The organism is Paenibacillus sp. LjRoot56 (assembly GCF_964253335.1).
Lineage (GTDB): Bacteria > Bacillota > Bacilli > Paenibacillales > NBRC-103111 > Paenibacillus_E > Paenibacillus_E allorhizoplanae.
Map to the genome: position 1 here is coordinate 140,172 of NZ_CAXURV020000007.1, position 57,671 is coordinate 197,842.

Below are 57,671 nucleotides of genomic sequence, written 5' to 3' on the forward strand. Positions count from 1 at the left end.
TTGATACTCAAGAAAACTACACATCTTGCTCATATGATACAATTCAAGATACCCTCTCAAAACTAAATGAGAAGGAGTCAATTAGAAAAAATAAAGGTGTTTATTATACGCCGAATGACGTCGTACAATTTATTCTGACGAACAGTATTAAATCAACATATGGAAAATTAAAACCTGAGAATATCCATGATAAGACATTAACTGAAATTCCTTATCAATCTTTTTGTACCAAAAAGACAGTTTTTGACCCAACCTGTGGCGCTGGAGAATATTTACTTGCAGCTTTAGAGTTAAAATTAGATTTACTAGATGCGCACTCAAACAACGTGACTAAAGGTGTTTTGACTAAAACGGTATCGACAATACTAGGCAATGACATAAATATCGAATCAGTAATCATCACAGAGATCCGTTTGTTTCTTTGTGCTTTGAATAGATATGGAATAAAAATATGTAAAGGTTTAGCTGAAGTAATGAATCAAGGGTTCAAGTCCTATGATTTTGTGACACAAAAACCAGACGTTAATGTTAAGTACCATATAATAGTTGGTAATCCGCCTTATGTCGAAGACTCTAAGAGTGGATTGAATCCAGAGGTTAAATACGGAAATATTTATGCCAATGTTTTGAAAAATGCGGCGATGCATTTGGCGTCAAATGGCAGCATGGGTTTTATTATTCCTTTATCGTATATTGCTACTCCAAGAATGCAGAAAATACGAGATGATTTATTTAATGTGGCTACTGAACAGTACATATTGAGTTATGCTGATAGGCCGGATTGCTTATTTACTTCAGTTCATCAAAAACTGTGCATATTGATTGGTAAAAGTAAAAAAACGAGCAAGAGCGTTTATACAGGAAATTATCAATATTGGTATAAAGAAGAGCGCAATAGATTATTTGGGCAAACGCAGGTTATAAAAAACAATTATTCTACAGATGGTTTTATTCCTAAATTAGGAACAAATAATGATTGTAATATTTATAAGAAAGTAATCAATTCAGACAATAGGAAGTCTGTTTATGCGATATCTAGAATTGGAACAGAAAGCGTTTATGTTAACAGAAGAGAAACTTTTTGGATGAAGGCATTCAGAAACCCTATTATTGATCCGGAATACAAGATATTTAGTTTTGAAACATCCGGCGAAGCTGATTATTGTTATTGTCTTATTAATTCATCTTTATTTTGGTGGTATTGGATAAGCACATCAGATTGTTGGCATGTGAGTAAAGAATTGAATGGATTTATGGCTCCTGAGATTAAAGATTATTCAGTGTCGACAAGACTTGCACGATCTTTGAGGACGAGATTGGAAGATACAAAGGTTTATGTTAGTACAAAGCAGACAGAGTATGAGTATAAACATAGAGCTTGTGTAAAAGAGATTCATGCAATTGATGATTACATTAATGACTTGTATGGATTGACTGCCGAAGAAAGTGCATATATTAAGAATTTTGCATATCGATACAGAACTAGCAAAGGTGCTGAAGCAAATGAAGGTAGTTGATTTATTCGCCGGATGTGGAGGATTATCACTTGGATTTATAAAAGAAGGCTATACGATTGAAAAGGCTGTAGAGTTTGACCCGTCTACAGCAAATACCTATAAGAAAAATCATCCAGAAGTAGAAGTGATTGTTGATGATATAAAAAACATAGATAATTCAGGAGTTTTTAAATTGGGAGATGCAGACGTTATTATCGGGGGGCCACCATGTCAAGGTTTTTCAATGGCAGGAGCTAGAATACGACAGGGTTTTATCGATGATCCTAGAAACAATTTATTCAAGCATTATTTTAATGTTGTGAAAGAAGTAAAACCAAAGGTTTTTGTGATGGAAAATGTAAAGGGTATGCAGACAATGCAAGGAGGCAAGATATTTGAAGAAATCAAGAATATTTTTTCAAATGCAGATATGCTAGATGGGAAACCCTATCACTTATATTATCGTGTAGTAAAAACCATAGAGTTTGGAATTCCTCAGATGAGAGAAAGACTTATTATTATTGGTACTACAATAGAAAATGTTGATTTTGATAAATTATGGAATGACACGAAAGATGAAATGAGGGAAGAAACACCATCATTCTTTGATGTCGTTTCAGTTTTTGATGCGATTGGTAATTTACCAGCGGTAACAAGCGATGGACAGATAACCAATCCTGTGCCTCAAACTGAGTATGAAAAATATCTTGCTTGTGATTTGAAAACAATAGAAAATCACACACAATCAAAACATTCCGATATTGCTGTTGAAAGGATGAAACGAGTAAACAATGGTGAGAATTTTACAGTTTTGGATGAGGAAATAAAATCTGTTCATAGTGGAGCTTATGGAAGACTATATTGGGATGAACAAGCATCTACTATTACAACGAGATTTGATACACCAGCGGGTGGGAGGTTTATTCATCCTATAGAAAACAGAACTTTGACGCCAAGAGAGGCAGCGAGGATTCAGAGTTTTCCAGATGATTTTGTGTTTTATGGTGCTAAAAGATCTATTAGTAGACAGATTGGAAATGCAGTTCCACCTAAGGTGTCTTACTTTCTTGCACGCTTGACAAAAAATATTTTGCAGAGGAATAGGATCTAAAATGGGATAACACCTATTAACAAAAAAGAAATTTAAAATACCTTTACAGCTTGATCGGAATAGGTATTTACTTGCCATTCCATCCAGTCAGTTGCGTCTCTGCTTTTAGCCTTAATGCCTCCAACTGCCTGACATCTTATACGGCTCGCTTCACTGTTATAGAGTCTTTCAAATTCAAAGACTTTTAGCATCAGTAACCTTATCATAGAATTCCGATTCGCAATCATGAAAGAATAACTGACAATAGATGGAGCAATCCTTAGTTATCTTGTTCATTTCAATGGTAACCCCCTCTTTTACAAGTTCCTGTGGCTCAACAGGCACAAGCTGTAACAAAGCCACAGGATTATTTCAAAAAAATAAATCGGTAGCCATCGCATCAAGTTGTTCTATATATATGATAGGTACTAAAGCATCGGACATCGGTTCCGGATGTCGATTTTTACTCCTAAAATAATCTTGTTGCTTAATGTCTAAAGTATGTAATTAAAGAAAGAGTTTTTCTAGCACTTTCTCATTTGGTATATTACCTAATATTAATTCATAATACTTTAATTCATCAACAAACGGAGTTTGCAGCGACAAATAATCCGTTCCGCTTGTTTTCATTAGTTTTATTTTTGTTTCTGCTCCTGGAAATACAAATCCACATCTATTTACCCCTGTCAACAAAACATACGATAGTAACTGTAAACTATCAGTTCGCGCTGTTCTGTCATGAGACTTATATTTTGCATCAATAACAACCAAAGCTTCTTTAGTTCCCTTGTCCCTTATTACAATATCAGGTATGCAATATGGCATTAAATGAATACCTTTTTCTGTATCTTCTATACAAGTAGCACCACGATCTAAGAATATTTTTTTTGAATAATCATCGAGCTCGTATTTATCATTTTCAAGGCTTTTCTTTATCATTGTTCTTGCATAGAATTCAAACAACGTTTCCATGTTTATCATATATGGAATTGTATATACACTCTTAGTTATAGTCTTTCCGCCATCTACTGAATATGAATGATACTTCTGACTAAAAATACTTCTAGCTTGTTGTAATAAAGGTTTATAGTACATGTATAATCCAGATACCGACACATTATTAAAATCACTTGTTTTAATCGTAACTGATTTAACACGGCGAAAAACATTCACGCAATAATGAACTCTTTTTGTGATTTCAGTATTTTCCTTAAAGCGTTTCTCAACAATTGATTTACATTTCATGAGAGTCACTTTAAGAATCCTATTTTCGATATTATCTTCTGTAAAATCCATGTACTTACAGTAGAATCTATCATTACGTCCACGACATGTATTTTCACGGATGTTCTTTTTGACGTCAATTTTTCCTCTTACTTTCGAATTATAGTTTTCTTCCTGATGGTACATTGTTTTTTTCAATCCCTTTTTACATAGGAAATAACAGGAATTAACAAAACTTAATGCATATAGGAGGTCACCATCATTTTTTTCATCTTGAGCCAATTGTATTAAAGGCTGATCATAAAAAACTCGAAACAGGAATTTTCCATCCTTTTCTAGTTCCTCTATATAATTTTCGTATTCCTCATCAGCCATTACCTTCTCAAGCATTTTCCATGGATCCATTCCATATTGAGATGAAATAACCACAATATGTTCTTTACCGTTAGACTGAATTGGAATCTGATTATGATCGTAGACTCTTCCCACACCCACAAAACCACTTGTCCAAAGCCTATCTTTATACTTATGTATACCAAAGTTAATATCTGGCTTTAACAAATTTATATTGAACAAAAATTCTTCATTTTTGTCCAATTGAGACCAATCATTGAATTTATGAGGTATAATTTCTCTTGCCATCTATTTTTCCCCATCTCTTAATACTTAAACTCTTTACGAAGGTTCTCTAAAAATCCTCCTACGTACTCATTGTTTATAGTATTTCCGTCCTTATTTGCATTACCAAATTCTTTTACAAATAGCATAATATTTTCTCCGAGAAGTTTAATTTGATTTCCTCTATCTGGTGCAGCCTTAATATCCGCAACTGAATATTCAGCGGAAATCAAATCCTCAATCGAATCCAGAATTCCATCCTTCACATATTCTCTCAAAATCGGAATCACTTGAAATATGAAATGTTCGATAATAACTTCTTCATAACCTGTGGATCTATCACGTAAAAAGTAGGTATGTCCCAATTTCACATCACTTTTTCGATATTCATTATTAAAAAACCTTTCATCTTCAAACACTTCTTGTATTGCATCGAACAAAAGCAGTTCAATAGATTCTTCATCAGTCTTTCCTGCGGCATTTTGGTAACATTTAATTACAACATCACGATCAGCCGGACTGTCAATAAATATAAACCTTCTTCTAATGGCATAATCTATTGAGTCAATGGATTTGTCTGCCGTATTCATTGTGCCAATAATAAATAAGTTCTTGCCTAGCACAATATCCTTGGTCGTTGTTCCACTGGCCTTATCCGCAACTTCATATGGAGTTGATACACTACTATTTCTATATTCCAATCCATAAATCAGCTCACCAAAAACAGTCGCTAAGTTTGCACGGTTAATTTCGTCAATAATCAAATAGAACTTAGGTGCTGCACCACTACTACTATTTGCTGCCATCTGCGCAAATTCTGCTATCTTACCAAGGATTCTATTAACGCTTTCGTAAGAAGGAGCACCACCAACCGCCTTCACTTCAATGCCTCTGATAAAATCTTCATATCCATAAGATGGATGAAATTGCACCAAATCCCAACCTCCTGTTTGGAGTTTCCTGGATGCTGTCGGATTAGTATAATCCGCTTCGGTTAGTTTATATTGCAATAAGTCCGCAGAAATATCCTCTTGCGAAATAAATGCTTTAGTAAGAGCATGTGCAGTAGCGTTCAATTGTTTTAATACGAATTTCTTGCTCTCAAATGTTTTTGATGTGCCAGGGGGTCCTTGAAAAATCATCTGACGAACACCTATATTTTCCATTATCTTCTGGTATTCTTTTAAATCTGTCATTTTTAGCACTCCTTTGAGTATTATTGTTTTTTTATTAGTAGCAACATAATTATACATATCTTCATAAGCGTCTACACTAAACGCGGTTTCTTCATTTAGTAACTCATTAAATTTCACTTCATCAATATGAATTTCGCTATAGTTTGAGTTCCAAAGGGTTTGAAACTTTATTACTTTTTCTCTGAAATACTTAAACTTTTCATTATCACCATTAAATTCTGTTACTTTAACATGTATGAATCGTAAATATTTTCGCTCAAGAGAAATCAGATTTCTCAAATCTATATAACTTTTATCAGCTCCCATAATCAAAGAAATATTTACCTCGTATAATCTTAGATACGAATCTATTAGTCGATAAACTGCTGGGTATATATTTGCTGAATTACTTATAGGATGTATTTTTGCAGTGTTGATTGAGTAATTATGACTTCTAAATCCATTGAGTGGAAGGTACAAATTATCTCTTGTAAGATCATTATAAGAAATTGAATATACAATCGTATCCTCTTCATTTGCCCAACGGCTCTTCCTAGCAGGTTCCGATGAATAATGATTATGAGGAACTCTCCTACCATTTTTTGTGGATTCATAAAAGAACTTGTCTGCTCTATTTTCTTTTACCAAAAACGATGCGTATTCCGTAGGAATCGTATTACTCTCAACTCTTGCAATATCGGTGTTAGTAAGTAACGAAGAAAATGTAACATCGTAAGGAAATATTCCATTTAAAAGTATTACATCAATGATACATTCCATTACATCTCTAAAGTAATTTTCATTACTAGGTAAAATTGTTGATGCATAATAATTTTTCGAATCTAACATTGAAAATGGTATAACAATATTACCAGAATTGACCAAGATTTTTTTGATATCTGCTATATTGTTTAACTTAGCAACCCCAGTATTTATTAAATTTTTTATTTTCTCAAAAAAATCTTCTAAATCACCTTTAAGTATTCCGCTTGAATGCAAATCTGACATGTATGGATACAATTGATATATTAATTTCAGTTTTATCTTATCAAGAATTAAGTAGTCTGTGCCTGAACGCTCCACCATAAACATGCCGTGTCCAGGCATATAATTTACCCACTCGATGCCAGGATCCTTTGTTATGTTTCTCTCAATATAATTACTAACACTTTCAAAAACATTTACAATATTCCCTTTTGTATTTAAGTTGACTGTGTCATCATAATATGCATCAAGTATCTTTTTGTCAGAATTCAACTCTTTTACATAATCCATTCGTCTTCGTAATGCATAATCCAAATTATTGCCATACATATGATTGCACTCAGTAAAAATAAATATTACATTATCTGGAATGGTTAGCGTTTTACCATCAACCAACTCATAGGGTTGATTTCTATACTCCATCGCATATAATAAATTCCCTAATAATACGCCAGAATTAGCTCTGCAAATATCATCAAAAATAATACAATACAATTCTGATTTGCCATTTGCTTTATCACATAGTTCTTTGATTCGTTTTTCAGTATATGAAACATCCAGATTCCCGCTAGCTTTGATTTCTATACCATAAACAATATCCTCATACCCCATTGAAGGATGTACTTGAATAAATTCACAATATTTACTATCGATAAATTCTTCAATCTCATCCCAATCCGAATATACATCCTTATCAAACACATCATCTATTTTCAGTTTTTCATGGCACACATAAAATGCCATCGCCCGTGCAAAAAAAGTTTTTCCAGTTCCCGGACTTCCTTTTATCAATATGTTTTTCATTTTAATCGCACTCCTAAAATACTAATATCACTTGCCAAGGAACGTATGGCTTATACGTCAAGACGTCCAAACAAATGAGGGTGGAATAATTCTCAAGGATCTTTATGATTACCTTTGTTTAAAGCTTACATTTACCGCATTTCTTAAATAGTTATTGCAGATAATTTGATGCAGACCATGACTCTGATTAATTAGTGGTTGGGAAATCGTGTGAGCCACTATCTTCTTTCATTTTTCGGATTCCCTTCAGCGGTGTTTCTTCATGGATTACATGGCCGCAGCTGGGCTGGGTTTATGAGCAGTGCACAATCTATCCGTAATATCTCCGTTTACCCAAATTTATCTTTGTCACCCTTTCCGAGAGCTCACTTTAAATCGTGTTGTTGCCTCTTGTCTTTTTCCAACACATTCGAATTTCTTGCCCTCCGATCTTCGAAAACGGCTCTGTTATACCAATTCAAAAAACACTGTATCATCCTATATACCCTTTATATCAACGGGTTTCAGCATCTGTATTATTTTTTACAATCAACGCGACATTTTCAACGTGTGTTGTCCAAGGAAACATATCCACCGGCGTCACCTCCGCGACGCCGTACCCGCCATCGACCAGCACACGCAGGTCGCGCGCAAGTGTCGATGCGCTGCACGACACGTACACCACGCGCCGCGGCTGCAGCTCGAGGATGGTTGCCAGCAGCGCCGGGTCGCAGCCCTTGCGCGGCGGGTCGACCACGATCACGTCAGGCCGAACGCCCTGACGTGTCCACTCCGGCAGGACGACCTCGGCGGGTCCTGCCTCGAAGTGCACGTTCGTCATGCCGTTTAACTCGGCATTCTTACGTGCATCGGAGATCGCCTCTTCGACGATCTCGACGCCGTACACCTGTCCCGCGCGCTGCGCCAGGAACAGGGAGATCGTGCCGATGCCGCAGTAGGCATCGACAACCGTCTCGCCGCCTGTCAACGCGGCGTACTCCAGTGCCTTCCCGTACAAGACTTCCGTCTGGACGGGATTCACTTGAAAGAAGGATCTCGCGGAAATGGCAAATTTCACTTCGCCGATATAGTCATAGATGACCTCGCTGCCCCACAGGACGCGCGTCTCATCCCCAAAAATAACATTGGTCTGTCTCACATTAATGTTATGACAAATGCTCTTCACCGCAGGCAGAGCCTCGCGAATGCCAGCAATCCACTCATCCACACGCGGGATCTCCGTACCATTAGTGACCAAAACAACCATAACCTCGCCCGTGCGGAAGCCAACTTTGACAACGACATGGCGCAGAAGCCCAGTCCCTGTCTCTTCACTATAAGCGCGAATGCCTAAACGCGAGCCGATCTCTTTCACACGCGCAACGACTTCGTCGTTCGCCTCATGTTGAATCAAGCACTCTTCCATATCAATGATGCGATGACTTCCCTGCGCATAGAATCCGCCGATGAGGCCGCCCCTCTCTTCCCCAAAAGGAACCTGAGCCTTGTTCCGATATCTCCACGGATCTGTCATCCCCAACGTCGGATGAACAACTATCCCTTCTGCATTCTCTTCGGATTTTACAGCCAACTTCCCAATCCGCACCAAATTATCAACAACCTGCTGCCGCTTCACCCGAAGCTGCGCCTCATAGCTCAAATGCTGCAGCTGACACCCACCGCACTCATCATAAATCACACAGTCGGGAGCAATGCGATCCGAGCTCTTCTCAATCAGCTCCACCAAACCAGCATACCCATACTGCTTCTTCAAATGATTCACCCGCACAAGTGCACGCTCACCCGGCAGCGCTCCCGCGACAAAAAGGGTAAAGCCGTTCACACGGCCCACCCCTTCGCCATCATGGCTGATCCCGATGATCTCAGCCTCGTATTGCTGTCCGATTTGCACAGGCAAGCCTGCCATCCAAGCTGGCACTTCTTTCTTCCCTCTGTTACCAGCTGCCGAATTCCCCGCTCTTCCAGCAGATCCCGACCTACCACTACCTCTATGTTTACCTGGCGCAGAGCCAGATGTACCTTTTGTTTTCATAATAACCTCACTTAATTCTAGCTAAAATTAATCATTTATCTATTCATCTGAGCAGCCGAATGGGATGAAAAGGTTGGAGAAGGTTTTTGTACCCTACTCATGCTCATCATGCCCATTTCCATGCCCCTTCAAATGAAACGGCGTGGTCAAAGCATCAAGAAATTTCTTTTTATAAATCGACTGGCCCGACTCATCCACAATCACCCGCAAATGGCTCTGTAAATTGGTCATCACGCAAGGCAAGGTCCCGCCAAACTCACCATCAAGGTTCAACTGAACGTAGTCCGGGGAATTAATTTCGATATGATTGGTCTGAAAATAGATCAGATTCGGATCACTCAAATGCTCGCCGCGCAGCGCCAAGGATACGATACGAATGAATTCTGCCAGGTTGCATTTCTTCAAAATAATGACATCGAACATGCCATCATTAATGTTGGCTTCTGGAGCTAATTTCTCGAAACCGCCAACGGAGTTAGTATTGCCCACGAGGAAGAGCATGACTTCTTCATGCATCTCGCGATCGCCGGCTTTGATATAGAGCTCGATTGGCTTGAGCCTAGGCAGCTTCTCGAGTCCCTTCATATAATAGGCCAACTGGCCGATCATGGTTTTGAGCTTGCTCGGGACTTCATACGTCAGCTCGGTCATCGAGCCGCCCCCAGCGATGTTGATGAAGTAGCGGTTGTTGATTTTGCCTACATCGATAGCGGTTGAATACTGCTGAATGATGAGGTCGCAGGCATACTCCAAGTTCTTGGGGATACCGAGCGCACGCGCAAAATCATTCGTCGTCCCGAGCGGCAAAATGCCGAGCGGCGGTCTGCCTTCTCTTTCGGCCATACCGTTGACGACTTCGCAAATCGTACCATCGCCACCCGCTGCGATGATTAAGTCGAACCCGCGACTCACAGCCTCGGCCGCTGCGAGTGTGGCATCTCCTTCACCGATGGTCGCGTGAGCAGAGGTCTCAAACCCGCCGCGCTCTAAGCGCTGGAGGATTTCAGGCAATCTTTTCTTCATTTCTTCCCGGCCTGAAGTCGGATTATAGATCAATCGTGCTCGTTTGACCACTCTATTTCATCCCCTGTTCATCGTATGGGAATACGGAGGCAATCTGCCCCTCCATCCATTTGGAAATTTGCGGACTCGGCAACAAAGCTCGTCCATGATACTTATAGGTTAACCCTTCCAATCTAGAAGGAATCACTTTATGTGTAAAATACCCTTCACTCAGAAAAAGTGGTGTTACAATCACCTTATACGTTGGTTTCTCACGGGCCCACCAGGCCATCTTCTCCGCTAGTTGATCCGGCAAAAGCATAGCAATATCCGCCTCGGCGAAGCCGCCCAGCGTTCTAACCCGCTCCGCGAGCTGCGTAAGTCCTTGGCGCCACTTCTGGTGGAAGCCATCTTCCTTACTCCCATGTCCCACCAATAGCAGAATCTCTTCCTGTGGCGACTCGGAAAGCTCTGCGATTTTGCCATAAAGAATAGCTGCAATATCTGGATGATCATCAATCGGCGACGTGAAGTGAATTCGCGCGCGTATGTCTAAGAGCTCCATGTCGGTTTCGAGCACAGGCTCAGCAATGACCCCTAACGCGTAGCTGATCTCATCAATATGTGTACTCCCAGAGGACACAAATAGTGGAACTACGATGATATCGGTCACACCTTGCGCCTCTAAACTATAAATGCCATCTTGTATCAATTTACCCTCGACGAGCTCCAAATATGACGCATAAATGGGCATCGCATCAGGTACTTGAACCGCATTCACGGCATCCTCGACCAGCTGAACCCAACCCACATCACGGGATCCATGGCTAATGACCAGCACACCATACAACTTCATTCTAACTTCCCCCACCCGTACGAACTAAGCCTATCTTCCTATGCTAACGAAAGTGGTCAGCTATGTCAATTTGAAGCCTGCTTAAACAGAGAAAAACCCCGCATTACACGAGGTAATACAGGATTCTGCAAGTTATTATTTAACGATTCAAACGATCCAATGTCAGTACATAACCATCGTTCCCGTAATTCAGGCACCTTTTGACCCGCGAAATGGTTGCTGTAGAAGCCCCTGTTTCCGCTTCGATCTGGTTATACGTGCATCCTTTGCGCAGCATACGAGCTACTTCAAGGCGCTGCGACAGCGACTGAATCTCATTCACGGTACACAAGTCATCAAAAAAGACGTAACACTCTTCAATATCCTTCAACGTTAGTACAGCTTCAAAAAGCTGGTCTATGGCTTTATCATTTAATTTTTTTAATTGCATCTGCTGTCAACTCCCGGTCAAAAAGCATGTTGGCTTCATGGTTCTCTAAGCTCCTGTGTATCATTCGACACGTACTGGGTAATTCCTTCCTTTAGGATTGCAGAACGTTAAAATTTCTATGCGTTAATTGACTAAATAGCAACAAATCACGGGCACCCGTGACATTCGTCCATACCAAAGGTAGGCAAGTGACATATCCTGTAGGAGACAAATCTGATAAAAAGGATCGTGAATCCTAGTGACCAACCCAAGACAACAAATTATTGGTAATGGCGGAAATCGTCCTGAAGTAGAAACAAGGAGCTTAACCCTTCCCGGTGAAGGCTTCGGTCAATACCCTGGCTTAGGCGGTGGCAATCCCTTCGGTGGCGGCGGCTTTGAAGGCGGTGGCGGCTTCTTCGGCGGCCCTCCAGCAGGTGGCAATGCTGGTGGTGGATTTTTTGGCGGCGGCGGTGGCGGCAATGCAGGCGGTGGTTTATTTGGCGGTGGCGGAGGAAACGCCGGTGGTGGTGGTGGCGGTAACTTCCTAAGCAATCTCCTTGGCGGTGGTGGTGGTGCCGCTGGAGGTTCTTCGAACCCATTAAGCGGCTTAAATATGAAGCAAATCTCCGGCTTCGTTGAGCGGATGGGTGGTATTGACGGCATCATCGGCACGATGGGCAAGGTTCAAAAGTTCATGTCGACGTTTCAGCAAATGGCACCGATGGTGAAGACCCTCTTTGGCTCTATCGGCAAAGGAAAGGTCGCCTCCGGAGACGTAGAAGAGATCTTCCGTCCGAAACGCAAACGCCGTAAGAAATCCGGCACAGGTAAAAGGCGCAAAGGCTACTCGAAATCAGGTGCAGCTAGACGGAAGCGCAGATAGTTTTATTCTCTTCTTTTCTCGTCTCATCTAAGCCAACTCATTCGTAAAAGGCTCCCCGTCTTCATAGACGGAGGAGCCTCTTTACATGTTGCTATTTTTTCAATGATCTTAATATGATTGCTGAAGCTTCTGCACGCGTTGATATCCCTTGCGGTTTCAAGGTGCCGTCTTGGTAACCATTCAATAACCCCTTCGAAGTCAAGACAGCTACTGCCGCCTGTGCCCACTCCGATATAGCTGAGCTGTCGGTGAATCCCATGCCTTCTGTGCCTTTATCATTCATATGTGCTGCACGTACAATTATTACAGCCATCTGCTCTCGGGTAATCGTATCATCCGGACCAAATGTCGTATCTGTGTACCCTGAGATGATCCCATTGGCTGCCGCTGTGGCGATCGCATTTTTAGCCCAATGGTTCGTCGTATCGCTGAATGCTTTATCGCCCTGATCACCGAGCTTTAAGAATTTAACAACGATAGAGACGAATTCTGCTCTTGTAATGCGCCCTTCCGGTTTAAAGGTGCCATCTGGATAGCCATTGATCGCTCCCTGTCCAATCAATTCACGAATGCTGGCCTCTGCCCAATGTCCTTTAATATCAGTCAGATTGGTTCCATCTGTTCCAGGATTGTCAGTTATAGGCTTATCATCTTCTTTCGGTGTAGCCATGACCGCATATTTTGTGAAGTGATTAACGTCTACAGTAATGTGATTACCATTGATTTTACCACCCTTGACTTCCACCCATTTCTGATTCACTTCATCGAAATAGAAGACGGATGCTCGTTGATCGGCTTTGACACTTGTAGGATCGAAAGCAAACGTCAAGGTAACCGATTTACTGAAGTTCTCTGTGAAGTTTTTGAGAATCTCATAGACTGGACTTGCTAGAACCTCATGATTCGTTAATAGGTTATCTGTTCCTGTCAATTTTTCGATGGTTAACTTTAATTCTTTCATAGAAGCATTAGCCGGAATCGAGATAGAAACCTCATCCTTATAACTAACTTCGCCCGTTTTTCCAATTGGAAGTGTTAACGTACCATCTGTCGAGGTCACTTTATCGTCAATCGGCGTCGTTGGTGGTGTTGGATAATAGGGTTCCGATGAAGAATCTTCAGCACGGTATACCGTCAGGTTATACGGCTTCTTCGTACCATCTTGCGCTTCGACCATAATTTCAATCGGGTTAGCCCCGACCTTTAGATTAGCCGCTTTGTAGGCATATACATGGTCTGTGACAGCTGTAAACTCGGCACCTGTTACCGTAAGCTTTTGATAGAGTTCCTCTTTAGTTATCGATAGATTTACCTCCGAGACGGAGTTAGATACTCCTACCGCATAATCACGTTGGGACGCAGAGAATGCCGGATTCAAGCTACCTTGATTGACAGCAATGTTGGAAAGCAAGACATTGTTACTCATCCTTGTAACATGGACTGTATACGTTCTGGTCGAACTGTCCGCCGCTGTATGGACAATCGTAATCGTATTGTCTCCTAGGCTTAACGGAATCTCTTCACTCGCTTGACCACTTCGTACCGTGTTTCCGTTCACCGTTACGCTTGCTGTTTCGTTGGTAAGCGTTGGCGTGACTGTCAAGCTATCAACACTGTTAACCACACTTTGCGTATAGCTTGTTCTTGAGAAGTAAAAGGGCTCGTTCAGATCTCCGCTGCTGAGACTTAGACCGGTCATATATTCAGTCGATGTTGTCCCCGTAGTCAATTTCCAAATATCTGACTTCTTCACCCCGCCATACATATCTGTGGCTGCAGCATACCATTGGTAGCTAGTTAGTGGCGCTAGATTTTTCCAGATGACCCCGGCAACCTCACCGCTCTTCACATGATTCATGCTGCCGATCATATTATCCGTATATACGTTCACTCCGAAGTAGTCCGTAGCAACGCGTTTAGTAACAGGCTGCAAATTCAAATCAATGGAAAACTCATCTTTGCCAGGATACTCGGCTGGATCATAGTAATTGTAATCATCCAAATGCGGTGAATATGTCTTCATGTTGATTTTGCCATGTGCCATGTCAAACTGCATGAGTCTGATGTAACCAAGTCCACCTTCTGGTGCCCCTTGGTAATCAGCAAGCATTTGATACACGTTACGGTCGGGTAAACCGTCATTGTTATCATCAATCGCGTCGACTTTCAGCTCCGCATCGTGATAATGGCCAGAAAGCGCCGCAATAACGTTCTTATTCGGCTTGATGACACGTTCGAATACTTTTTCCGCCATCGGTGCGCGGTTATTGGAAACTAACATGAACTCATGGAAGTTCAAGATCGCTTTCCGATTCGGGTACTTTTTCAAAACCTCGTTAATCCAGTCAATCTCTTTGTCACCATAGCCCCAACCCATGTAAACGATGATAAAATCATTGCCGTTGGAGGATACAAGGTCATAATGGCCTTTGTTATTTTCGTAGGATTCGCCGTACGTTGGCTGATCCTTGAAGCGATCTTCCCCGAACCATTTGGAATAGTAACTATAATCATTGTTTTGATGGCCCACGTCATGGTTACCCGCCAGTACCCCATAAGGAATGTTGGCCTTTTCCAAAACCTTCATATCTTTATCTGCTTCTATCCATTGATATTCTTGGTCAGCGATATCTACGATATCACCGGTATGAATCACATATTTAATTTTATTATCTACTTTATGATCAGCAATCCATTTCACGATCTCTTGATAGATATACGGATAGGTTCTGGAGTAATACTGTGTATCCGACATCCATACAAAGGAGAAATCATAATCGGCTGTCGCATCGGCATTCGCTTGAACTGGCGCTGCTGCAATTTCATCCTGAACCATCACTTGAATCTTCTTATTGTTGGCATACGTACCTGCAGCTACGGTAGCTTGCAGCTCGAAATCAGCTGTGCCTGCTATAACCGTTTTCAGTAGGTTCCATTTTTGCCCGCTAGGACTCCATGCATATAAAGTAACTTTACGGCCTTCCAGCGACTTACCTTTCCAGTTAATTTCCACTTTATCTGTGCTCTTGATCGCATCGTCCAACGAGATTTCAAATCGCTGATACGGGAATTTCTCGTCAGAATCATCGACCAGATACTGCCCGTCCAAGGCACTAATTTTAGTATAATCCTCTTGTGAAAATGCGGTTTCACCATCCGGCTTTTCCTGTCTAGGAGGCTCCGTGTCTACGGCATTGCGATACCCAGCAAATTGCCCCTGCACGCTTGCATCGTATTTAAAGCCTTGGTTAAAGCTTACGTTCATTTCATCATTCATGGGATCCGATACTTTAACACTCAAAGGAGCATTACGATCTACGTCAACAGCGCCTTGCCCTGGTGTCAATTGTTCCGGCAAATTCGGGATTTCATTCGGCACCTCGAAATTGATCGTCACATTTTGCACGTTACCTACTTTATCCACAGCCTTGATGCTGAATACATGCATCCCACCTGGAAGCTTTGCAGATGATGTGGCATAAGGCAATGTGATTGGCTGTGTGTCGAACGTAGTCTCTACCTTGTCAACGCCAGCTAGTGCGTCAGATATGACCGCATCTAGGTTGAAGTCGCCACGGTACATGACGCCCTCTTCAACGGAAGGTTTGATGACTGGAGCTGTATTATCGACTGTCACTGTTGATGTAGCAGCCTTGTCATTGCCATGGCTCACCGTAATCTGATGTTGACCATCATTCGTAGATGTGGTGTCCCAAACATAAGCCTTGGATGCCAATTTCTCTGCTGGAATGACGAAATCGAAATCGACAACTGGAGGTTTCCCTGAAGAATCTCCCATTTTAATAACCTTGGCCGGATCATTGTTCTTCGCATCATAAATCACCGTACCATCAGCCAGTACTAAACGTACGTTCTTCACGTCAAAATTATCTTTATTCTCCGCTGGTCGATCATCGAAAGGTGAAGCCTTCGAGCCCGCTCGGATGGAAAATACGTTGCTGCCTTCCTTCAATCTGTCCGCTTGAATCGTCGTAGACAGTGTTGTGTAGCTATTCACAGTGTCTTGGAACGTAAAGAGAATGTCCTTATCTTGCGTAATGGCGTTTTTAAAATAGTAATTTACACCCGTTACTTCGAATGCAATATACGCGTCATGTTCAACAGCATGATAGGTAGATTGCGTTAATTCTTTGCCATCAATGGCAAGCTTCAGGTCATCCGCACCTAACCCTTCGCCTGTTCCTTTAATCACTTTAGGTTTGGCAATCACATCGCCGTCTTTCACATTAAGACGCAGAGCTGAGTGATCCGCCCCTCCCGTAATGGCTACGCGCTTCGTAGTCGACGTGGTCTCATTCACGCCATCCGAAGTAACAAAGTAATACTCCAAGTAAGCATTACCGATAAGCTCAGGTGAGAAAACCGTATAATGATATAACGTATCTGCGAAGCTTTCTTTCAAATATTTTTTCGAATAATTCGGCTGTTTCTCCGTTTTATAATAAAGCGCAACCGTCTTTAACGATGTTTCATCTTTGGCATCCGCGATGATTTCAAGATCCTTGGATTGCTCGATTTCGGTTTCTTTGGTCAAATCAGAAATTACAGGTTTGGTTGTATCTGGCTTCACAATCACACTTTGGATCGGCGCTTGAGTCGGGTCAAGCGTTCCTGGTGTCGCAGCCACTAACCCTGCGCTATATTTCGTCATCGTTGTTTTGCCGTCAACTGGATATTTATACAAGATTCCTTTATTAGCCTTCGCATCGCCAGTTACGTAATAAGCTGATGAGACTTCAACGCCTGTATTCGTCGCAATGAGAATGCCGCGATTGGACCCATTTGCCATACCGTCGTTGTGTATGCGTACAAGATTGGTGCCTTCAACCAAATTCGTGCCGTAGGTGGTATTGAAGTCTGCTACTGGCGTATTCGCATTCTGTGCGTTGATCACCCAAAAGACTAGTGTACCTTTCGAAGGAATGATCATGTCTTCTTTGTCTGCTGGCCAAATGACATCTGCATCAGGTCCAGTATCCGTGTAGCGGTAGATCAATTGATAATCTTTGAAATTAATGGCTTTATCCGTATTGTTGTACACTTCTATAAACTCATAGCCATCTGCTGTGCCCACATTCGTAGAATCGGGTACAACTTCTGTAACTAGAAGCTGTGGGATCTTGGTGAAATCCGTTTTATCGATAGCCACGGTCGCACTATACACGTTCGATCGTATCGTACTAAAACCGTCATCAGCCTGAACGTAGTACTTCAATGGCGTATCGGTCAGCTTTTCCTTAGGTATCGTAGCTTGATACTGGGTGCTGGCTAGTACCGTCATAGGTACCGAATCATACGCAGCTTGAGAACCTGTTTTAAAATAAACAGCCGCGGATACGGATTCACTCTGCTCAGGATTAGCGATTTGCGCTTGCAGCGTTAAATCCAACTTTTGATCCGCTTGCGTGACCGGCGTGTGGTTAATAACCGGAGGCTCCGAGTACGTCAATGGGATTGGTGGAACTTGCATGGGATCGATAACACCTGGTGTTGCATTAGCTGGAGTTGTATCTTCACCTGAACCGTACATCACCATATTTTTCGAGCCATTTACAGGAGACTTATAGAAAATACCTTTATTTGGTTTCGTTTGATTATCATTTTGATAACTAGCAATGGAAATATCGCTGCCGGTTTTCTCTTGGATAACCAAGCTCCTAGGACCTGCGTTACTCATTCCGCCCCCGCCTTCCACGCGGAAAAGGTTCACACCTTCTTGGAGGTTGGAAGTAAAGGTACTATTAAACTTTGCTGGTGTTTCTTCCACATTATCTGCATTCGTTACCCAAAATACGATGGAGGATTGTGATGGAATCGGCATACTCCCATATGGTACTTGTTTATAGGAGGCCGGCCAGATTGTGTCTGCACCTGCATTACGATAAACCAAGTTGTAATCTTTGAAGTCCAGTGTTCTGTCTGAATTGTTATACACCTCAATAAACTCATAGCCATCTGAAGGGCCCACATTTGTTGTATCTGGCACTAACTCCGTAATCAGCAACTTAGGCACCTTCGAATAGTCTACGTCATTCACTTGTATATCGTTGTCCACCGCATTCGCCATGGGGGCCAGCATGCTGAACATCATTCCGAATACGGTCATCCCGGAAACCAATCGTTTTAAACCTTTTTTATACACGTAGTAACGCCCTCTCATTATCAAATGATCGTTATTAACAATCTCTATCTATTGGGAAATAATTCGCTCAATAAGCCAGTACAGCCCGAATACACCAATGATTCCTGAAGCATATAAGTTCCAATTGATTTTCAGCGGCACGCGGCGAAGCAACAGCAGAACTGGTATCACAATCGCTACAACGACAAGTTGTCCAATTTCGACGCCTAGATTGAATGAGAATAATGGCAGCGCCATTTGCCCGGACAATGTGCCTCGCAGCACTTCAGCGAATCCAAAACCGTGGATTAACCCAAACAGCATGGTGACCGTTACACGTGCGCTCTCTTTTTTCTTCCATATGTTCTCAAAGGCAATATACAAAATGCTAAGTGCAATTAAAGGCTCGACAATCTTGGGTGAGAGATAGGCGATCTCCAGGGAGGATAGGACCAGCGTGATACAATGACCTACCGTAAACGCCGTAATCAACTTCACAATTTTGGTCACTCTTTGTTCAGAAACCAGCAGCAAACCGAATAGAAACAGCATGTGATCAAGCCCTGACCAGATGTGCTTCATCCCCATAAGGACGTAGGTCTTTAGCGTATTCTTCCAGGAATGATTGGCTGTAATATCGACCGCAGGCTTGCTAGCAGGCACTGACGTCATGGTCGGGTTTCCTGCCCCAGCCCCAGGACCTTGGATCTGCACAATATAATTCTGACTGCCAAGTACTTGTTGAATCGTCTGGCCTCCCACCTGAATCGTGGCATAGTTGCTATGGGCTGGATCGACCCCGCTGTACCAGAAGAAGTTATATTGCACGAGATACTGCTTCACTGGAGCGGCGAATTTATACCGAATATCAATGCCAATCATATCCATGCTGGCGCGTTTCTCATGCTTAGCGCTAACAACGACCGCCGTTCCAACCTTGCCATCCCCCGTCACAATAATGCCGTCATCAACTAGCTTGGTTAATGCTTCCAAGGAGGTTGATAATTGTTTATCACTTATCTTGTCTCCGCCATCTGCTTTATCAGGAAAGATTTGTAGAAGGTCGTGTTCGACTAAAGATAGATGATACTGCATCGTATCTGAGCCTACTTGTATATCAGAGTAACCGCTCGAAGAAGCATGCGCTCCTACCGTACTAGCTACACTTATGCTAAAGATAACCGCCAAAAGGAACACGAAGAAGCTCTTCCTAATGTTCAACTCTGTTCTACTGCGCATGTGTTCTTCCCCTTATGATTCATTTGCACTTACTTTTTCACCGCCATACCTGCCTCTCCTTCCCATGAGCTTCGTTGATACATGCCCATCATATCCAGCCCCCCACGGCTTGCCTATACACATGATTTGTGTTCCTGAGCGATTGTTACGATTCTTCTTTTAAGCTTTTATAAACCGGAAAATACATAAAAGTGCCCAGCTTCCAATAAAAAGCCCATACCCTTCACTCCTGATTTCATCTACAATTAAGGTATATAACTCGCCGGAAGCAAAACAGCGGAGCAATCAAAAGGAGCCTGCGACTTATGAAACTTTTCTCGATACAGAGATCCCTTTTTCGAAACATCTTAGCCAGCTTTATGATCTTGATTCTCATCTTCTGCTCGTTTAATCTCTTGATTTTTTGGCTCGTCAAAAACCACCTCCGCAGCGAGATGATGGCACAGAATCGTCTTACACTGCAGAAAGTGGCTGAGCGCTATCAATTTCAATTGGATAAAGTGCGAGAAGCTTTGTATAAGCAATTTACAGAAAAGACGGTCATTACACTTAACAATCAAGTGATTTTAAAGAAGGATCCCGAGTCGCTTTCTACCCGTCCTATTGTGCTGGACATGCAGAGTATCGCAAGTGATTCGGAGCTTTATGTCGATAATTTGATCCTTATGTTCCGATCCACAAATCTAGCTCTGAGCAAGCTCGGTCCTGGCACAACGGTCGATTTATTCAGCAGCATCTACCAAAGCTCCCTATATCCGCTCTCTTACTGGCAATCGCAGTTTGATCGCAGTGACAATTATGTCCTTCATCCGGGGGCTGTATTTGGGAGCCCATCATCATCAGGAGAATCAGCGGGAAGAATGTTAATTCCTTATTCTATTAAGCCTGCACTAGCTGACAATATGATGATTGCGATGATCGACGGCAACCGTTTGCGTGACGCGATTCTGAAGGAAACGCCCGATCTGGACATCACGATATTAGGACCGAACCAAGCAGTTATTTATTCGACAAATGAGACAAATAGGACAGATGAGACAGATGAGGATTCCACCCAGCTCCAAGAGCCGGTTGCTATTGAATATCAAGATGAAGACGGTTTACGTTACATCATGAAAATGACGAGTCCTGAATTCACATCCAGAATCCTTCGTTTGGACAATCTCATGATGATTCTGTTGGGCGCTTCTATTGCTATCGCCTTCGTCGTCTCTGTCTTTTTCAGCAAACGAATCCATCACCCCGTCCGCCAATTGATCCAAGAAAAAGGTGAGATTCAGCAGGAGCTGCAGGATCAACAGTCGGAGTTAATTAACTATCATTTCATGAATAAGCTGAAGAATATCCATCCTGACCTCAATGAATGGCAGCATATTCAAGGCACCGAGGGAACCTACACCATCGTGCTATACGAGCTGCGCTTCCGTTCGCCTGCTTTCATAGAAGTCCCGATGAGCAGAGAACACATCTCGCAAACGATCGGCGAGCAGATTAAACGTGTAACAGAGGAACGGTTTCCTGATTCCCATACGCTGCAGATGGAACATCATCAGTTTCTAACGGTGTTCCCTGGCAATGAGCGTGAACGTATCCTTGGAATGCTCGAAGAATTGAAGCTCGTTCTAGACGAAGACCGGCAATACTGTTTAGTGACTGCCGCCATCAGTTCAGCGTTCGAGCATTCTCTGCAATTCGGTCATGCCTACCGACAGGTGAATGAATTAGCTGCGCAAGCCCGCTTACTGGAAGAAACGCAAATAGTCGTTGACTATCGTTCGGATCGCGCTACGTACTTCCTTACCCTTACACAGGAGCAAGAACTAACCACAGCGCTGAAATCCGGCAAGGAGCAGGAAACGCTCGACCTCTTTCTTCCGTGGTTGGACGAACTTGACCAGAAAGAAGCTTCTGTGGATATGTTTAAGCATATGGTGCTTGCTGTAACCGATAAGGCCAAAATGGTACTAGACCATTACAAAGTTCAACCTGACGATACCTTACAGCTGAGGTCCATTCTGCTTCAATTAGAGGAATGCTGTACGTTGGATGAGTATAAACGAACATTTGAAACTTATTTCCGACTCGTCACTCAACTCATCCGTGAGAAGAAAGAGACGAATGATCCCATCATTGATCATGTGCTTAACGTCATTAAGGATCAGTATGCCGAGGATCTTTCACTCGATGTTCTCGCTGATCAACTAACGCTAAGCAGTTCCTACCTCTCTACGTATATTAAAGAGAAAACCGGAGCCAATTTCATGGAACATTTGCATGACCGACGCGTAGGTTACGCGCAAGAGCTGCTGGTCCATACCGACTCGAACATTCAAGACATTGGCATTCAAGTCGGCTACCGTAACATCTCTTCGTTTAATCGCATGTTCAAGAACCGCACAGGCTCTTCGCCTGGCGAGTACCGTAGAACACATTTGCTGGATAAAAGAGCATAAAAAGAACCTGAGGCTTTGCCTCAGGTTCTTTTGTGTAGCGTATACTGTTGGACGAGCGGGAGTACTCCATTGGAGGTGGATTCGACCCTGTAAGTCGATTTTTTCGACTTGGGGAGCTCCCAATGAGCGTGATTCGATGCTCTAAGTCGATTTTTTCGACTTAGGGGACTCCATTGGGCCGAATTCGATGCTCTAAGTCGATTTTTTCGACTTAGGGGACTCCAATGAGCTGGATTCGATGCTGTAAGTCGATTTTTTCGACTTAGGGAGCTCCAACGAGCTGGATTCGGTGCTGTAAGTCGATTTTTTCGACTTAGGGAGCTCCAACGAGCTGGATTCGATGCTCTAAGTCGATTTTTTCGACTTAGAGGACTCCAATGCGCCGGATTCGATGCTCTAAGTCGATTTTTTCGACTTAGAGGACTCCAATGCGCCGGATTCGATGCTCTAAGTCGATTTTTTCGACTTAGAGGACTCCAATGCGCCGGATTCGGTGCTGTAAGTCGATTTTTTCGACTTAAGGAGCTCCATTGGGCTGGATTCGATGCTGTAAGTCGATTTTTTCGACTTAGGGCACTCCCAATTGAGCCGGTCCTCACCCGGCTTCCATTACTTCATTTCAACGTCTTATTATACGCATCAATTTTGGCGTTAATTGCTACGGCTGCTGCGTCGAGAGCTTCCTGCGGTGTTTTCTCTCCGCTTAGCGCCTGCCCGATAGCATTCTCCGTCAGCTTTCTCGCTTCTGGATAGACCCCCAGAACACCGCCTTGTGTCGCTTGATTCTGCTTGGCAGCGTTATGCTGATCAATGGCTGTCTTAAACTGTGGGAACTGTTTCATATTGTCTTGTACGATCGGCAGCCCATACGCCTTCTCTGTAATGGGGAAGTAGCCTGTATTGACATGGAAGAACGCCTGCTGCTCTGGCTCAGACAAATACTTCATGAATGCCCATGCCGCCTGCTGCTCCGCATCCGACTTGTTGTTCAGGATCCAGTTGCTTGCCCCGCTTACCACCACACCGCCAACGCCCTCGGCTGGCTTGGGGAAAAAGCCCGTTCCCACTTCGAACTTGCCATCTACGGAATCGAGGATATCTCGCAGCCCTGCCGTTGTATCGAAGATCATAGCGACCTTCCCTTCGGCGAACATCTTCTTAGATTCATCGCTCTTACCGGCTGAGTGAATGGCCGCCTTGCTGTCAATTAACCCCTTCCACCAAGTAAGCGCCTTGACGCCCGCTTCACCATTCAACTGCCACTCCGTTGCTATGCCATCGCGCCCATTGCCCAAGTTCACCAGCTCAGCGCCCTGATTGGCAATAAGCTGTTCCATGTACCAACTGTGCGTGCCGAAGTAGGCGCCGGCTACACCGTCTCTTGTTACCTTTTTCGCCACTTGGGCAAGGTCTGTATAGAGAACTGGTGGTTTATCTGGGTTTAATCCTGCCGCTTTGAACAGATCTTTGTTGTAATACAGAATCGGGTTAGATGTGTTAAAAGGCATGGAATACAGCGTATCTGCCACCCGATAATAATTGAGTATGGCTTCGTCCATTTGGGACACATCATACTTGTCTTGATCTACGAAGTTCTGAATCGGCGTGATCGCCTTAGAATCGATCATGTATCGCGTTCCGATATCGTACACCTGCATCATGGTTGGTCCCAAATTGGAACCAATGGACGCTTTCAACTTGGTCAAACTATCGAAGTAGGAGCCCTGAAAGACAGCCTCCACCTTAATATCCTTATGTGCAGTATTGAAGTTTGTTACGAGCCTGTCCACCACTTGACCGTTCTCGCCGCTCATGGAGTGCCACCAGACTACTTTCTTAACGCCATTAACCAATGGTTCAACGTCACCAATTTCAGCAGCTTCGGCGGCATTCCCTGCCACCGTGCCCTTCACCACATCTTGTTGCCCCCAAACCGAATAAACGCCCAATAGGCCGAACACCAGCACAATAATGATGAAATAAGCGGGTATCGAAATTTTACGTTGAAATAGCTTCATCTTATCCCTCCTATGACTTGTAATCATAGGTTCTCAGTGTTTGCCTGTGATTAAGGGAATGTAAAGGGATTGTTAAACATGATGAAACATAACTACTCCACCTTCAACTTCGTCCCCTCCGGCACGATCTGCACCCACGTGTTGCCCGGCAGCAGCGGCACTTCCTTGCCATCGCCGGCGTAGGCGCGGAGCATGCCGTTTTTGCGTTCCCACGTGATCGCTTGGGACAAGCCCTCTTGGAAGATCACGCCCTTGTTCGGCCCGAACACATCGACAATCCGGCGGCCCTCTTTGTCGATGATCTGATGCTTGCTCTCTAGGACAAGCAGATTCTTGGTCTGCAGCTGCTTGCCCGTTTCCTTGTCGAGATGCGGTTTCCCTTCCATCGAACGCATATAGACACCCTTGGCAGCATCATAATCATACGAAGCAAAATACCCCATGAGATAGGGGATTTGAATATAATGAACGGCTGCGCCCGTGAGTTTACCCTGCCCTGCCTTGGCGAACGTGAGCAAAGGCCCGTTCCACTCGGTGCGGAACTTGCGCGCCTCGGCACCTTTTTTCATTTTATCCACAGAGGTATAGAGATTGTGCGGTGGCTTCCGATCCGTGGAGCGCCAATAGTAGGCGCCATCACCGTAGACCTCATCGAGATGGGCCAGATTGCGGCCTGCCATCATATCCATCGCATCCTGGCTCCAGCCAGCATGTACAATAATGGCATCCAGCGCATCGCCGATCTCTACAAAATATGGCCGAATGCTGCGTACGGGACCGATCGCTTCAGCAGCTTGGCTCTGGAACACCGAGACGAATCTAGTGATTTCGCCCTCTGCAAGGATTTCATAGACGATGTCGGCCTGATCGAGGCCGGTTTGGGGCCGGGCTTGCGGCGCATTTTCGACCATAACCATATAGGGACGGGTCTTCACTTCGTGATCGGCTGGCAAGCCGGTTAACGGGAATTTGTAAGGGAGCTGCGCTTCCACCGTTGTAGTAGGCTGCGTCACAGGCGTTGGGCTGACCGTAGTCGTCACGGGGACGGTTTCCGGGGTAGCCGTTGATATCACAGGAGTTGCATCACTACAACCAGCAAGGGTCAGGACAGAGCATCCAAGTATGAGCCATGTGCTAAGCGTTCTTTTACGGATTAACGGCAGTGTTTTCAAAGGGGCTGCACCTCTTCTTCTCGTGGACTATCGATCTCTGAGAAGTATATGCTAGATAGTTAGGGAATAGAAGCTAGCAGAGTCACTCGAGTTCGTCTATATCCTGAATTAACCACCAAGCAAAAAACTGAACCTACGCTTTCGCGTGGTCCAGTTTCCCTTTGTCACATTTGAAAATTTACCGCAGAGTTGGATGAGGTATTCGCTGTTGTTTCCTTGTACACGCCACCATAGGACAGGCCGAACGTATAGACGCCAGGCAGTAATTCCTTATGAATCTCGCCGCCAACCGTACTACCGAAGGTCCGCCAACTCCCTGCATAATAACTAACGGCACCGCCATCAAGCGGATTACCCAGACTATCCTTTAACTGAACATTCACGTTGACCGTCTGGAAGATGACCACGGGGTCGGCTCCTATATCTTGCATCTTTTCCTTGATTGTTCCCTCATAATTCATCGAAAAGGTATAAGAACCCGGCAGCAATTCCTTGTGAATCTCGCCGCCAGCCGTATTACCGAAGGTCCGCCAACTCCCTGCGTAATAACTAACGGCACCACCACCCAGCGGATTTCCCAGACTATCCTTCAACTGTACATTTGCGTTGACCGTCTGAAAGATGACCACAGGGTCAGCTCCGATATTTTGCACCTTTTCCTTGATCGTTCCCTCATAATTCATGGAAAAGGTATACGAGCCCGGCAGCAATTCCTTGCGAATTTCCCCGCCAGCTATATCCCCGAAGGTCCGCCAACTCCCTGCGTAATAACTCGCCGCCCCACTGGTAAGCGGATTGCCGAGACTATCCTTCAACTGCACCTTCACATTAACGGTCTGAAAGACAACCACAGGGTCCGTTCCTGTATTTTGGACTTTCTCTGTATACGTGCCTTCGTAGGTCATAGCAAACGTATACGCTTTATCCGGCAAAGACTTGCTTACAGTTCCAGAAGCATTCGTGACGCCGAAATCTTTCCATCCGCCGTCATAGTAGGATACGACGCCACCACTGATGGCATTTCCACCGCTATCTTTAAACTGAACGCTTACCTCATCAGCCACTGGGGCCGGATCCTGCAACAAGATTTTACCGTACTGACTTACGTTCTTCGCTCCGCCAATACCACTGGCCCATTCCAAATATCCGAGCCGACCGTTGCCATTGTTATTATTAACAAGCAGCGAGACAAAGATAGGTTTCGTCGTATCTGGCATGTAAGGATATAGTTCTGACCAAGCAATATGAACCTTATATATTTTCTTTCCGCTTTGGGAACTGTCGACGAGCATGCTTCCGTTTTGAACGAACTGACCGGCAGGCGTCCAGTTGGATGGCAGATCTCCTCCAATATACGGCGTAGTTCCCTTGTAAAGTACAGGACCGCTAGCAGTCAGTGCGGCTTGGAATTCCACTTGGGCCCCGACCATGCCGATTCCTGATGTATCCAGGCCAAATTGAATACTATCACCTATATAATAATTACCTTTGGTCTCGTTTTGCACGAAGCTAGCGTCCGATACTTCTATGACGAGATCGAATCCATCATTGGCCGCCCCCACGGCAGCTCGAGCCGCAAACCCTGAAGGTTGTTCGGAAGTCAAGCTTTTGAACTCCCAATTGTCGTTAATCCAATGGATATCCGTGCTCAAAGCGCCTGTGCTACGGTCAAACAAATTGCTCTTACTCCCTGCTGCGATGGGAATATTGGTATTTTGCACGGCTTTTTCATAGTCCGACAAAAGGACATCTTGCGTTGAAGTCAATCCAGCAAGATAATCGGCATTTACATGGCTGATGTAATACATTTTGTTCGGTTTCACTTGCAGCGTAGGGGCTGCTGCCTCTGTACCGCCGGTCCAATCCCGAACTACAGTGTTACTTGTAAACGCATTGGCAAGTACTGGAGCGATTGTACCCGTATTCGCATCCTCGGACCATACGACGAGAATCGGCGATCCGTCACTTTCAAAATAAACAGCTTTCTGATTTCCGCTTAGCGCATACTCACCTTTGTAGACAATATCATTCCCCAGTGTCTCGATAAATCGATGCATGACCACGGAACCAAGTCTCGGCTCAAGCTGCGGTTTCTTGCGAAACAAGCCAGAGGATTCCGTAAACCAACCTTCGGCATGGGCGAATGGGATGGCTTCGATCTCCGTATTATTGATCATGTCAAAATAAGCGATTTGTTCGACCCCATTCTTCATCTGGTACATATAATCGTACAGCATCTTTCTCGCAATTACAGACTCCGTTTGGATAAATGGTGATTCCGAAGCGTTCACGAGACCAGCATGGCTCTCAGAACTCACCCACGGCTTTGAGGGGACATTGTACATTTGATCATAGGCTTGATACTCTTTGGGATCGGGTAACTTCCCATGAAGCGCCAACTTATCATAATAGTTTGCTCCGCCAAGACGCAACAACTCATTATAAAAAGGCAAATATCGATGACCGCCCATACCTCCGATCCAAATTTCAGAATTCGGCTGTACGCTTTTAATCGTCTCATATCCGGTACGTAACAATTCCACGAACTTCTCCGGTGTATCATTCCAGAAAATACTTCCGCCTTTCAAATGAGGTTCATTCCATATTTCCCATTTGGTAATCCGATCTCCATACCGCGCCACAAGCGCCCTCAGGAAATTAGCAAAATCATTCATGTCGGTTGGGGCATAGGCAGCATAACCAGGAACGCCGATATAAATGGTTGTATCTTCCGGGTGCGAAGACGCCCATAGCGGTGTAAACATAATGTTGCCGATGATGTCCATGCCATAGCTTTGCAATTTATTGACATGTTCATCAAGTCCTGCCCAATTAAACACACCACGACTCGTTTCAATTGCCATGTTCGTATCGGTGAATTGTCCTCCCCATGGGATCGTATGAATTCTCGCAAAATCAAAGCCAACCAAATCTGCGAGTTCTATCGCTCTTAAATCACTAAAACCATTACTAAATCCAAACAGCGGATTACGATCCGCTTTGCTTATGGACTGACTTTCTACGACAGCCACGGAAGTTCGATTACGTACAAATTCTGCCGCTGTTCGCTTAGGACTGGACAAGATCCGGTACGATTGTTGTAGCGGGAGTGTTCCCGAAACCCCTTGTTTCGTATAGTCAAAAGCGATTTCATAGTAACCTTCGTGACTAGGTGTCCAACTCCAACCCGTTGATAGTAACGTTGACCGATCTACGGTTACTTGCCCAACTACCTGACTATCCGTATCATAAACCGTCCCCGTCAACGTTTGCACGGAAATGGGCAGCTGATCTTGGATCGCCTTGAACACCACGTTTTGGCCGATCTTCCACCAGTTTGCGAAGGCGTCTGCCTTCAGCGGGAAATATTCAACGGACTGCATGCTGGCGTCGTCGTAATAAATCGTTCCCAGATTCGGGACGCTCGGTAATTTCGTTGTTGCTACATTCAACTGAACTTGATTCGTTCCTGCTGGAAACTGACTATTATCTATCGTAAATGAAATATCCGTCCACACCGTGCTGCTCAAAGTTGGCGTGTTAGCCGCAGCCGTACCGAGGAAGGCACCATCCTTGAAGTAGCTAATAAACACCCAAGCGCCATTGCCAGCGTAGTCAGCTGATTTCTTGGCTTTTACCGAAATCTTAATGGTTTGCATTCCGCTGTCAATTGGGATGATTTTGGATGAAAACCCTGCGGCTCCAGTACTTGTCGAGTTGATATATACCGCATTCGTGCCGCTATTGACCGTTGCCGTCGTACTGCCCATATCGACTCCGCTTGCCCCGCTCCATAAGGAAGAGCTCCAACTAACAGGAACAAGTTTCGTTCCGCTTGTCTTTGTTTCTTCGAAACCAGGATTTGCTACATCATAATAGCTTGAGGTAAGCACATCGACAGGATTGCTTGCAGGTGATAGATTACCCGAACCATCTCTCGCTTTCACAGTAAACGTATATCCGCTATATGCTTCAAGACCTGTTACCGTATAGGTCACCCCGGTGACTGTCGCTACTAGCTTCGTACCATCGTTAATCTCGTAGCCAGTTACGCCCCCATTATCGGTTGACGGGTCCCAGGTGAGGGTGACACTTTTCATCTTAATGTCAGATGCGGCTAAGTTTGTTGGTGCTGTTGGTGCCTGTGTGTCGTTGGTCACATATGCCTGACTTGCTGGGGATACATTCCCCGCCGCGTCGACGGCTTTCACCGTAAACGTATAACTATTGGCTGCGATCAGACCACTTGCTGTAAAGGTTAAACCTGTCACAGTCCCCACCAACACCGTGTCTTTATATACATTGTATCCGGTCACCCCGATATTATCGGTCGAGGCATTCCATGCCAAATCTACACTTCCTGCCGTCTGACCTACGGCGTGGAGATTCGTTGGCGCGCTTGGCGCCACCGTATCCGGAATCAATTCGATCGTAGCGTCATCATAATACAGCGTTCCTTGCTGGCTAACACTGCCCCCACGGAGGGTCGCCAGATTCAACTGCAAATTATTCGTTCCTGCCGGCAGGTTAGCCGTATTCACAGTGACCGAAATCTCTCTCCATTCACTGCTGCTCAGCGTAACACTTGGCGCAACTATGGTGCCGAGAAAGGAACCATTCTTCGCATAACTGAAGAAAACCCACGCATCATTACCGACATAATCAGCCGACTTCTTGACCTTCACAGTCGCTTTGATTTGCATGTTATTGTCAATCGTCATCGTCTTGGAAACCCAACCTGCGGCTCCTGCATCCACTGCGCTAATATATAGGGCATTGGTTCCGCTATTGGCCTCAGTCGTCGTGACCCCCGTATCTACCGGTGTCGTTCGCGACCATAAGGCAGAATTCCAATTGACCGGAACAAGCTTGCTTCCACTGGATGTCGTGATCTCAAACCCAGGATTGGCGATGCTCAATACATTTGGCGTGGTCAGACTTACAGCATTACTGGCCACAGACAGATTGCCCGCCGTATCCTTCGCTTTTACAGTAAACGTATAATTGGTACCCGCATTGAGAGCGCTTACGGAATAAGTTAACCCTGTCGTGGATCCAATCAACGTTGTACCGTTGTAGACATCGTACCCTTGGACGCCAACGTTATCCGTTGAGGCCTGCCAGGTAAGGGTAACACTCGTCGCCGTTTGCCCAGACATGGCAAGATTAGTCGGAGCTGTTGGCGCCTCTGTATCCAGCAGTTCCATCGTTACATCGTCATAATAGAGTGTCCCGGCGTTGCTTCCGCTGCCTGCTTTCGATGTCGCTAAGTTCAACCAAAGCATATTCGTTCCCGCAGGAAACTGACTGCTGTTGACCGTTAACGTGATCTCTGTCCATTCTGTGCTGCTTACGGTGGTCATATTGGATGAGCTTATTCCCAGGAAACTACCACTATTTCCATAGCTGATGAATACCCACGGGTTATTGCCGGCATAATCAGCCGACTTCTTCACTTTCACCGTGGTTTTGATGGTTTGAGCACTGCCGTCAACCGGAATCGCTTTGGAAACCCAACCTGCTGCTCCCGCATCTGTTGCACTAATATAAAGTGATTTCGTCCCGCTGCTGTACACGGCTGTCGTTACGCTAGTATCCACGGGAGTCGTTCTGCTCCATAAGGATGTGGTCCAATTCGTCGGTATCAGTTTCGTTTGACTCACCGTTGTTTCTTCGAACCCGGGATTAAGCACATTAATAAAACTTGCTGCCTGAACGCGCGTTGACATCGTTGGAAACAGTGCAACCAACATGGTGCAAAGTAACAACCATATAACGGTTTTCCTCATAAATAAATCCTCCTCGATTTCATTTCGCCTAACAACTGCGCTTCTCGTTACTCACTTCCCTTTGTGGATGGATTACATGGATAAATATAGGACGAATCCGGTAGTCAAAGATACGAGACGATTTATACATCGTTATCCGATTTTATCTATTTTGACAAAAAAAAGCCGACAACGAGATAATCGCTGCCAGCTTTTCCAACTGTACCCTTTTAAAGCCCCACCGCTGCTTAGCTGCATCAGACTACTAGCTTATATACTCCTATCCAGACAGTTGATAAGACGTTTTTCCACATCTTGAGCAATCTCCAACAGCTGGTCATAAGCATCCATTTCAACCATCCCGATCAAGTTCGTTGGCCGAGGCATTCCGATTTTAGTTGTACCCTTTTCCACATATACAGCAATTTTACAAGGCAAAAAGTAACCCGCTACTGCATGTTCGCTTAATACGCGTTTTGCTTCGAAAGGATTGCAAACCTCCAAAATAATATATGGCTCATCAAACTCGAGGCCTTTCTCTTGGAGCTTTTCTTGGATGTTAAATTTCCACAGTATACCGAAATGCTCTTTATATAAATTGGTTGTCAACGCCTCGATCACTTCATCCACGGACTTATCCGTTTCAATGGTATAATGGAACATCTCCTTCATTCTCCTTCTTTAGCCTAGTATTCTAACCCATAAGTACTAGGGTATCCAAAGAGTAGAAAAAAAACAGGGGTCTCTATTTGCTTAAAATATCCATCCATATTTTAACCGTTGTTGCCACAATGAGTGCAGCCAAAATCCATTGAAGCAGCTTGGCGTTCAATTTCTTGCTGATTTTAGCTCCAATTGGAGCTGCGATGATACTTGCAATAACCATAACAACCGACGGAACAAGAAGTATATGTCCTCCCGCTACTTTTCCGGCAGTTGAGCCTATCGAAGAGATAAATGTAATGGCTAGGGAAGAAGCAATAGCTACACGTGTCGGAATTTTCAGAATGACCAGCATGACAGGTACGGTAATAAACGCGCCAGCCGCTCCAACAATACCCGAAACAACTCCGATAATAGCCGCGAAGACCGCCGCAACCGGTTTATTAAACTTCACCTTGTCAAAGTCCATGTCTTCCTGTCCTTTTTTGGGAAGAAACATCATAATCGCTGCGATCAGAGCCAGAACTGCATAGGTGATGTTAATGAAGGAGTCGGATAGAAACTTGGAACCATACCCCCCGATAAAGCTGCCAATAACGATGGTTCCCCCCATGATGAATACAAGGGATTTATTGATATACCCTCCTTTTCGAAAGGCTAACATGCCTGAAAGTGTCGCGAAAAAGACTTGGACCGCACTAATTGCCGATACTTCATGGGCCGTAAATGCTGCAAAACCCATGGCTGGCGGAATATACAAGAGCATCGGATACTTGATGATGGAACCTCCAATTCCAACCATACCAGAGATTAGGGATCCAATAAAACCAATACCGAACAATAGAATAATCCACCCATAATCCATAGCTTTCTCCTCCTATCTGTGATCTCCATCCTGCATGAGATCATGAATCATTTTTGTAAGTTCATTTTTGGGCTGCAATCCAATCATCATGGCTGCCATCTTGCCATCTTTAAAAAGCTTCATTGTCGGAATACTCATGATATGCTGCTCGCTTGCGGTCATTGGATTATCATCCACATTTACTTTTACAATCACCGCACGATCATGTAATTCCTCGCTCAATTCCTGCAGCATGGGGGCGACTAGTCGGCAGGGTCCACACCAATCTGCGTAAAAATCGACAAGTACAGGAACTTTAGACTTCATAACGATCTCTTCAAAATCACGATCCGAGACTTGAATTAATGCCATCTACAAGACCTCCTTGTGTCTTCTATGCTCCAATTGCCATTACGTTTACGTGTATGGGTATTTAATGATCAAAAAATTATTTGGTTAATTTCCCTCTCCAAGACATGATGCCACCTTGCAAGTGTGCTAGATCTCGGAAACCATGCTTGTGTAGAATTCGAGCCCCTTGTTTGCTTCTCATTCCGCTGCGACAATACAAAAACACACTTTTATCTATGGGGATCTCCCCGAGTCGTTGTTTCATTTGAGATAAGGGAATATTTTTCGCTCCCGCAATATATCCTTGTTTTACTTCACTAGGTTCACGGACATCAATTAATACTCTGTTAAGGTTTAGCTTCAATTCATCTTGAAATTGAACGGACGTTAAATTCCTAAGTCCCTTGATTCCAGCGAGTCGGGTATACACAAACCAGACGAGAAGAATCCCTATCACGATATTAATGATGGCATTAGTAGACATATTTAAAACCTCATTTCTAAGTTCTTATCTTTTTCTCTTAAATAAATAAATTCACTTTGGCATCTGCCGCGTCACCTAAATAAGCTGCTACCCCTGCATACTCAATACCATCAAGAAGTTCTTCCTTTTGCAAGCCAAGCAGATCCATTGTCATTGTACAAGCCACTAGCTTAACACCTTGCTCTTGTGCTAATTCAATGAGCTGCGGCAATGTCAGCGCATTATGCTTTTTCATCACATGCTTAATCATCTTGGGACCTAGCCCTCCGAAATTCATTTTGGATAACCCTAACTTGTTCGCACCACGCGGCATCATTTTTCCGAACATGGATTCCAGCCATCCTTTTTTGATCAGAACGGATTCATCCTTACGCAGCGCATTAAGTCCCCAAAAGGTAAAGAACATCGTAACTTCGTGGTCATAAGCAGCTGCACCGTTGGCAATAATAAATGCAGCAATAGCCTTGTCCAATTCACCGCTAAAAAGTACAATCGTTGATTTTTCCTTATTTTCTATCATTAAAATCATCCCCCTTTTATTCATGCATACCCATACGGGTATTTAATAAGGCAAAAAAAATTCTGCTTTCTCCTATTAAGGACTTTAAGAGGGCTACCACTGCATGAAGTGATAGCCCTCTTCAACTTTCCTTACCCCTTCTTAACAATAAAGGTGAATACACCGTTGTCTTCTTTGGATTCAAGGAGTTCATGCTTCGTTTGGTTTACCCACGCTTGAAAGTCCTTCATAGAACCTTTATCGGTTGTTTGAAGCTCCATAATCTGTCCAGATTCCAGAGAATCCATCCCTTTTTTCGCCTTAACAATCGGCATTGGACAAGCAAGTCCTTTTGCATCTACAACTAAGTTTGTCATTATGATAATCTCTCCTTATTATTTAGTGCTAATTTCTCTTAGAAGTTCAAGCTCACTTGTGCATCAAAAGCAAAGTCTAGGAATGTCGCGGCGCCCCCAAGTTCAATGCCTTCGATGAAATGTTCTTTATCCAGACCCATGACGTCGATTGTCATCTGACAACCGATCAGACGTACCCCAGATTCTTTGGCGATATCCATAAGCTCTTTCACGGATGGCACATTTGCTTTCTTAAAGCCTTCTACCATTCCTTCATTACCTGGCTTCAGCTGCAGCATGTGTTCCGACTCCTTATGAATAATGGACAAGCCTTCGAAAGTAAAGAAAATGGCTACCTCCGCATCCAATGCTGCCGCCGCTGTTGCGATGTTCAATACTTTATAGGCTGTCTCCAGACCACCTGATGATGCAATAAGAGCTACTTTTTTAGTTGTCATGTTAATTCGTCTCCTTTTTATAATTAATCTTGTTCTTGATCATAGATCCATTGCGTCATGCCAGGCGTTACATTCTTAACATGATGATACCCCTTGTCGGATAGGATTTGGCAAGCCATATCACTTCGAGTTCCAGTACGGCATACTATATAATAGGCTTGGCTAGGATCAAGCTCCGTTATTTTTTCTTCCAATTGACCTAGAGGGATTGAGATGGCACCCGGAATGCGCCCAAATGCATATTCAGCGGGTTCTCGAACATCGATAATATGGATTGTCTCTCCTGAAACAAGTTTGGTTTGAACCTCTTCATTTGTAGCTATATGGGGATATTTTTTTTCAGCCTTCGTATCCGCCGACTCGGCTTTGCGAATAAAGTGGTGAAACACGCCGTTTTCTTCTTTTAAGCCTAGGTACTGATGTCCTGTACGGCTGGACCAACTCTTCAGGTCGGCTACCGAACCCTTATCTGTTGCACGTATTTCCAATACTTCACCTGCATTCATTTCATCCATCGCCTTTTTGGTGCGAACGACTGGCAGCGGACACGCAAGACCTTCACATTCGATTACACGATTCACTTGCAGTGTTGACATGAACATTACCTCCATATATTTAAAATACTTATTTGCCGTAAGTTATTTCCCCAGTCCATTTCGACATGCCGCCTGGCATATTAAGCACGTTATAACCCACCGAAGAGAGGAAATCACATGCTTGCCCGCTGCGGTTACCGCTGCGACAGACGACGATCGTTTCTTGCTTTGGATCCATTTCGTTGAGCGCTCTTGCAATTTGCCCTAACGGAATATGTTTGGCACCTGGAATGTGACCAGACTCCCACTCATCCTGTTCCCGCACATCCAGAATAACTATATTTTCTTTTCTGTTGATTCTTCCCATAACTTCTTCCGGCATTTGCTCTTTATACATCGTTGTTGCCTCCTGTCTATGAAGTAAGTAGTGATTTAAGCATCATGAACTGCGCAACGATTAGGTCCAATCTCCATTTCTCGCTGTTCCTCGTCTGTTGGCGTTATCTTCCCCATATTCGTCTGACGTATTTCTTGGTAAGCATTCGGCTGCGGTGGTAAATTCTCAGTAACAGTACGACGGAAAGCTGTTTCCTCTCCAATATTCAACCCTGGATTTTCCTTATATAAATCTCCAAGGCGGGCAGAGACTTGACCTCCTTCTCCCAGCTCCGTAAACTTGCCAAAATGGGCAGGAAGCACGATTAAGTCATGGGACAATTGCTTATAACGCTCATATAACGTTGTTCTAAGGTCTGTTACCCAATCCTCTGCTTTACCCGCGAGATCAGGACGACCAATCGATTTCACGAATAAAATGTCTCCCGAAAGCAAGAATTGATTGTCAACGATTAAGGATGTGCTTCCGATCGTATGCCCAGGCGAATAAATAGGTTGTATTTGAATCTCGGTATCGCCAACTACAATACGGCTTCCTTCTTCAAGCTTCTCGTAGTTAAATACGACTTCTTCTGCATCTTTTGGCGGCAGCCAATACGTGCCTCCTGTTTTTTCAGCTAATTGCCGTCCACCGGAGATGTGATCAGCGTGAAGATGCGTATCGATCGTATGTTTAATGGTTACATTTTTTTCTTGGGCAAAGTTTTCAAAAACCTCTGTCATTCGAACACCATCAATGATGGCCGCTTCACCGTTCGAGATTACCATGTAGGACAAGCAGCCTTTGCCAATGCGGATAAACTGAAATATTTCTCCACCATCTTGCAAATCACCAACTTTTACGGGCTCTAGATGCTCACTCCAGGATTTCATGCCTCCTACTAAGTAAGAAACATGTTGTTTCCCTTGTTCGATCAATTGCTCCCCAACAAATTTCGATGAGCCTTCTTTGGCACATACGACCAAAATTTCCTTATCATCTGGAAGTTGATCTACAACAGTTTCCACCCCATCGATCAAATCAAAATAGGGTTTGTTTAGGATATAAACATGCTGACCTTCAATTTTCCAATCCTTAAAGTCGCTTTCGTTACGTACGTCTAAGATGAAAATCGGTTCGTTATTTAATACCTTTTTCGCTAATACAGCGGCGCTCATTCCTTGCAATTGAACTCCATTTACCATTGTTTATTCCTCCCTAGAATAAGATTGAAATCCAAAGCTCACTTTCATATACCCCATGGGGTATTATTTCGAGCAAAAAAAAATGACTATTATCATGTATTAGAATATTACTTCATGATACTTACCTAAGATATATACGTATACCCGTTGGGGTATGTGTATACTATAATAAAAATTTTGCTTTTCGTCAACCCCTTCTATACCAATCCCCAAACTATTGAACTCCTTTAGGCTTTCACACATATGCTGAGCTAAAAGCCTAGTCATGGAGGAGCATTTATGTATTGGACATATCCGTATGATTATCGCAACACCTTTCAACCTGTGTGGAACGTAGGATATCAGCAAGCCCTAGAATTAATCAAAGCCGCGGTGCAAGATGAGCAGAACGATGAATTATTCTATGATCAACTGATCAAGCTCGCACCTACCCCTGAACAAGCCGCAATCATTACATCCATACGTGATGATGAACGCAGTCATAACGCCATGTTTCGCAGCATGTATCGAGAGTTGACCGGTCATGATGTTTATGGGGTTAGCGATGAGCAGTACCAGCCTGTACGCACGTATTCAGAAGGGATTCAAAAGGCCCTTCAAGGCGAACTATCAGCGGTAGAGAAATATCGTAAAATCTGGTTCGGGCTCCCTTATGGCATCTATAAGGATACAGTCTTTGGTATTATCCTTGATGAGCTCAAGCATGCAAGTAAATATAATTATTTGTTTACTTTGAATCGCTAGAACAAGCATAGTTCAAGCATGCAGAAGCCATATTAAGATCAGTACTGCATACCTTGAATGAAAGAAGGCGAGACCATGTTGGCCATGTTAGGGAAGTTGCTCTTAAAACTTTTGATAAATGGCATCATCATAGTTCCCATCTTGATGTACCTTACAGATGCTACATTTATGGGGGCACTTTCTGCTACGTATACGTTTTCCCTCCTTACCTACGTCGTTGTTGATCAACTGTTTTTAAGACTTACGAATAACATGGCTGCTGTACTGGCCGATATGTTATTAACTTATGCCTACTTCTGGCTCGTGGAAAGGCACTTCTACGATTGGTCCCTAACTTTTACGGATATGACGATCGTAGCTCTTGCTTATGGTGTGATGGAGTTCTTCCTCCATGCTTATTTTCAAAAGGACAAAGGTCGAATCGGTCGGCATAGCTTCCATGAATAATCATGACGCGCAAAAAAAGTCATTGGCCGGAGGGCTAATGACTTTTTTACTTATTGCGTTTGCTTACCATTCCAGGACATGATACCGCCCTTCAGATGAGACAACTCGTTAAAACCATGCTTCCGTAGAAGCTTCGCGGCTTGCTTGCTTCTCATGCCACTTCGGCAGTAAAGATAGACTGGTCGATCCTTAGGAATCTCGGCCAATCTTCTCCCTATAGTCGACAAAGGGATATTAACCGCTCCCGGGATATATCCTTGCTTCACTTCACCAGGCTCACGCACATCGATCAGTACATGCTTATGGTTGTCCTTTGTTAAAGCCTCTTGAAATTGTTCGGACGACAGATTGTGCAGCCCTTTGACCCCTGCAAAACGTGAGTAGAAGAACCAAACAATAAAACCTAGCGCAACGAGATTGAAAATCATATTACTATCCATGACCTGCCTCTTTTCTTAAACACCATTAACGGCTTTTAACTAACAATTCTACAGCCTGCTTGACCAGCTTACTTGTGTCTCTACCCGCTTCTTTTTCCTCCATAATGCAATTCTCCAAATTGACAGCAACAACGGTGGCAATCGTTTTATCAGCAGCACTGCGAACAGCAGAGATTTGGCTTACGACATCTTTACAATCCTGTTCTTCTTCCATCATCCGTAAAATCCCACGAATCTGGCCTTCCATACGCTTTAAACGCTTCTTCACATCATCATCGTATTTCATAGACACCCTTCCTTCCCTATACCTGTATAGGTATATTATTGTCCATATTACGCATAAAAACAATATGAAATCTTTGAGAAAGAGCCAGTGTTGCTATATAGTGACACCAACGTATAATAGAGATGGTTACATTCAAAATGTGCAGCCAAAAGGAGGCACCATGTCGAATCTCACTCCTCATTCATCTATCATTTTGTTCGACGGGGTATGCCTGCTCTGCAGTAGCAGCGTGCAATTCATCCTGCGAAACGACCCGAAGGGCGTGTTTCACTTCGCTTCTCTTCAGTCGGAGACAGGACAACGACTGCTCGCCGAGCACAAGCTGCCGCTAGATCGACTCAGCACCATTGTGCTGATCGAAGGCAATCGCGCTTATACGCGCAGCTCAGCCGCATTGCGTATAGCTCGGCGCTTGCGAGGCGCTTGGCCGCTCGCCTACGCGGCGATCGTGATCCCAGCTCCGATCCGCAATCTCGGATACAACTTCATCGCACGCAACCGCTATCGCTGGTTCGGCAAGACCGAGCATTGTATGCTACCGAAGCCGGAGCATAAGGGGCGGTTTCTGGATTGAGTCGGCCTCATACCATCAACCCTAACGACAAAAAAACCTGCAACATTCGCAGGTCCTCGAACAACAACGAGCCTAAGTCTCTTGCTTGCGCAAACGTAGACTACCGAACATCCAGCAGCATAGGCTCAGGCTGCCCATCTGAAAGCTATGATGCAGCAGCTTCGCGTTCCGTGTAGCATCTCCTGCTCCCATCGCGACTAGCAATGGCGCAAAATGCTCCGGCGTCGGCACCGCCTCCCGCGCATGCGGCGCGCGTTCGTCGTAGCGAATCAGCGCCTCCAAATTCCACGTTTCTAGCTGCTCCGCTAGCCATTCATCGAACTCCACAGCCCATAGCTGCGGCACTGGATTGTTATAATCCAGCTTTCGTAGATTGTGAACCGTTCCGCCACTGCCAATGATCAGCACTTGCTCCTCCCGCAGGGAGCCTAGCGAAGCACCAATTCGGTAATGCTCCTCAGGTGTTAACCGTGGGTTAACCGAAAGTGTCACAACCGGGATCTGTGCATTGGGATACATAATGGAGAGCGGCGCCCATGCTCCGTGGTCCAAGCCTCGCCTGTCATTCAGCTCACAGCGTATACCCTCTTGCTGAAACAACTGCTGGATATGGAGGCTTAAGGTAAGATCCCCTTTGGCCGGATAGTTAATGTCATAAAGTTCTTCCGAGAATCCGGAGAAATCGTACATCATCTCCGGCTCGACGGCCGAGCTGATCTTCTGCACAGCGCTTTCCCAATGCGCACTGAACACAACGATAGCTTTAGGTTTTGGAAGCGACATCGCAAGTCTTTGCAAAAACTCCGTATACGCATGCTGCTCAATCGCCAAATTCGGTGAGCCATGCGCAATAAAAAATGCAGGCAGCACAGCAGCACCCCCTCCCACAAACTAATCAGTGCCAATTATCTACATTATTCTCGAATCTGTGAAAATAAAACCACACTGCGCTCCGTCTTCCTCACTTACTGTTCACAAACTGCTCTATCCCATCTGCAATACCCATGGCAAGCTTCTGTTGATACGCCGCTTCCGACATAAGCTCGTCCTCTTCGGGATTCGTCATGAACCCGATCTCAACGAGTGCGACGGGTACCTTCGACCAGTTGAAGCCGCTCAGATCGTCTCGCGCCGATAGGCCACGTCCCTTCTGACCAGTTGCTTGCTGCAAGCCAGTTAGGAGAAAACCTGCAGCCTGCTTACTGTCAGCGGCGATAGGCTTAACTGCTGGTTGCGCAGCTGACGGATACAGAACCGAAAATCCCTTCGTACTTGCCGAGGCGTCACCATCTGCATGAATCCGTACAACCAGCGCTGCTCCCACCTCATTCGCCATATCCGCACGCTGCTTGTTGCTGATATCCACATCATGCGTTTCACGTGTCATCGCAACGTTGATCCCCCGATGGGCTAGCTCATCTTTAAGCAGCATGGACACCTCCAGATTTAACACATACTCTGGTTTCTTTGTGCGTACCCCAACTGTGCCGGAACTGACCTTGGCCTTCGTTTCCCGCGTATCTGGCCCGACTTGCTCAGGCGTGTTATTACCGACCCGTTGATGTCCGGGGTCAATCATCACAAGCTTATTACTCTTAGGAACGCTCGGCAACGTGGTTGGAGCCGCCTTCTTCGTTGGTGTTGGCTTCGTTTCTAGCGTTGCGACAGGTGTTGGAGCCGCTGTTGGCGAGGGCGAGGGCGAAGGCGTAGGTGCCGCCTGCACCTCTGAGGGCGCAGCCGTTGCCTGCGGCGAAGCACTCAGCACGGCCTCCGTTGTAGGCAACGCCACAGGTACTGGTTGTTTATCTCCACAACCAGCCAACACACCAAACAGCGATATGATCGCGGAGAATAGTAGCATTCTTCTTTTATAAACCATCAGCAATTCCCCTTCTTCTCTATGCTCTGTATAAAAACAGCCGCCATTCGCGAAACTAAACCTACCATGCTTCTCCACTATTGGGAGGTTCGTTATGCAAGCACTTTGGGATTATTTCACTGATCACTGGCTGTCCATTTCATTAATTGTTCTTGCCTTTTTGGCGTGTTTTTTCGTCTACAAGAACAGGAGTAAATATATTCGTGGCTGGGATAAAAAGTAGATGGATAACCTACAGTTAATTCTCCGCCATCCCTCTTATTATCGGACTTAGATGGAAAATCTACAGCTATTTCTGATCTTTTTCCCCATAGTTGGCTGAAATCCTCCAATTAGCTGGAGGAAATCCATCTAATCGCCTAGATTGCAAGAATCGCACCAAATTAGCTGTATGAAATCCAGTTATTCCGCCGCCCACCACAAACTCACACATACAAAAAAACACAGCCCTCACGCGCACGCCCCCAATCGGGTATTCGCTTCTAAGAGGACTGTGTTTTTATGTTGTCTTGCCGCCGTTCCTACAACCTATCTCAATGCTTTCATCGCAATATCCGTCCGGTAATGCTTACCTTCGAAATGGATCCGATCCGCATCCGCATAAGCCTTCTGACGAGCTTCTACGATATCTTTGCCAAGGCCTGTGATCCCTAGCACACGTCCGCCATTCGTGACGATTTGTCCGTTCTCATCAACTGCCGTACCCGCGTGGAACACAAGGGCATCCTGCACTTGATCTAAGCCAGTAATCGGCAATCCCTTCGGATAAGGACCAGGGTAGCCTGGTGAAGCAACAATCACACATACTGCGGCTTGTTCGCTCCACTCGATCGGCTGCTCAGCCAACGTGCCGTTATTGATCGCTAGGAAAATATCCAGCAAATCCGTTTTCAATCGCGGCAAAATCACTTGCGTCTCCGGATCACCGAAGCGTGCGTTGAACTCAATTGTTTTCACACCGTTAGGCGTCAAAATCAGACCCGCATACAGCACGCCTTTGAACGGACGGCCTTCTGCCACCATCGCATCAGCCGTAGGCTGAACGATGTTCACGAGTGCTTCCTGCACGATGGACTCAGGAATATGTGGAAGTGGGGAGTATGTTCCCATTCCGCCTGTGTTCGGTCCTTTATCGTTATCAAAAACCGGCTTATGATCCTGTGAAGGTACCATCAAACGCACAGTCGAACCATCAACGAATGCCAGTAAGGACATTTCTTGTCCTGTCAGGAACTCCTCGATCACGACGCTTGCGCCTGCCGATGCCCCAAAAACCTGCCCAACCATGATGTCTTTCAGCGCAGCTTCTGCTTCTTCCATCGTTTGCGCAACCGTAACGCCTTTACCAGCGGCTAAGCCATCTGCTTTGATAACGATTGGCGCTGTTTGCGAGCGCAAGTAAGCCAGTGCCGGCTCATACGCGTCAAAAGACTCGTAAGCCGCCGTAGGGATGCTGTATTTTTTGAGCAGCTGCTTCATGAACACTTTGCTGCCTTCAATAATCGCTGCGTTGGCGCGAGGGCCGAATGCGGCGATGCCTTTTGACTCCAAATGATCAACCAATCCTGCCGCTAACGGATCATCAGGCGCGACCATAACCAAGTCAATCGCTTGCTCCTTGGCAAATGTGCTGATCTCGTCGAATTGAAGCTCAATGATCGGCACGCATTCCGCTAAGCCCGCAATTCCGCCATTTCCTGGTGCGCAGAACAGTTTGCTGATTTTCGGGCTTTTGCTTAGTGCCCATACAATGGCATGCTCGCGTCCGCCACGTCCAATAACTAATACACGCATTTCTAGGAATCCCCTCTCATGGGGAATGCCCACGGTCCACTTACGAATCGTGAGCATTCTCAATTGTTTTAGTGTTTAAAGTGACGAACGCCAGTCATAACCATCGCAATACCGTTTTCGTTGGCAACGCGAATGGATTCTTCGTCTTTGATGGAGCCGCCTGGCTGGATCACCGCAGTGATGCCTGCTTTTGCTGCCATTTCGAGCGTATCGCCCATCGGGAAGAACGCATCGGACGAAAGGACGGAGCCTTTCGACTTGTCGCCAGCTTGCTCGATCGCGATTTTCGCAGCGCCAACACGGTTCATTTGACCCGCGCCTACGCCAACTGTCATATCATCAGCCACAAGTACGATGGCGTTAGATTTAACGTGCTTAACAACTTTCCATGCGAAAAGCAATTGCTTCATCTCTTCCGCTGTCGGTTGACGCTCGGAAACGACTTTCAGATCTGCTTCTGTCAGTTGGTAAGCGTCACTAGCTTGTACCAGCATGCCGCCTTCAACTGTTGTGATGACTGGCTGGGACTCGCGTCCAGCAATTGTATCCAAACCGGCTACTTTCAGTAGGCGGATGTTTTTCTTTTTAGCCAGAATCTCAAGTGCTTCTGGTGTAAAATCTGGCGCGATGACGATCTCCAAGAAGATCTCATGCAGCAATTGTGCTGTCGCTTCGTCGATCGCACGGTTCGCAGCAACGATTCCACCAAAGATGGACGTTGGATCTGCATTGTAGGCTTTCGTGTAAGCTTCAAGCACATTCGTACCGATACCTACACCGCAAGGGTTCATGTGCTTAACTGCAACAACTGCAGGCTCGCTGAACTCTTTGACGATTTGAAGAGCTGTGTTCGCATCATTAATATTGTTGTACGATAATTCCTTACCGTGTAATTGTTCAGCCGTTGTGATGTTGCCAGCAGCTGCATTCGGCGTGCGGTAGAACGCTGCGCTTTGGTGCGGGTTCTCGCCGTAGCGAAGCTCCTGCATTTTCTCATACGTTACTGTGTAACGCTCTGGGTAAGGCTCGCCTTGGAGGCCAGTCAAATAGTCGCCAATCAAAGCATCGTAAGCGCCAGTGTGACGGAACACTTTTGCCGCAAGACGTTTACGTGTCTCTAGCGTAGTGTCGCCTGTCTCTTGCACTTCTTCCAACACTTTCGCATAGTCCGTCGTGTCGACGATTACGGAAACGAAAGCATGGTTTTTCGCTGCGGAACGAAGCATGGTAGGTCCACCGATATCGATGTTCTCGATTGCATCTTCGTAAGTCACGTCAGGCTTCGCAATCGTCTCTGCAAAAGGATACAAATTCACGACAACCAGATCAATGTACTCCAAGCCTAGTTCTTTCATGCTTGCTTGGTGCTCTGCGTTGTCACGAACAGCCAGAAGTCCGCCATGTACGTTCGGGTGAAGTGTTTTCACACGGCCGTCCATGATTTCCGGGAATCCTGTAACCTCCGAAATACCGATAACCGGTACCCCTTTATCCTTTAACAAACTAAGCGTACCACCTGTAGAAATGATCTCAACGCCCAGCTTTGACAGCTCGCTCGCGAATTCAACGATGCCCGTTTTATCGAAAACGGAGATCAGTGCTCTTTTGATTGCCACTATGCTTCCTCCTTAGGGAATGGGATTGTATGTGAATGAGTACTTAGTGATGTTAAACATCACTACTGCGGATATATTTCGCGGGAAGCCATGCGTTAGTGATGAAGATCATCACTAACACACCTATTACACCAACTTTCGGGGCATAATCGGCTCCGTAACGTTATCAAACATCACTAAAGCAGCTTTTTCTCGCTCCACGCCTCATATAGTGATGAAAATCATCTCTAAAGTGCGCCAAGCCCCAATTCTGAATAAAATAAATAAGTGCCACACACGCACATAAGCGCGTGCTAATCTCAAATCCTACTTCCGCACGCTAACCCTGCGGCCGTCCAAGCTCACGCGGCCCTCGCGCAGCCACCGCACAACCTGCGGCAGCAGCACGTGCTCAGCCGCATGGATTCGCTCCGTGAGCGAATCGGCTGTCTCGTGCTCGTGGATCTCCACGGCACGCTGCGCAATGATCGGGCCGGAGTCCAGCCCGCCATCGACAAAATGCACCGTGACGCCTGTCTGCTTCACGCCATACTCAACCGCCTGTTCCACAGCGCGCACGCCAGGGAACGAAGGCAACAAAGATGGATGAATGTTAATCATCCGCCCGAAGTAAGGCTCAACCAGTACATTCGTAATAATCCGCATGTACCCTGCCATCACGACCAGATCGACCTGGCGATCCTGCAGCTCTTTCAAGATCAGCGTTTCATACGCCTCGCGGCTTTCGTATTCCTTCGGGTTGAAGGCAAACACAGGCACCTTCGCTTCCTTCGCGCGCTCAACAACGAACGCCTGTGGGCGATCACAGACAAGAAGCTCGATGCTGACATCAAGCTTCCCCTTCTGTACCTGATCCACAATAGCCTGGAAATTCGAGCCGCTGCCTGAAGCCATAACCGCAATGCGATAAGGCTGCATTAGACGTCAGCTCCTTGGAACGTAACTACACGCTCGCCTTCGGTCACAACACCTAAACGGTATGCTTTTTCGCCTTGTGCTTCCGCTGCAGCAATGGCTTTCTCTGCATCGTCAGCTGCTACAATGACAACCATCCCGATTCCCATGTTGAACGTGCGGAACATATCATTGTTCGTGATGTTACCTACACGCTGCATCAAGGAGAAAATCGGAAGGATCGGCCATGATCCGTATTGGATATCCACGTTCACGCCATCTGGCAGAACGCGCGGGATATTTTCGATGAAACCGCCGCCTGTGATATGCGCCATACCTTTGATCGCTACGTCTTCCAACATAGCTAGAACTGGCTTCACATACAGCTTCGTTGGCTCAAGCAACACGTTACCAAGCTTGTCGCCAAGCTCATCTACATGCCCTTGAAGGGTATAACCGTTATCTTCTAGCAAAAGCTTACGCACAAGCGAGAACCCGTTACTGTGCACACCGCTTGAAGCTAGTCCTAGCACGACATCTCCAGGACGGATCGTTGTTCCGTCGATGATCTTTTTCTTGTCGACGATTCCAACCGTAAAGCCGGCAATGTCATACTCCCCTTGTGCATACATGCCCGGCATTTCCGCCGTTTCGCCACCGATTAGTGAGCAACCAGATTGCGCACAACCGTCAGCGATCCCTTTAATAATCGCTTCAATTTTCTCTGGAATGACTTTGTCACAAGCGAGATAGTCGAGGAAGAACAATGGCTCTGCGCCTTGAACGATAATATCATTCACACACATCGCAACCGCGTCGATCCCAATCGTATCATGCTTGTCCATGGCAAAAGCAATCTTCAGCTTCGTGCCCACGCCGTCCGTACCCGATACGAGTACAGGCTCCTCATACTTGTCTTTGTTCAAGCTGAACAGCCCGCCGAAGCCACCGAGATCTGTTAACACTTCAGGACGGAATGTCCGTTTAACGTGCTTTTTCATCCGTTCTACTGCTTCGTTCCCCGCCGCGATATCGACGCCAGCCTTTTTATAAGCATCCGACACTGACCAACACTCCTTAGTTTGTCTATATATGGGGGAGGTCGTTAGACCCCCGTTTTCTCTCTTTTGCCTAAATCCGTGACTCAACTCTGCCACGTATTCAGTTTTTAATCACAAGCACAACCGACCTTCGTCACATCAACGATTTCTGTTGGATAGCTGTTATCGAAGCAAGCCGTACAATATCCGCTTTCTTTACCCGATGGACCTTGTCCGATCGAATCTAACAGCCCCTCCTTCGTTAGAAAATGAAGGGAATCCGCGTTGATCGCCTTGCGAATCTCTTCGATCGAATTCATCGCCGCGATGAGCTCTTTGCGGTCCGGTGTATCAATCCCGTAGTAACAAGGGTTCATAAAAGGCGGTGAAGAAATCCGCACATGAACCTCTGTTGCTCCCGCTTCACGAAGCAGGTTGACGATGCGTAAGGACGTTGTCCCACGAACGATGGAGTCATCGATCATCACGACACGCTTGCCTTCGACCACCTTGCGAACGGCGCTCAGCTTCATTTTAACACCTTGCTCACGAAGCTCTTGGCTTGGAATGATGAACGTCCGGCCTGTGTAGCGGTTCTTGATCAGACCCAGCTCGTAAGGAATCCCGGTTTGTTCCGCAAAGCCAATCGCAGCCGAAATACTGGAATCCGGCACGCCTGTCACCACATCCGCATCCACGAAAGCTTCCATCGCCAGACGTTTACCCATCCGTTTACGAGCGGAATGAATATTCACCGTGTCAATGTCGCTGTCAGGACGAGCGAAGTAAATGTATTCCATTGCACAAATCGCGCGCTTGCCGCCCTCTGTATATTGCTCTGAACGGAAGCCATCACGATCGATTACGATGATTTCTCCGGGCTGTACATCTCGGAAATAGGTTGCCCCTACAGCATCGAACGCACAGCTCTCCGACGCGAATAAGTAAGCATCACCGAGACGGCCGATCATGAAAGGACGCAAGCCGTTCGGGTCAAGCGCTGCAATCAGCTTATCCTTCGTCGTAATGAGGAAAGCGAAGCCGCCGATGACTTGTTTCATCGCATCCTTAACCGCATCAACGATATCATCATGCTCTGAACGAGCAATCAGATGCGCCATAACCTCGGTATCACTCGTCGTTTGGAAAATGGAGCCCTTACGCTCCAACTCACGCTTGATAATATTTGCATTATCCAGGTTCCCATTCGTCGCAATCGCCAGGTCGCCTTCGCGATATTTAAAAACAAGCGGCTGCGCATTTGCCAGCTTGCTCTCGCCTGCTGTTGAATAACGAACATGAGCGACAGCTGTTGAGCCCGTAAGAGGATGCAAATTATCATTCGTAAATACTTCTTTTGCAAGTCCCATACCGCGATAATAATTAAATTTGCCTTCGTCCACCGTACAAATGCCGGCACTTTCCTGTCCACGATGCTGAAGGGCATGCAGCCCGTAATAGCACAATGAGGAAGCGTCGGGATGACCATACACCCCGAACACCCCGCACTCTTCATTCAGCTTATCGAACAATCCGCCTTGGCCGCCAATACCTTCGTTGTAATATTCTCCTGTCCAAAGCTCGTGCTGCCCATTGTCAAGTTCTACAAGTGGAGCAGCAGGAAGCTTCAGGGCCTTGGATTGTTTTACGCCATTAGACATGGAATCGCATCCTTCCAGACTTTCGCCAGCTCGCTTACAGGAGACTGGAGACGCTGTTCGTCATTGATTTTCACAGTGAGGTAAGAACCTGTTACTTTTCCGATTTCTTGATATGGTACGCCTTGGGAAGCGATCCAATGCTTAAGTGCATCGGCTTTTTCTGGTGTAGCACTCAGCACGATACGGGATTGTGTTTCACTGAACAAAGCGAAATCCGGACGAAGATCAGAAGCAACATTAACTTCTGCGCCGATGTTTCCGCTGATACAGCTTTCTGCAAGTGCTACAGCCAATCCGCCTTCAGACAAGTCATGCGCAGAAGCAACAAGACCTTCTTGAATCGCTTTGAGTACTGCGTTTTGCAGGCGTTTCTCCGTAGCCAAGTCCAACTCAGGAGGACGGCCTTCGGTTACACCGTGAATCACATATTGGAATTCGCTGCCGCCGAGCTCAGCTTTCGTCTCGCCTAGCAGGATAATGATGTCGCCTTCGTTTTTGAAGTTCTGTGTCGTGATGTGGTCAATGTCATGAACAAGTCCAACCATCCCGATAACAGGTGTAGGGTAGATCGCGCCTTTGGAGTTCTCGTTGTAAAGAGAAACGTTACCGCCGATAACCGGCGTATCCAAGAAGCGGCAAGCTTCTGCCATACCATCTGTGGATTTCTCCAACTGCCAGAAGATTTCTGGCTTGTCTGGGGAACCGAAGTTCAGGTTGTCCGTCACAGCAAGCGGCTCAGCACCGGAACAAACAACGTTACGTGCTGCTTCGGATACTGCTATACGTCCGCCCACTTCTGGATCCAAGTATACGTAGCGTCCGTTACAATCCGTAGTCATCGCAAGACCTTTGCGCGTGCCGCGGATCGTTACAACTGCTGCGTCCGAACCTGGACGCACTGCTGTTTCTGTACGAACCATGTAGTCATACTGGTTGTAAACCCACTCTTTGCTCGCTACCGTCGGGGACGCGAGCACGGATTTCAGCGCTTCCGTCAACTTCGTTACCTCTGGGTAACGTGTTGTATCGATCGCTGCGCTTGCTTCGTAATAAGCCGGCACTTTGCTTGGCTTATTGTAAACCGGGCACTCGTCAACGAGTGCGCCTACAGGCATGTTCGCCACGACTTCACCGTGGTGGATTAGCTTCAAGAAACCGTCGTCAGTAACCTTACCGACTTTCGCACAGTGCAAGCCCCAACGTTCGAAGATGCCCTTCGCTTGCGCCTCATCCTTTGGTTCAACAACGAATAGCATACGCTCTTGGGACTCAGACAACATCATTTCATACGCTGTCATGCCTTCTTCGCGTTGTGGAACTTCATCCAGGTACAGCTCCATGCCGTTACCTGCTTTACTTGCCATCTCAGCTGAGGAACATGTAAGTCCTGCTGCGCCCATATCTTGAATTCCAAGCACGATGCCGGAATCGATTAACTCTAAGCAAGCTTCTAGAACTAGCTTTTCCATGAACGGATCGCCAACTTGTACCGCTGGACGCTTCGCTTCGGATTCAGCTGTCAGCTCTTCGGATGCGAATGTCGCACCGTGGATACCGTCGCGGCCTGTTGCTGGGCCGACGTAGAAGACTGGGTTGCCAACACCTTTGGCAACACCGCGTTGGATCATGTCGTGGTCGATTAGACCTACGCACATTGCGTTAACAAGAGGATTCCCCTCGTAGCTCTCGTCGAACATCACTTCGCCGCCAACTGTCGGAATCCCGATACAGTTACCGTATCCAGCGATACCGGAGACAACGTGCTCGAACAAGTATTTCACACGGTCGTTTTCCAATTTACCGAAACGCAAGGAGTTCAATAGTGCAACTGGGCGTGCACCCATGGAGAAAATATCACGAATAATACCGCCCACACCTGTCGCCGCGCCTTGGTAAGGCTCGATTGCGGAAGGGTGGTTATGACTTTCAATTTTGAAAACAACCGCTTGGTTGTCCCCGATATCTACAATCCCTGCACCTTCACCAGGTCCCATAAGAACGCGAGGTCCTGTTACTGGGAATTTACGAAGAACAGGTTTGGAATTTTTGTAAGAACAGTGCTCGGACCACATTACGCTGAATACGCCGATTTCTACATAGTTCGGAGTACGTCCAAGGAAACCACAAATCTTAGCAAACTCCTCGTCGGTTACACCCATTTGCTTGTAAATCTTCTGTTCCGCGATTTGTTCCGGAGATGGTTCCTTAGCGGATAGCTGCTGCGTCATGTTTTTCCCTCCAAGCACTTAGAATTGATGTGAACATTTTCTTACCGTCTGCGGAGCCAAGAATCTCATGAATGGCACGCTCTGGATGGGGCATCATACCCACAACGTTCCCTGCTTTGTTGCTGATTCCTGCGATATCATCAAGTGATCCGTTCGGATTGTTGCCCGCTTCATAACGGAACACGATTTGGTTATTTTCTTGTAATTCTTTAAGCGTAGCATCGTCACAGTAGTAGTTGCCTTCACCGTGAGCGATCGGAATGTTGATCAATTCACCTTCGGCATAATCACGTGTGAACGCAGTTGTGTTGTTTTCAACCTTCAGAACTGCTTGGTGACAGCGGAATTTCATGCCGTTATTGCGCAGCAATGCGCCTGGCAATAAGCGAGCTTCCGTCAACACTTGGAATCCGTTACAAATACCTAGAATGTATTTGCCTTCTTCCGCAGCCTTCACGACAGCTTTCATCACGTTCGTAAACTGAGCAATCGCTCCACAACGCAGGTAATCCCCGTAAGAGAATCCTCCTGGTACTAGGATGCAATCGTATTTGGACAAGTCGCCGTCCGTATGCCACACATAGTCAACTGGTTGACCAATTGTATCTTCAATCGCTTTGTACAAGTCGATATCGCAATTCGATCCCGGGAACACAAGAACCGCAAAATTCATGGTTTTTCCTCCTAAAAGTTGTGCTTTAATGGTCTATTACACCAATTCGTAACGGTAGTCTTCGATAACTGTGTTTGCAAGCAATTTCTCGCACATTGCTTTTACGCGTGCTTCTGCTTCTGCTTTGTCCGTTGTACCTAGTTCAAGCTCCAAATATTTACCGATGCGCACTTTGCCAACTTCTTCGAAGCCCATGGAGTGAAGTGCTCCTTGTACTGCTGTACCTTGCACGTCCAATACGTTCTGTTTAATTGTTACATAAACTGTTGCTTTCATCGTATAATCGCTCCTCAGCGTTAATATTAGTCAACCAAGCGGTGCAAAATTTCTTTATATCGGTTCGAAGTCTCTTCCACAACAGCTGCTGGAAGCTCATCCGGTTCACTATTTTTATCCCAACCAGATCCCGCTAAATACGTGCGAACAGGCTCTTTGTCCATGGAATCGATCTCGACATCCAAGGCGTATTTATCTTGTGACCAGTAACGGGAAGAATCCGGTGTAAAGATCTCATCAATAATAATAAGTTCACCCGCATAAAAACCGAATTCAAACTTCGTATCGGCCAAAATAATTCCTTTTTGCTCGCAGATACTATGCGCCAGCGTGTACAGCATGATGCTGCGCTCTTGCAAGGCATACGTTAGATCCTCGCCAACAAGCTCGATCATTTGTTCAATGGAAATGTCCTCATCGTGACCCACATCATTTTTCGCTGCAGGCGTGAAAATCGGATCGTTCAAACGCTCGTTCTTGCGTAATCCTTCAGGCAATTTGCGGCCATTGATTTCGCCAGTACTTGCGTACTGTCTCCAGCCATTCCCCGTAATGTAGCCGCGTACCACGCACTCGATGGAGATACGCTCTGCCTTTTTCGCTACGATGATACGCTCTTTCAAAAGCTCTCGATCCTCAGCACTTGGAATAATCGCTTGAAGCTTCTCAACATCCGTGTGGATGATGTGATTCTTCATGTACCCGCTAGTAATGCCGAACCAGTACTTGCTCAAAGCATTGAGCACATACCCTTTATCTGGAACGCCAGGCTTCAAGATGTAATCAAAAGCCGAAATCCGATCCGTTACCACGATCAAAAAGCTATCGCCAAGATCATACAACTCACGTACTTTGCCTTTGTGCACCAGAGGTGCATTAATCATTTCCTCAGCTGTATCTACGATCACGCTTGCGTTTGCCACGAATTCCACACCCTTTCCCCTTCAAATCTATCTGTTCGTTCACTATCTTCTAGTTCAAACCAAGACGATCAAAGATCGTGCTTACATGTTTCAAATGCCAGCTAGGATCGAAGCAATCTGCGATTTCTTCTGGGCTTAACACCTCAGTGATAACCGATGTGTTCTCAACGATATCGCGGAAGGAGCGTTGCTCTTCCCATGCTTGCATTGCTCTCGGCTGTACCGTATCGTACGCTTGCTCACGCGCAAAGCCTTTGTCGATCAGCTTCGTCATCACGCGGCCGGAGAAAGGAACATCATACGTGCTGCGCATGTTGCGTTTCATGTTCTCTGGGAACACTGTTAGGTTCTTGATGATGTTGCCAAGACGGTTCAACATGTAGTTCAACAATTGCGTCGCATCTGGCAAAATAATACGCTCAACGGAAGAGTGCGAAATGTCGCGCTCATGCCAAAGCGTTACGTTCTCGTAAGCGGACACCATGTGTCCACGAATTACGCGGGATAGACCGGAAATGCTTTCGCAACCAATTGGGTTACGTTTGTGTGGCATTGCGGAGGAGCCTTTTTGACCTTTTGCAAACGGCTCTTCAACTTCGCGGAACTCACTCTTTTGAAGTGCGCGAATTTCCGTAGCAAATTTATCAAGAGATGTCGCTACCAAAGCAAGTGTAGCCATGTATTCAGCGTGACGGTCACGTTGCAACGTTTGTGTGGAGATTGGCGCTGCTTTCGTACCCAACTTGCCACATACATACTCTTCAACGAACGGATCGATGTTCGCGTACGTGCCAACTGCTCCAGAGATTTTACCGAATTGTACGCCATCAGCGGCAAAGCGGAAACGCTCCAGGTTACGCTTCATTTCCTCGTACCATAGCGCCATTTTCAAACCAAACGTCGTTGGCTCTGCATGTACACCATGCGTTCTACCCATCATCGCTGTATCTCTATGTTCAATCGCTTTATTGCGAAGGATTTCGATGAAGTTCTGAATGTCTTTGTCCAAAATTTCGTTCGCTTGACGCAACAAGTAACCAAGTGCTGTATCAACAACGTCTGTGGACGTTAAGCCGTAATGAACCCATTTGCGCTCAGGCCCTAGTGTTTCGGAAACTGCTCTTGTGAAGGCGATCACGTCATGGCGCGTCTCTTGCTCGATTTCATAAATACGATCGATGTTGAAGCTTGCTTTTTCGCGTAAAACTTTTACATCTTCTTTCGGAATTACACCTAGTTCAGACCAAGCTTCGCAAGAAAGAATTTCAACTTCCAGCCAAGCGTTAAATTTATTTTCTTCTGTCCAAATGCGTGCCATTTCGGGGCGTGTATAACGTTCAATCATGTTTCCGTTCCTCCAATGAGTTTCATTTACTTACTTTCCCAAATGCCTGTCTGTTCTATCCAAGTCAATGCTTTCTCAACATCGTCTGTTAAAAGGTTGATATGACCCATCTTGCGTTTCTCTTTCGCTTCCTTCTTGCCGTACAGATGAAGCTTCGCGCTGACACCTAACGCTTCATTTTCTAGGAAACCAGGTTCCGCTAGCCTATCCTGCAGCGGTGCAATGTGCTCACCTAGCAAGTTGACCATGACCACAGGTGTAATCAGTTCTGTTGAACCGAGTGGCAAATTGCAGATCGCACGTACGTGCTGCTCGAACTGTGAGGTCCGGCAAGCTTCCATCGTGTAATGCCCCGAATTATGCGGGCGTGGCGCGAGCTCATTCACATAAAGTTGACCATCCTTGGTTAGGAATAGCTCAACCGCAATGAGCCCGATCACACCGAGTGACTCCGCGATGCGAATCGCTAGTTCTTCGGCTGCCTTCTGCACGGGCACAGGTATACGTGCCGGCACGATGGATTCGTGCAGAATATTATGTACATGTATATTTTCAGCAGCAGGAAATGCCTTTACCTCGCCGCGTGGACTTCTAGCTGCAATAACGGATAATTCTTTGTCAAAATGAATGAATTGTTCGAGAACCAGCTCGGTTTTGGCGCGGCTTAACGTTTCATAAGCTTCAGTGACTTCATCTAAAGAGCGAAGCACCCACTGCCCTTTACCGTCATAACCGCCTGTAGCGGTTTTGAGTACGCATGGCGTACCGAAGCTCTCGGCTGCTTCCCGCAGCTCCGCTTCGCTTGTGATCTCTGCATAAGGCGCTACGGGAACGCCTGCCGCTTCAATCGCTCTTTTCTCGCGAAGACGGTGCTGGGTCGTGTATAAAAGATGACTGCCTTGTGGAACATAGGACTCTTCCATCAAGATGTTGGTGACGTGTGCGTCGACGTTTTCAAATTCGTAAGTGATCACATCCGATCGTGCGGCAAGTCTTCTAGCTGCCTCCACGTCGTCGAAATTCGCTTGAATCTGATCCGCGACTTGGCCGCAAGGCGCGTCCTCTGTCGGATCGAGCGTTACGAAGCGATACCCCATGTTGCGTCCGGCTAGCGTAAGCATGCGCCCTAATTGCCCGCCGCCAAGGATGCCGATTGTGCCTCCTGGCTGGATCACCTTACCGCTGGAAGTGTCACTCATAGGTTGTCACTGCTTTCTAGCACCGTTTGCGTGATACGCGCGCGGCGTGCTTTCACTCTCGCTTGAATCTCTGGGTCAAAAGCGCCCAGAATCTGCGCAGCGAGCAAGCCTGCGTTCGTAGCACCGGCATGGCCGATCGCCACCGTTGCAACTGGAATGCCGCCTGGCATTTGCACAATAGAGAGCAAAGAGTCCATACCATTCAACGTGGACGTTTTGACTGGAACACCAATAACCGGAAGCTCAGTTTTGGCTGCTACCATTCCTGGTAAATGCGCCGCACCGCCTGCTCCGGCAATAATGACTTGTAGCCCGCGTTCGATAGCCGATGCTGCATAGTCAAACATCAGATCCGGCGTTCTATGCGCGGAGACAACCTTCTTCTCATACGCTACACCCAGTTCGTCCAACATATCACAAGCATGCTTCATCGTTTCCCAATCCGACTGGCTTCCCATAATAACACCAACACGTACCGTCATCTCAAACCTCTTTCTTATAGGTAATTTTAAAAGGCAACTTTGATAACGAAGAATTTACGAGAAGCATCTCGGCATCGAATCTTGAACGAAACTCGGGAAGTCCGGTACTCACGTAGCACATCACTACGTTCCGTTCCTCCTTCTCCACCTTTCGCCCAACCTTCTCGGTTCTGAAAGCCGACTTTTAAAATCTTCATTTAATAAATAAAAATTAATAATAAAAAATGCCCAGTGCTAGAATTCACGATTCTATACGCTGGACAGCAAAAGAACCGAATGCAAAAAGACCATCATTTCCTATGGTTCCCCTCATTCGCTTCCTCGTAGTCCAAAAATTCATGGTTTTTGGGTAGATACTTCCAGGCCTTATTCCTGATTTTATACGAGTTGATTCGACATTTTCAATTAGTGCGGCTTCATTTCCCGCTTTCCTAGTTTACTACCAACTAACGTGCCATGTCAATTTGAAAAAAACGAACGATTTTCTATTATTTCTTTTAAATAGTTCGCTTTTTAGGCACATTTTCTAGCTTTTACCTGTTCATGAGGAAAGATGCGTTTCTCAACCCTTTCTCAACATCTCTATATGAGATCTTCCCTTGTTCTTTAATTTGTATGATGAGCATTCATATTTTTCGACATGACTTCATTCTTATGGAAAAACAACAAACACACTGACATACAGCTGTCAGTGCGTTTGGTTATAATGATAATCAGAGGTGACCAGAAACTTATGATCATAGATAAAATTGTGAACGTACAGACACGACAAGATTGGCGAAATTGGCTAAGTGAGAATCACAGTACGGAAGAATATTGTTGGTTAGTTCCTACAGGTCGACATTCCGAAAGTTACTTAGATTCTGTAGAAGAAGCCTTATGTTTCGGCTGGATTGATAGCACAATTAAAAAATTAGATGACACGCAAACAGCGCATCGATACTCGGCTAGGAAAAAGAAGAGTAACTGGACAGAGCTCAATAAAGAGCGCGTCAGAAGGTTAGATAAATTAGGCCTCATGACAGAAGCAGGATATAAGGTATTGCCCGATATGAACCCTGAATCTTTCATCATACTTGAAGATATCTTAACGCAATTACGGCAGGACGAAGTGCTATATCGCCATTTTCAATCCTTGCCAGAGCTCTATGTTAGAGTCAAAATCGACAATATTCAGTCTGTACGCCACGATGCAGCGTTGTATCAGAATCGATTAACCAAGTTTATTGAACAGACCCGTTTGAATAACTTATATGGACAATGGCATGATAACGGCCGACTGATTGCGTACTAAATCCATACGGGGATTCACTTACGAGCAAATAGCCGCTTCATATCGTAAAGAAGTTCCGCCAAGTGTCAACTCATTCACTAATCCCAGCTGTTTAAATACGTGCAGAGAGCTGTTGACTGTCATCGCGTTCAGATGCGGATATTCATCGACCATCGCCTCACAAATGTCTTTCACCGCCACGTAACTTTCCTGCGCATAAAGATACGTTAGCAACGCTTGCCGCTGCGGGGTTAACGTGATATTCCTTGCCCGCATCCGTTGTAATGCTTGCTTCAGATCATGTTTGACCATTAGGGTAACCTCCTCTTTTATTGGTGGGGACTTTATTACATTTCTTTAATTATAATTATTTTAATATAATAGTAATTATAATTTTGTTGATAATGATTGTCAACAAGCTTATGCTCAACATTCCACACCTCCATTGTTCGAAGCAGAAGTACAGCTGTGGAGCTTGAAAAATGCAAAAGTGCAACCTTTTTTGGCGAAGTCCTCTATCCAAATGAAATAAGTGCGAAAGTGCAACTATTTCGACCTACACTCCTCATTTCGGTCCATATTCGGCCCAAAAGGTTGCACTTTCGCATCAATTTACCACTTGATAGCTGATTCCCCCGAAAATGAGTGCTCTTTTGCATCTTTGAGCATAGTCGGAGGGAGCGCGGTGGAACGGGCCATTTCGGACGCTGTAAGCGTGTTTTCCGTCACTTCAGCGCGATAAGATCGACAGGGCAGA

General features: G+C 45.5%; 48 protein-coding genes and 1 riboswitch (1 of these 49 only partly in view). Of the genes, 9 read left to right on the forward strand and 39 right to left on the reverse strand.

What is annotated here, in order from left to right:
* Together ACSQ8O_RS35220 and ACSQ8O_RS35225 are read left to right on the forward strand one after the other, a co-directional pair.
* On the forward strand, positions 1 to 1,517 hold the 3' portion of the coding sequence (locus ACSQ8O_RS35220) for an Eco57I restriction-modification methylase domain-containing protein (RefSeq protein WP_436245515.1). 121 nt of this gene lie to the left of the window's left edge; 1,517 of the gene's 1,638 nt are visible here — the last part of the coding sequence; the start codon falls outside the window, past its left edge; the stop codon is at positions 1,515 to 1,517.
* Positions 1,504 to 2,607 (forward strand): DNA cytosine methyltransferase, encoded by a 1,104-nt coding sequence (locus ACSQ8O_RS35225; RefSeq protein ID WP_436245516.1) that lies wholly within the window; start codon positions 1,504 to 1,506, stop codon positions 2,605 to 2,607. The genes ACSQ8O_RS35220 and ACSQ8O_RS35225 overlap by 14 nt, the downstream gene beginning before the upstream one ends.
* A 486-nt stretch (positions 2,608 to 3,093) precedes the next feature.
* Here ACSQ8O_RS35225 and ACSQ8O_RS35230 read toward each other — a convergent pair whose 3' ends face one another.
* From ACSQ8O_RS35230 to ACSQ8O_RS35255, 6 genes are all read right to left on the reverse strand, one after another.
* Positions 3,094 to 4,452: a 5-methylcytosine restriction system specificity protein McrC gene (locus ACSQ8O_RS35230; RefSeq protein ID WP_436245517.1), complete on the reverse strand. Its 1,359-nt coding sequence runs from the start codon at positions 4,450 to 4,452 to the stop codon at positions 3,094 to 3,096.
* A gap of 17 nt (positions 4,453 to 4,469) precedes the next feature.
* On the reverse strand, positions 4,470 to 7,391 hold the full coding sequence (locus ACSQ8O_RS35235; RefSeq protein ID WP_436245518.1) for an AAA family ATPase: 2,922 nt from the start codon (positions 7,389 to 7,391) through the stop codon (positions 4,470 to 4,472).
* A gap of 493 nt (positions 7,392 to 7,884) precedes the next feature.
* Positions 7,885 to 9,423: a 23S rRNA (uracil(1939)-C(5))-methyltransferase RlmD gene (gene rlmD / locus ACSQ8O_RS35240; RefSeq protein ID WP_436245519.1), complete on the reverse strand. Its 1,539-nt coding sequence runs from the start codon at positions 9,421 to 9,423 to the stop codon at positions 7,885 to 7,887.
* Positions 9,424 to 9,516: 93 nt separating this feature from the next.
* On the reverse strand, positions 9,517 to 10,497 hold the full coding sequence (locus tag ACSQ8O_RS35245) for a diacylglycerol kinase (protein ID WP_056612833.1): 981 nt from the start codon (positions 10,495 to 10,497) through the stop codon (positions 9,517 to 9,519).
* Between the two features lies 1 nt (position 10,498).
* On the reverse strand, positions 10,499 to 11,281 hold the full coding sequence (locus ACSQ8O_RS35250; protein ID WP_436245520.1) for a sirohydrochlorin chelatase: 783 nt from the start codon (positions 11,279 to 11,281) through the stop codon (positions 10,499 to 10,501).
* Positions 11,282 to 11,420: 139 nt separating this feature from the next.
* On the reverse strand, positions 11,421 to 11,711 hold the full coding sequence (locus tag ACSQ8O_RS35255; protein ID WP_056612830.1) for a YerC/YecD family TrpR-related protein: 291 nt from the start codon (positions 11,709 to 11,711) through the stop codon (positions 11,421 to 11,423).
* 238 nt (positions 11,712 to 11,949) lie between these two features.
* Here ACSQ8O_RS35255 and ACSQ8O_RS35260 point away from each other — a divergent pair, with 238 nt between their 5' ends.
* Positions 11,950 to 12,576: an aminotransferase gene (locus tag ACSQ8O_RS35260; protein WP_436245521.1), complete on the forward strand. Its 627-nt coding sequence runs from the start codon at positions 11,950 to 11,952 to the stop codon at positions 12,574 to 12,576.
* Between the two features lie 91 nt (positions 12,577 to 12,667).
* Here ACSQ8O_RS35260 and ACSQ8O_RS35265 read toward each other — a convergent pair whose 3' ends face one another.
* On the reverse strand, positions 12,668 to 18,739 hold the full coding sequence (locus ACSQ8O_RS35265; protein WP_436245522.1) for an S-layer homology domain-containing protein: 6,072 nt from the start codon (positions 18,737 to 18,739) through the stop codon (positions 12,668 to 12,670).
* Positions 18,740 to 18,787: 48 nt separating this feature from the next.
* Positions 18,788 to 19,957: a HupE/UreJ family protein gene (locus tag ACSQ8O_RS35270; RefSeq protein ID WP_436245523.1), complete on the reverse strand. Its 1,170-nt coding sequence runs from the start codon at positions 19,955 to 19,957 to the stop codon at positions 18,788 to 18,790.
* 305 nt (positions 19,958 to 20,262) lie between these two features.
* Here ACSQ8O_RS35270 and ACSQ8O_RS35275 point away from each other — a divergent pair, with 305 nt between their 5' ends.
* Positions 20,263 to 22,410 (forward strand): helix-turn-helix domain-containing protein, encoded by a 2,148-nt coding sequence (locus ACSQ8O_RS35275; protein WP_436245524.1) that lies wholly within the window; start codon positions 20,263 to 20,265, stop codon positions 22,408 to 22,410.
* A gap of 614 nt (positions 22,411 to 23,024) precedes the next feature.
* On the opposite strand, the gene ACSQ8O_RS35280 is transcribed toward ACSQ8O_RS35275, so the two are convergent.
* The 13 genes from ACSQ8O_RS35280 to ACSQ8O_RS35340 form a co-directional block, all read right to left on the reverse strand.
* Complete coding sequence (locus ACSQ8O_RS35280; protein ID WP_436245525.1) at positions 23,025 to 24,428, reverse strand: ABC transporter substrate-binding protein; 1,404 nt, start codon at positions 24,426 to 24,428, stop codon at positions 23,025 to 23,027.
* A 92-nt stretch (positions 24,429 to 24,520) separates the two neighbouring features.
* Complete coding sequence (locus ACSQ8O_RS35285) at positions 24,521 to 25,420, reverse strand: DUF3048 domain-containing protein (RefSeq protein ID WP_436245526.1); 900 nt, start codon at positions 25,418 to 25,420, stop codon at positions 24,521 to 24,523.
* 344 nt (positions 25,421 to 25,764) lie between these two features.
* Complete coding sequence (locus ACSQ8O_RS35290) at positions 25,765 to 31,389, reverse strand: fibronectin type III domain-containing protein (RefSeq protein WP_436245527.1); 5,625 nt, start codon at positions 31,387 to 31,389, stop codon at positions 25,765 to 25,767.
* Between the two features lie 249 nt (positions 31,390 to 31,638).
* Entirely contained in the window at positions 31,639 to 32,031 is a 393-nt protein-coding gene (locus ACSQ8O_RS35295; RefSeq protein ID WP_436233911.1) for a DUF302 domain-containing protein, read from the reverse strand.
* A gap of 82 nt (positions 32,032 to 32,113) precedes the next feature.
* The gene (locus ACSQ8O_RS35300; protein ID WP_056612811.1) at positions 32,114 to 32,896 is read right to left on the reverse strand and encodes a sulfite exporter TauE/SafE family protein; all 783 of its coding nucleotides are present in this window, start codon (positions 32,894 to 32,896) and stop codon (positions 32,114 to 32,116) included.
* 12 nt (positions 32,897 to 32,908) lie between these two features.
* On the reverse strand, positions 32,909 to 33,247 hold the full coding sequence (trxA, locus tag ACSQ8O_RS35305; RefSeq protein ID WP_056612809.1) for a thioredoxin: 339 nt from the start codon (positions 33,245 to 33,247) through the stop codon (positions 32,909 to 32,911).
* A 76-nt stretch (positions 33,248 to 33,323) separates the two neighbouring features.
* Positions 33,324 to 33,710, reverse strand: a complete 387-nt coding sequence (locus ACSQ8O_RS35310) for a rhodanese-like domain-containing protein (protein WP_056612807.1) — start codon at positions 33,708 to 33,710, stop codon at positions 33,324 to 33,326.
* Positions 33,711 to 33,747: 37 nt separating this feature from the next.
* On the reverse strand, positions 33,748 to 34,230 hold the full coding sequence (locus ACSQ8O_RS35315) for a DsrE/DsrF/DrsH-like family protein (protein ID WP_056612805.1): 483 nt from the start codon (positions 34,228 to 34,230) through the stop codon (positions 33,748 to 33,750).
* Between the two features lie 131 nt (positions 34,231 to 34,361).
* Positions 34,362 to 34,586, reverse strand: a complete 225-nt coding sequence (locus ACSQ8O_RS35320) for a sulfurtransferase TusA family protein (RefSeq protein WP_056612803.1) — start codon at positions 34,584 to 34,586, stop codon at positions 34,362 to 34,364.
* Positions 34,587 to 34,624: 38 nt separating this feature from the next.
* Complete coding sequence (locus ACSQ8O_RS35325) at positions 34,625 to 35,023, reverse strand: DsrE/DsrF/DrsH-like family protein (protein WP_056612801.1); 399 nt, start codon at positions 35,021 to 35,023, stop codon at positions 34,625 to 34,627.
* Positions 35,024 to 35,046: 23 nt separating this feature from the next.
* Entirely contained in the window at positions 35,047 to 35,619 is a 573-nt protein-coding gene (locus ACSQ8O_RS35330; RefSeq protein ID WP_436245528.1) for a sulfurtransferase TusA family protein, read from the reverse strand.
* A 28-nt stretch (positions 35,620 to 35,647) separates the two neighbouring features.
* Complete coding sequence (locus ACSQ8O_RS35335) at positions 35,648 to 35,956, reverse strand: rhodanese-like domain-containing protein (protein ID WP_056612797.1); 309 nt, start codon at positions 35,954 to 35,956, stop codon at positions 35,648 to 35,650.
* A gap of 35 nt (positions 35,957 to 35,991) precedes the next feature.
* A complete protein-coding gene (locus ACSQ8O_RS35340; protein WP_436245582.1) occupies positions 35,992 to 37,113 on the reverse strand; it encodes an MBL fold metallo-hydrolase in 1,122 nt (373 codons plus the stop codon).
* Between the two features lie 306 nt (positions 37,114 to 37,419).
* Between ACSQ8O_RS35340 and ACSQ8O_RS35345 the strand changes: the two genes are divergently transcribed.
* Together ACSQ8O_RS35345 and ACSQ8O_RS35350 are read left to right on the forward strand one after the other, a co-directional pair.
* Positions 37,420 to 37,884: a ferritin-like domain-containing protein gene (locus ACSQ8O_RS35345; protein ID WP_436245529.1), complete on the forward strand. Its 465-nt coding sequence runs from the start codon at positions 37,420 to 37,422 to the stop codon at positions 37,882 to 37,884.
* Positions 37,885 to 37,959: 75 nt separating this feature from the next.
* Positions 37,960 to 38,331 carry a DUF2512 family protein gene (locus ACSQ8O_RS35350; RefSeq protein WP_436233905.1) on the forward strand — a complete coding sequence of 124 codons (372 nt, stop codon included), beginning with the start codon at positions 37,960 to 37,962 and terminating at the stop codon, positions 38,329 to 38,331.
* Between the two features lie 50 nt (positions 38,332 to 38,381).
* On the opposite strand, the gene ACSQ8O_RS35355 is transcribed toward ACSQ8O_RS35350, so the two are convergent.
* Entirely contained in the window at positions 38,382 to 38,771 is a 390-nt protein-coding gene (locus tag ACSQ8O_RS35355; RefSeq protein ID WP_436245530.1) for a rhodanese-like domain-containing protein, read from the reverse strand.
* Positions 38,772 to 38,796: 25 nt separating this feature from the next.
* Positions 38,797 to 39,057 (reverse strand): metal-sensitive transcriptional regulator, encoded by a 261-nt coding sequence (locus tag ACSQ8O_RS35360; RefSeq protein ID WP_056612786.1) that lies wholly within the window; start codon positions 39,055 to 39,057, stop codon positions 38,797 to 38,799.
* A 160-nt stretch (positions 39,058 to 39,217) separates the two neighbouring features.
* Here ACSQ8O_RS35360 and ACSQ8O_RS35365 point away from each other — a divergent pair, with 160 nt between their 5' ends.
* Entirely contained in the window at positions 39,218 to 39,631 is a 414-nt protein-coding gene (locus ACSQ8O_RS35365) for a thiol-disulfide oxidoreductase DCC family protein (RefSeq protein ID WP_436245531.1), read from the forward strand.
* 72 nt (positions 39,632 to 39,703) lie between these two features.
* Here the strand turns inward: ACSQ8O_RS35365 and ACSQ8O_RS35370 are convergent, their stop codons facing one another.
* Both ACSQ8O_RS35370 and ACSQ8O_RS35375 read right to left on the reverse strand, forming a co-directional pair.
* The gene (locus ACSQ8O_RS35370; protein ID WP_436245532.1) at positions 39,704 to 40,501 is read right to left on the reverse strand and encodes a DODA-type extradiol aromatic ring-opening family dioxygenase; all 798 of its coding nucleotides are present in this window, start codon (positions 40,499 to 40,501) and stop codon (positions 39,704 to 39,706) included.
* A 91-nt stretch (positions 40,502 to 40,592) separates the two neighbouring features.
* Complete coding sequence (locus ACSQ8O_RS35375) at positions 40,593 to 41,510, reverse strand: N-acetylmuramoyl-L-alanine amidase family protein (RefSeq protein ID WP_436245533.1); 918 nt, start codon at positions 41,508 to 41,510, stop codon at positions 40,593 to 40,595.
* Positions 41,511 to 41,604: 94 nt separating this feature from the next.
* Here ACSQ8O_RS35375 and ACSQ8O_RS35380 point away from each other — a divergent pair, with 94 nt between their 5' ends.
* Complete coding sequence (locus tag ACSQ8O_RS35380) at positions 41,605 to 41,733, forward strand: hypothetical protein (RefSeq protein WP_436245534.1); 129 nt, start codon at positions 41,605 to 41,607, stop codon at positions 41,731 to 41,733.
* A 305-nt stretch (positions 41,734 to 42,038) separates the two neighbouring features.
* Here the strand turns inward: ACSQ8O_RS35380 and purD are convergent, their stop codons facing one another.
* The 13 genes from purD to ACSQ8O_RS35445 form a co-directional block, all read right to left on the reverse strand.
* Positions 42,039 to 43,304 carry a phosphoribosylamine--glycine ligase gene (gene purD, locus ACSQ8O_RS35385; RefSeq protein ID WP_436245535.1) on the reverse strand — a complete coding sequence of 422 codons (1,266 nt, stop codon included), beginning with the start codon at positions 43,302 to 43,304 and terminating at the stop codon, positions 42,039 to 42,041.
* Between the two features lie 68 nt (positions 43,305 to 43,372).
* The gene (purH, locus tag ACSQ8O_RS35390; protein WP_436245536.1) at positions 43,373 to 44,920 is read right to left on the reverse strand and encodes a bifunctional phosphoribosylaminoimidazolecarboxamide formyltransferase/IMP cyclohydrolase; all 1,548 of its coding nucleotides are present in this window, start codon (positions 44,918 to 44,920) and stop codon (positions 43,373 to 43,375) included.
* Positions 44,921 to 45,226: 306 nt separating this feature from the next.
* Positions 45,227 to 45,838: a phosphoribosylglycinamide formyltransferase gene (purN, locus tag ACSQ8O_RS35395; RefSeq protein WP_436245537.1), complete on the reverse strand. Its 612-nt coding sequence runs from the start codon at positions 45,836 to 45,838 to the stop codon at positions 45,227 to 45,229.
* Positions 45,838 to 46,878 (reverse strand): phosphoribosylformylglycinamidine cyclo-ligase, encoded by a 1,041-nt coding sequence (gene purM / locus ACSQ8O_RS35400; protein ID WP_436245538.1) that lies wholly within the window; start codon positions 46,876 to 46,878, stop codon positions 45,838 to 45,840. The genes purN and purM overlap by 1 nt, the downstream gene beginning before the upstream one ends.
* 104 nt (positions 46,879 to 46,982) lie before the next feature.
* A complete protein-coding gene (gene purF / locus ACSQ8O_RS35405) occupies positions 46,983 to 48,515 on the reverse strand; it encodes an amidophosphoribosyltransferase (protein ID WP_436245539.1) in 1,533 nt (510 codons plus the stop codon).
* Positions 48,500 to 50,743 carry a phosphoribosylformylglycinamidine synthase subunit PurL gene (purL, locus tag ACSQ8O_RS35410; RefSeq protein WP_436245540.1) on the reverse strand — a complete coding sequence of 748 codons (2,244 nt, stop codon included), beginning with the start codon at positions 50,741 to 50,743 and terminating at the stop codon, positions 48,500 to 48,502. The genes purF and purL overlap by 16 nt, the downstream gene beginning before the upstream one ends.
* Positions 50,721 to 51,416 carry a phosphoribosylformylglycinamidine synthase subunit PurQ gene (gene purQ / locus ACSQ8O_RS35415; RefSeq protein ID WP_056612769.1) on the reverse strand — a complete coding sequence of 232 codons (696 nt, stop codon included), beginning with the start codon at positions 51,414 to 51,416 and terminating at the stop codon, positions 50,721 to 50,723. Before purQ ends, purL begins: the two co-directional genes overlap by 23 nt.
* Before the next feature lie 36 nt (positions 51,417 to 51,452).
* Positions 51,453 to 51,692: a phosphoribosylformylglycinamidine synthase subunit PurS gene (gene purS / locus ACSQ8O_RS35420; protein WP_436245541.1), complete on the reverse strand. Its 240-nt coding sequence runs from the start codon at positions 51,690 to 51,692 to the stop codon at positions 51,453 to 51,455.
* A 26-nt stretch (positions 51,693 to 51,718) separates the two neighbouring features.
* The gene (locus ACSQ8O_RS35425; protein ID WP_236291784.1) at positions 51,719 to 52,600 is read right to left on the reverse strand and encodes a phosphoribosylaminoimidazolesuccinocarboxamide synthase; all 882 of its coding nucleotides are present in this window, start codon (positions 52,598 to 52,600) and stop codon (positions 51,719 to 51,721) included.
* A 64-nt stretch (positions 52,601 to 52,664) separates the two neighbouring features.
* A complete protein-coding gene (gene purB, locus ACSQ8O_RS35430; RefSeq protein WP_436245542.1) occupies positions 52,665 to 53,960 on the reverse strand; it encodes an adenylosuccinate lyase in 1,296 nt (431 codons plus the stop codon).
* A 26-nt stretch (positions 53,961 to 53,986) separates the two neighbouring features.
* Positions 53,987 to 55,159, reverse strand: a complete 1,173-nt coding sequence (purK, locus tag ACSQ8O_RS35435) for a 5-(carboxyamino)imidazole ribonucleotide synthase (RefSeq protein WP_436245543.1) — start codon at positions 55,157 to 55,159, stop codon at positions 53,987 to 53,989.
* Positions 55,156 to 55,641 (reverse strand): 5-(carboxyamino)imidazole ribonucleotide mutase, encoded by a 486-nt coding sequence (gene purE / locus ACSQ8O_RS35440; RefSeq protein WP_436245544.1) that lies wholly within the window; start codon positions 55,639 to 55,641, stop codon positions 55,156 to 55,158. Before purE ends, purK begins: the two co-directional genes overlap by 4 nt.
* A 26-nt stretch (positions 55,642 to 55,667) precedes the next feature.
* Positions 55,668 to 55,838 (reverse strand): hypothetical protein, encoded by a 171-nt coding sequence (locus tag ACSQ8O_RS35445; protein ID WP_436245545.1) that lies wholly within the window; start codon positions 55,836 to 55,838, stop codon positions 55,668 to 55,670.
* Positions 55,839 to 55,945: 107 nt separating this feature from the next.
* A riboswitch (purine riboswitch) is annotated at positions 55,946 to 56,047 on the reverse strand.
* 327 nt (positions 56,048 to 56,374) lie between these two features.
* Here ACSQ8O_RS35445 and ACSQ8O_RS35450 point away from each other — a divergent pair.
* Positions 56,375 to 56,935, forward strand: a complete 561-nt coding sequence (locus ACSQ8O_RS35450; protein WP_436245546.1) for a YdeI/OmpD-associated family protein — start codon at positions 56,375 to 56,377, stop codon at positions 56,933 to 56,935.
* A gap of 18 nt (positions 56,936 to 56,953) precedes the next feature.
* Here ACSQ8O_RS35450 and ACSQ8O_RS35455 read toward each other — a convergent pair whose 3' ends face one another.
* A complete protein-coding gene (locus ACSQ8O_RS35455; protein ID WP_436245547.1) occupies positions 56,954 to 57,226 on the reverse strand; it encodes a Fur family transcriptional regulator in 273 nt (90 codons plus the stop codon).
* Positions 57,227 to 57,671: the final 445 nt, after the last annotated feature.

What these genes read in the sequence shown, in the direction of transcription:
- ACSQ8O_RS35225 (WP_436245516.1), top strand. Translation starts at nt 1,504, where the DNA reads ATGAAGGTAGTTGATTTATTCGCCGGATGTGGAGGATTATCACTTGGA.
- ACSQ8O_RS35230 (WP_436245517.1), bottom strand. Translation starts at nt 4,452, where the DNA reads ATGGCAAGAGAAATTATACCTCATAAATTCAATGATTGGTCTCAATTG.
- ACSQ8O_RS35235 (WP_436245518.1), bottom strand. Translation starts at nt 7,391, where the DNA reads ATGAAAAACATATTGATAAAAGGAAGTCCGGGAACTGGAAAAACTTTT.
- rlmD (WP_436245519.1), bottom strand. Translation starts at nt 9,423, where the DNA reads ATGAAAACAAAAGGTACATCTGGCTCTGCGCCAGGTAAACATAGAGGT.
- ACSQ8O_RS35250 (WP_436245520.1), bottom strand. Translation starts at nt 11,281, where the DNA reads ATGAAGTTGTATGGTGTGCTGGTCATTAGCCATGGATCCCGTGATGTG.
- ACSQ8O_RS35255 (WP_056612830.1), bottom strand. Translation starts at nt 11,711, where the DNA reads ATGCAATTAAAAAAATTAAATGATAAAGCCATAGACCAGCTTTTTGAA.
- ACSQ8O_RS35270 (WP_436245523.1), bottom strand. Translation starts at nt 19,957, where the DNA reads ATGCGCAGTAGAACAGAGTTGAACATTAGGAAGAGCTTCTTCGTGTTC.
- ACSQ8O_RS35275 (WP_436245524.1), top strand. Translation starts at nt 20,263, where the DNA reads ATGAAACTTTTCTCGATACAGAGATCCCTTTTTCGAAACATCTTAGCC.
- ACSQ8O_RS35280 (WP_436245525.1), bottom strand. Translation starts at nt 24,428, where the DNA reads ATGAAGCTATTTCAACGTAAAATTTCGATACCCGCTTATTTCATCATT.
- ACSQ8O_RS35290 (WP_436245527.1), bottom strand. Translation starts at nt 31,389, where the DNA reads ATGAGGAAAACCGTTATATGGTTGTTACTTTGCACCATGTTGGTTGCA.
- ACSQ8O_RS35295 (WP_436233911.1), bottom strand. Translation starts at nt 32,031, where the DNA reads ATGTTCCATTATACCATTGAAACGGATAAGTCCGTGGATGAAGTGATC.
- ACSQ8O_RS35300 (WP_056612811.1), bottom strand. Translation starts at nt 32,896, where the DNA reads ATGGATTATGGGTGGATTATTCTATTGTTCGGTATTGGTTTTATTGGA.
- trxA (WP_056612809.1), bottom strand. Translation starts at nt 33,247, where the DNA reads ATGGCATTAATTCAAGTCTCGGATCGTGATTTTGAAGAGATCGTTATG.
- ACSQ8O_RS35310 (WP_056612807.1), bottom strand. Translation starts at nt 33,710, where the DNA reads ATGTCTACTAATGCCATCATTAATATCGTGATAGGGATTCTTCTCGTC.
- ACSQ8O_RS35315 (WP_056612805.1), bottom strand. Translation starts at nt 34,230, where the DNA reads ATGATAGAAAATAAGGAAAAATCAACGATTGTACTTTTTAGCGGTGAA.
- ACSQ8O_RS35320 (WP_056612803.1), bottom strand. Translation starts at nt 34,586, where the DNA reads ATGACAAACTTAGTTGTAGATGCAAAAGGACTTGCTTGTCCAATGCCG.
- ACSQ8O_RS35325 (WP_056612801.1), bottom strand. Translation starts at nt 35,023, where the DNA reads ATGACAACTAAAAAAGTAGCTCTTATTGCATCATCAGGTGGTCTGGAG.
- ACSQ8O_RS35330 (WP_436245528.1), bottom strand. Translation starts at nt 35,619, where the DNA reads ATGTCAACACTGCAAGTGAATCGTGTAATCGAATGTGAAGGTCTTGCG.
- ACSQ8O_RS35335 (WP_056612797.1), bottom strand. Translation starts at nt 35,956, where the DNA reads ATGTATAAAGAGCAAATGCCGGAAGAAGTTATGGGAAGAATCAACAGA.
- ACSQ8O_RS35340 (WP_436245582.1), bottom strand. Translation starts at nt 37,113, where the DNA reads ATGAGCGCCGCTGTATTAGCGAAAAAGGTATTAAATAACGAACCGATT.
- ACSQ8O_RS35345 (WP_436245529.1), top strand. Translation starts at nt 37,420, where the DNA reads ATGTATTGGACATATCCGTATGATTATCGCAACACCTTTCAACCTGTG.
- ACSQ8O_RS35350 (WP_436233905.1), top strand. Translation starts at nt 37,960, where the DNA reads ATGTTGGCCATGTTAGGGAAGTTGCTCTTAAAACTTTTGATAAATGGC.
- ACSQ8O_RS35355 (WP_436245530.1), bottom strand. Translation starts at nt 38,771, where the DNA reads ATGGATAGTAATATGATTTTCAATCTCGTTGCGCTAGGTTTTATTGTT.
- ACSQ8O_RS35360 (WP_056612786.1), bottom strand. Translation starts at nt 39,057, where the DNA reads ATGAAATACGATGATGATGTGAAGAAGCGTTTAAAGCGTATGGAAGGC.
- ACSQ8O_RS35365 (WP_436245531.1), top strand. Translation starts at nt 39,218, where the DNA reads ATGTCGAATCTCACTCCTCATTCATCTATCATTTTGTTCGACGGGGTA.
- ACSQ8O_RS35375 (WP_436245533.1), bottom strand. Translation starts at nt 41,510, where the DNA reads ATGGTTTATAAAAGAAGAATGCTACTATTCTCCGCGATCATATCGCTG.
- ACSQ8O_RS35380 (WP_436245534.1), top strand. Translation starts at nt 41,605, where the DNA reads ATGCAAGCACTTTGGGATTATTTCACTGATCACTGGCTGTCCATTTCA.
- purD (WP_436245535.1), bottom strand. Translation starts at nt 43,304, where the DNA reads ATGCGTGTATTAGTTATTGGACGTGGCGGACGCGAGCATGCCATTGTA.
- purN (WP_436245537.1), bottom strand. Translation starts at nt 45,838, where the DNA reads ATGCAGCCTTATCGCATTGCGGTTATGGCTTCAGGCAGCGGCTCGAAT.
- purF (WP_436245539.1), bottom strand. Translation starts at nt 48,515, where the DNA reads ATGTCTAATGGCGTAAAACAATCCAAGGCCCTGAAGCTTCCTGCTGCT.
- purL (WP_436245540.1), bottom strand. Translation starts at nt 50,743, where the DNA reads ATGACGCAGCAGCTATCCGCTAAGGAACCATCTCCGGAACAAATCGCG.
- purQ (WP_056612769.1), bottom strand. Translation starts at nt 51,416, where the DNA reads ATGAATTTTGCGGTTCTTGTGTTCCCGGGATCGAATTGCGATATCGAC.
- purS (WP_436245541.1), bottom strand. Translation starts at nt 51,692, where the DNA reads ATGAAAGCAACAGTTTATGTAACAATTAAACAGAACGTATTGGACGTG.
- purB (WP_436245542.1), bottom strand. Translation starts at nt 53,960, where the DNA reads ATGATTGAACGTTATACACGCCCCGAAATGGCACGCATTTGGACAGAA.
- purK (WP_436245543.1), bottom strand. Translation starts at nt 55,159, where the DNA reads ATGAGTGACACTTCCAGCGGTAAGGTGATCCAGCCAGGAGGCACAATC.
- purE (WP_436245544.1), bottom strand. Translation starts at nt 55,641, where the DNA reads ATGACGGTACGTGTTGGTGTTATTATGGGAAGCCAGTCGGATTGGGAA.
- ACSQ8O_RS35445 (WP_436245545.1), bottom strand. Translation starts at nt 55,838, where the DNA reads ATGAAGATTTTAAAAGTCGGCTTTCAGAACCGAGAAGGTTGGGCGAAA.
- ACSQ8O_RS35450 (WP_436245546.1), top strand. Translation starts at nt 56,375, where the DNA reads ATGATCATAGATAAAATTGTGAACGTACAGACACGACAAGATTGGCGA.
- ACSQ8O_RS35455 (WP_436245547.1), bottom strand. Translation starts at nt 57,226, where the DNA reads ATGGTCAAACATGATCTGAAGCAAGCATTACAACGGATGCGGGCAAGG.